This window comes from Streptomyces sp. NPDC030814, from assembly GCF_055572155.1.
The window spans coordinates 1-57194 of the sequence record NZ_JBVIDX010000011.1; the positions used below are offsets into that span (position 1 = coordinate 1).

The window sequence follows — 57194 nt, forward strand, 5'->3', positions numbered from 1 at the left end:
CAGGAGATCGGCCGGATCCCGGTCGACTCCATCTACTCGCCGGTGCTCAAGGTCACGTACAAGGTCGAGGCGACCCGTGTCGAGCAGCGCACCGATTTCGACAAGCTGATCGTCGACGTCGAGACCAAGCAGGCCATGCGTCCGCGTGACGCGATGGCGTCCGCCGGCAAGACCCTGGTGGAGCTGTTCGGTCTGGCGCGCGAGCTCAACATCGACGCCGAGGGCATCGACATGGGCCCGTCCCCGACGGACGCCGCGCTCGCCGCGGACCTGGCCCTGCCGATCGAGGAGCTGGAACTCACCGTCCGCTCCTACAACTGCCTCAAGCGCGAGGGCATCCACTCCGTGGGTGAGCTCGTGGCACGCTCCGAGGCCGACCTGCTCGACATCCGTAACTTCGGTGCGAAGTCGATCGACGAGGTCAAGGCGAAGCTGGCGGGCATGGGCCTCGCGCTCAAGGACTCCCCGCCCGGATTCGACCCGACCGCCGCGGCCGACGCCTTCGGTGCGGACGACGACGCGGACGCCGGGTTCGTCGAGACCGAGCAGTACTAAGAGCTCGGGACCGACTGCCGGTTCCCGGCTGCGGATGGACTGTGGCTTGTCGCGCAGTTCCCCGCGCCCCTTCCAGGCCCCTTCGGGGGCCTGGATCTCCGACGGGCGACCGCCCGCTCGGATACTGACTCCGGTACCTGATACGGCCGGGGCAGACACCTAGGAGAAACACCATGCCGAAGCCCACCAAGGGTGCCCGTCTGGGCGGCAGCGCCGCGCACGAGAAGCTGCTCCTCGCGAACCTCGCGAAGTCGCTCTTCGAGCACGGCCGCATCACCACCACCGAGGCGAAGGCCCGCCGTCTGCGGCCGTACGCCGAGCGTCTGATCACCAAGGCGAAGAAGGGTGACCTTCACAACCGCCGTCAGGTGCTCTCGGTCATCACGGACAAGGGCGTCGTGCACACGCTCTTCACCGAGATCGGCCCGCGGTACGAGAACCGTCCGGGTGGCTACACCCGTATCACCAAGATCGGTAACCGTCGTGGCGACAACGCGCCCATGGCTGTCATCGAGCTGGTCGAGGCGCTGACGGTCGCGCAGCAGGCCACCGGTGAGGCCGAGGCCGCCACCAAGCGTGCCGCCAAGGACGCGGAGACGCCGGCCGCTGAGACCAAGGTGGACACCACCAAGGCCGACGAGGCTCCGGCCGAGGAGGCTGCCGAGGAGTCCAAGGACGCGTAAGCGTTCTGCCGGGAGCTGTGTGTCGGCGGCTACGGGTTCGTGGTGGCTTGTCGCGCAGTTCCCCGCGCCCCTTGAGCGGCGTTGCAGTGGGCCCGTTCCGTTGAGGAGCGGGCCCGCTTTCGTGTTCCTGAGAGGATCTCCGTGTGAGTGATGATGTGGCGCCCGGGTTCGTGCGGGTGCGTCTTGATCTTTCGTACGACGGGACCGAGTTCTCCGGGTGGGCCAAGCAGGCCGCAGGGCGGCGGACCGTACAGGGGGAGATCGAGGACGCCCTGCGGACCGTGACGCGGTCGCCGGAGACGTACGAGCTGACCGTGGCCGGGCGGACCGATGCCGGGGTGCACGCCCGGGGGCAGGTGGCCCACGTCGATCTGCCGCGCGAGGTGTGGGACGAACACCACGGGAAGCTGCTCAAGCGGCTCGCGGGGCGACTGTCCAGGGACGTACGGGTGTGGGCGCTCAGGGAGGCGCCGAGCGGCTTCAACGCTCGGTTCTCGGCCGTCTGGCGGCGCTACGCCTACCGGGTCACCGACAACCCAGGCGGTGTCGATCCGCTGCTGCGCAACCATGTGCTGTGGCACGACTGGCCGCTGGACGTGGACGCCATGAACGAGGCCGCGCGGCGACTTCTGGGCGAGCACGACTTCGCGGCCTACTGCAAGCGGCGCGAGGGGGCCACCACCATCCGCACGCTCCAGGAGCTCAGCCTGGTGCGCGGCGACGACGGGATCATCACGGCGACCGTGCGGGCCGACGCGTTCTGCCACAACATGGTGCGCTCCCTCATCGGGGCGCTGCTCTTCGTGGGGGACGGGCACCGGGGGACCGAGTGGCCCGGGAAGGTCCTGGCCGCCGGGGTACGGGACTCCGCCGTGCACGTCGTACGGCCGCACGGGCTGACCCTGGAGGAGGTCGGGTACCCCGCCGACGAACTGCTGGCCGCGCGGAACAAGGAGGCGCGGAACCGGCGGACCCTGCCGGGTGCGCCCGGGGGCGGCTGCTGCTGACCCCGGGCGGCCGGGTGCGGGCTACTGCGAGTTGGCCGCGGCGGCCGCCTGGGCCTCGCCCCGGCGGCGGATCTGCTCGAAGGTGGACTGGGCGAGGTGGTCGCCGGCCGTGAAGACGGAGCTGTCCTTCTCCGTGACGTCCTTGCCGCCGACGAAGCCGCCGAGGGTGAAGTAGGCGTAGCGGCCGTAGGAGTTGACGGTCGTACGGCAGATCGTCGTACGGCAGAAGGTGGGGACGCCGTCGCCGGACAGGGAGACGATGGTGCTCTTCTTGTCCCAGCCCTTCTTGACCTTGGTCGCCTGGGCCTCGGTGTCGAAGAGGGCGACGCCGATCGTGACCGCGACCTTGTCCCGGTGGTACGTCACGCGCATGAAGCGGGTGCAGTCATTGGCGCTGAGGAGCTTGTCGAGGGTGCCCTGGACGGCCGAGGCGCAGTCCGCCGTCGAGGCCGTGGGGCCCTTGCGGTAGACAACGTCGTCGTCCCTCGTCAGCTGGGAGCCGGGAAAGAGGATGTCCGGGCTGATCGGCGCCTTGTCCTTGCCCGAGCTGGAGATGAATTCCTTCGGGTCCAGCGGGGGCGGGGCGGAGGTGGGCTCGAACGACGGGTCCGTCTTCGTGCTCGCGCTCGGGATGTCCGCGGTGGCCGGCAGATCGCCCGGCTGGTTCGCCGTGGTGTTCGTGCCGCCGCCGTCGGCGCTCACGACGGCGACGGCCACGGCGGCGCCGATGCCGACGGTGGCGATAGCGCCGCCGACGATCATCAGCAGTCTGCGGCGCCTGTTGCGTGTTTCGGACTGCTCGGCCAGCGCGGCCCAGTCCGGGGTCTGGTTAGAGGAACCCCACTGATCGCCCCACGGATTGTGGGAACCCCCGGGGCTCCACTGGGACCCCCCCTGCCCAAAGCTCATGGGGCGCATTTTAGACGGGCGAAGGGGGGCGATGGTCAGTGTCCAGCGGGAGTTGAGCTCCTAGCGTGACCTGGAGGGCGGGGGCAAATGCCGCCAAGCGTGGGTGGTCGGGACGATCGTCCTCCCGCTCCGGCGGGACGTCTGCCGGGGTCGTTTTGACCCGTCCGGGGCCGCACGGCTATTCTTCAGGTTCGTTATGTGTATTGGCTTGCTCATTCTCACGTGAGACGCCCTTACACCGGTCCACCGGGCCGATGACCAGCGACCAGCACGCGGTTTGCGTCACCGCTGTGCGGTCAGGGCTGTCGTGATCGTCTTCGGTGACCTTGTCAGGAACCTCACTGAAGAAGCGAAGGCTACGAACCGTGCGTACGTACAGCCCCAAGCCCGGCGATGTGACGCGTCAGTGGCACGTCATCGACGCCCAGGACGTTGTCCTGGGCCGTCTCGCCACCACCGCCGCGACCCTGCTCCGCGGCAAGCACAAGCCGATCTACGCTCCCCACGTCGACGCTGGTGACTTCGTCATCATCATCAACGCGGACAAGGTGCACCTGTCCGGCAACAAGCGGACCCAGAAGATGGCCTACCGCCACTCCGGCTACCCGGGTGGTCTGCGCTCCGTCCGTTACGACGAGCTGCTGGAGAAGAACCCCGAGAAGGCCGTCGAGAAGGCCGTCAAGGGCATGCTTCCCAAGAACTCCCTGGGCCGTCAGATGCTCTCCAAGCTGAAGGTCTACTCGGGCGACCAGCACCCGCACGCTGCCCAGCAGCCGGTGCCGTTCGAGATCACCCAGGTCGCGCAGTAAGTCCGGCCGCCCCCTAAGCCTGAAGAGAATCTGAGGAGAATCGTGGCCGAGACCACTGCCGAGCAGCCGCTCGAAGAGCTTGACATCGACAGCTACACCACGGAGTCGGACGTCCCCGTCGAGGGCGAGTACACCACCGAGTCCATGGCCTCCCGCTTCGGCGAGCCGCAGCCGGCCGCCGGCCTGGGCCGCCGCAAGAACGCCATCGCGCGCGTTCGCATCGTGCCGGGCACCGGCAAGTGGAAGATCAACGGGCGCACGCTCGAGGACTACTTCCCGAACAAGGTGCACCAGCAGGAGGTCAACGAGCCGTTCAAGGTTCTCGAGCTCGAGGGCCGCTACGACGTCATCGCCCGCATCGCCGGTGGCGGCGTCTCCGGCCAGGCCGGTGCCCTCCGTCTCGGTGTCGCCCGCGCCCTGAACGAGGCCGACGTCGACAACAACCGCGGCGCGCTCAAGAAGGCCGGCTTCCTCCGTCGCGACGACCGTGCGGTCGAGCGCAAGAAGGCCGGTCTGAAGAAGGCCCGCAAGGCTCCGCAGTACAGCAAGCGCTAATCACCGCTTCGCTGCACCGCACGCAACGCCCCGGTGGCACGTACCCGTGCCGCCGGGGCGGTTTGCGTAGCAGGGTGGCTTATTTTCCGCACGACTACACGCAGACTGCCGGTACAACCCCGCACGGGGGAGGACAGTCTCAGGGGATGTACTTGGTCCGGGAAGTACCTGGACACTCGGGGGACAACCGGTGGGGGACGCCCGGTACGGGACCACCTGGTACGAGCCGCACATTCTCAGCAATTCGGAGGACACCACAGTGGGACGACTCTTCGGCACGGACGGCGTGCGCGGTGTCGCCAACGCGGATCTGACGGCCGAGCTCGCGCTCGGACTCTCCGTCGCGGCGGCACACGTACTCGCCGAGGCGGGCACGTTCGAAGGCCACAAGCCGGTGGCGGTGGTCGGGCGGGATCCGCGAGCGTCCGGGGAGTTCCTGGAGGCGGCCGTCGTGGCCGGCCTCGCCAGCGCGGGCGTCGACGTGCTGCTCGTCGGTGTGCTCCCCACCCCTGCGGTGGCGTTCCTCACCGGTGAGCTGGGCGCCGACCTCGGCGTGATGCTCTCCGCCAGCCACAACGCCATGCCCGACAACGGCATCAAGTTCTTCGCCCGCGGCGGCCACAAGCTCGCCGACGAGCTGGAGGACAAGATCGAGGCCGTGTACGAGGAGCACCGGACCGGGGCGCCCTGGGACCGGCCGACGGGCGCCGGCGTCGGACGTGTCCGCTCGTACGGCGAAGGGTTCGGCCGGTATGTCGAGCATCTGCTGTCCGTGCTGCCGAACCGGCTGGACGGGCTGAAGATCGTCCTCGACGAGGCGCACGGCGCGGCCGCCGGGGTCTCGCCGGAGGCGTTCACCCGGGCCGGGGCCGAGGTCGTCACCATCGGGGCCGAGCCGGACGGACTCAACATCAACGACGGGTGCGGCTCCACGCACCTCGGGAAGCTGCGCGCCGCCGTCGTCGAGCACGGGGCGCACCTCGGCATCGCGCACGACGGTGACGCCGACCGGTGCCTCGCCGTGGACCACGAGGGCAACGAGGTCGACGGGGACCAGATCCTCGCCGTGCTCGCCCTGGACATGCGGGAGCGCGGGCAGCTCCGCTCGGACACCGTGGTCGCCACCGTCATGTCGAACCTCGGCTTCAAGCTGGCGCTGGAGCGGGAGGGGCTGCGCCTCGTCCAGACGGCCGTCGGGGACCGGTATGTGCTGGAGGAGATGAAGGAGCACGGATACGCCCTCGGCGGCGAGCAGTCCGGGCACGTCATCGTCCTCGACCACGCCACCACCGGTGACGGCACGCTGACCGGGCTTCTGCTGGCGGCGCGGATCGCACGGACCGGCCGGACGCTCAAGGACCTCGCGGGGGTCATGGAGCGGCTCCCGCAGGTGCTCATCAATGTGCCGGACGTGGACCGGACGCGGGTGGGGACGTCCACGGAGCTGGCTGCCGCCGTGGCCGACGCGGAGCGGGAGCTGGGGTCGACCGGGCGGGTGCTGCTGCGGCCCTCGGGGACCGAGCCGCTGGTGCGGGTGATGGTGGAGGCGGCCGATATCGAGCAGGCCCGGTCCGTGGCGGGGCGGTTGGCCGACGTGGTGAAGTCGGCGCTCGGGTAAGGGGTCCTTTCCCTGGGAGCGTCCGATCAGGTCGCGTGGTCCGGTGCCGTGCATCGCCAGGCGCCGGAGGGTCCTCGTAGCGGAGCTGCCAGGACCTTTGGGTAACGCGGCGAGGTGCGGTGCCGGACCACGCGACCCCGGCGGGCATAGTGAAAGGACCCCTAAGGCGCGGTTCAGGGGGCCGGGTTCGGGGGTCGGGTTCTGCCGGGTGCGGGCCGCGGTGTCGCCGTGGCTTGTCTCGCAGTTCCACGCGCCCCCGAAAGCGGCGGCCCTGCAGCTCCCGGCGGCACTGGAAGCGCGGGACGGGAATCAGCGGGCGTCCTTCGTCACGGCGCGTTGCCTTGACCAGAGCCACTTCTGGAGCAGGAGGGTCAGGGTGCCTGCCAGGACGATGCCCAAGAGGTTCAGCAGGAGCTGGTTGGTCGAGCCCACGGTCTGTTTCGTGTCGCCGTAGGCCAGGGCGACCGCCGCGTTGGCGGCGGCCGGGACCGTGGTGACCGAGATGGCCACGCCCACCAGGGCGCCCGACTTGGCCGACGTCAGGGAGAGGGTGCCCGCGATGCCGGCGAGAACGGCGACGATGAAGGAGAAGGCGTCGGGGGCGTAGACGAAGGTGGTGTTGGGGCGGTCGGCCTCCAGTTTGGCCTCGGTGAAGTAGCCGAGCGCGTCCATGATGAGGCTGAAGCCGACCGTCACCGCCATCGCCGCCGCGAAGCCCACGAGCAGGGCGATCAGGGAGCGGAGCGCCAGGCGCGGGTGGCGCTGGACGATGGCCGTGCTGAAGCCGGCCAGCGGGCCGAACTCGGGGCCGACGGCCATCGCGCCGACGATGAGGATCGCGTTGTCGAGGACGACACCGCACGCGGCGATCATCGTGGCGAGGGTGAGGAAGGCGACATAGGTGACGGAGAGTGTCGACTCCTCGTGCGTCGCGTCCGCCAGGTGCTCCCACAGCACGGCGTCGGCGGCCTCGCCCGGCGCCTCCTTCTCGGCCTCGTCGGCACGCTCGGACAGCGACAGGTCGATGTTCTCGACGGCGATCGAGCCGGTCCTGTCCAGGTGCAACTCGCGGAGCGCGCCGATCAGTTCGTCGCCCGCCTCGCGTGCGACGTCGCACATGACGACGTCGCCGGCGGGGTCGCGGGCGGCGCCCGGCATCACGACGAGATGGGTGGTGCCGATCGTCTTCTCGATCAGACGCACCACCTCGCCGGTCCGCTCGGCCGGTGTGATCAGGCGCAGATGCAGCATGGTGCCTTTCTAACAGCCCCTGGTCACGGGTGTGGTCACTCGGGTGGGCCTCACAGCTTGCGCAGGCTGAGGCGTCGCACCTTGTGGTCGGAGCCCTTGCGGATGATCAGGGTGGCGCGGCCCCGGGTGGGGGCGATGTTCTCGATGAGGTTGGGCTTGTTGATGGTGCGCCACTGGGTCCGGGCGTAGTCGAGGGCCTCCTCCTCGGAGACCTGGGTGTACTTGCGGAAGTACGAGGACGGGTTCTGGAAGGCGGTCTCCCGCAGCTTCCGGAAGCGGTTGAGGTACCAGCGCTCGACGTCGTCGGTGCCGGCGTCGACGTACACGCTGAAGTCGAAGTAGTCGGCGAGACCGACGCGGGTGCGGCCGTCCTTGCCGGGGAGGGCCGGCTGGAGGACGTTCAGGCCCTCGACGATGAGGATGTCGGGGCGGCGGACCGTGAGCCGCTTGTCCGGGACGATGTCGTAGATGAGGTGGGAGTAGACGGGGGCCGTCACCTCGTCCTTGCCGGCCTTGATGTCGGCGACGAAGCGGGTGAGCGTACGGCGGTCGTACGACTCGGGGAAGCCCTTGCGGGAGACCAGTCCGCGTTCCCGGAGATCCTTCATGGGAAGCAGGAAGCCGTCCGTGGTGACCCGTTCCACGCGCGGGTGCTCGGGCCAGCGGGCGAGGAGGGCCTGGAGGAGGCGGGCGACGGTGGACTTGCCGACGGCCACGGAGCCGGCGACGCCTATGACGAACGGGGTGCCCGACTGGGAGCCCTGCTCGCCGAGGAACGTGTTCAGGGCGCCGCGCAGGCCGTCGGTGGCGCCCACGTAGAGGTTGAGGAGCCGGGAGAGCGGCAGGTAGATGTCCCGTACCTCGTCGAGGTCGATGACGTCGCCCAGGCCGCGCAGCTTCTCGACCTCCTCGGCGGTCAGTGGCAGCGGCGTCTTGTCGCGCAGCGCGCTCCACTCTGTACGGGTGAGGTCGACGTAGGGAGTCGCCTCCGGCCTGGGCCGGTGGGCGCTCCGCGGCAACGAGGAGACCGGTGAGATCACAGTCCATTGTTAACGGAGTTCGGGCGACGTGGCGGGGTGGGGTCCGTCACCCCGCCCGATGGCACGGAGGTGCACACGTTCCTCACTATGGGTGAACTGTGGTGAAGGTATGGACCTCGGGTGTCGGCGGGGACTAGCGTCCGCGGCAGCCGGGAGGGAGCCGCCTCCCGACTTACCTGAGGGGCGACCGGGTGGCTTCCGTATGGTCTACGCGCGCTGACCAGGAGTTCGCGGGGCAGGTCTGCAGTGAGCTGGCGGACGATCTGCCGGACGAGGATCTGGGCGAGTGTCTCGACGACGCCATGGACATGTACCGGATGGGCAGCAAGCCGCGGTGTGAGGAGGTCGAGTATCTGGGGATGGTGCGGGACGCCATCGACCGGATCGAGGAGGGGGAGTGACGTCCCCCGGCCGGGACGGCGCCCGGATGAAGCATGTGAGGGTGACGATCAGCTCATGATGTCGCGCCAGGCCGCCGGGATGGCGTCCGCGACGTCCTGGGCGGCCGTGGGGGCGCCGTTCGCGGCGTAGCGGCCCGCCAGGCCGTGGAGGTACGCCGCCGCGCTCGCCGCGTCCAGGGGTGCGAGGCCGGCGGCCAGGAGGGAGCCGGTGAGGCCGGAGAGGACGTCGCCGCTGCCGGCGGTGGCCAGCCACGGGGTACCGGTGGGGTTCACACGGACCGGGGTGTCGTCGGCGGGGCCGGCGACCAGGGTGGTGGAGCCCTTGAGGAGGACCGTCGCGTCGTAGCGGCGGGCCAGTTCCCTTACAGCGCTCAGGCGGGCCGACTCGACCTCCTCGCGTGCGACGCCCAGCAGCGCCGCGGCCTCCCCCGCGTGCGGCGTCATGACGGTGGGGGCGGTACGGGCCCGTACGGCGGCCACGTCCGCGAGGCGCAGACCGTCGGCGTCGAGGAGGACGGGAACGTCCGTGGAGAGCGCCTCGACGACCGGGGCCGCGTCGTCGCCCGCGCCGGGTCCGGTCACCCATGCCTGGACGCGGCCGGCCTTCCGCGGGCCGCGGTCCGACACCAGGGTCTCCGGGAAGCGGGCGAGGACGGTGCCGGCGGCCGGTCCCACGTAGCGGACGGCGCCCGCGCCGGAGCGCAGGGCGCCCGCGACCGCGAGGACCGCGGCTCCCGGGTAGCGGGCCGAACCGGCGGCGATGCCCACGACTCCCCGGCGGTACTTGTCGCTCTCCGGGGCAGGGTGGGGCAGGAGGGCGGCCATGTCGGCGTGCTGGAGGGACTCCACGTCCGGGGAGGCGGGGAGGGTGCTCGCCAGGCCGATGTCGATCAGGCGGACCGAGCCGGCGTACTCGCGGGCCGGGTCGATGAGCAGGCCCGGCTTGTGGGTGCCGAAGGTGACGGTGAGGTCGGCGCGGACGGCTGTGCCGTGCACCTCGCCGGTGTCCGGTTCGATGCCGCTCGGGAGGTCCACGGCGATGACCGTGGCGCGGGAGGCGGCGGCGAGTTCGGCGAGGTGGGCGGCTTCGGGGCGGAGGCCGCCCTTGCCGCCGATGCCGACGACGCCGTCCAGGACGAGGTCGGCGCGGGCGATGAGGTCGTCCGTGGTGGTGGACGGTGTCGTGGTGGTGCCGCCGGCGCGGAGGAGGGCCTTGAGGCCGTCCGGGTGGGTGCGGTCGGGGGCGAGCAGGACGGCCGTGACCCCCGCGCCGCGTTTGGCGAGGCGGGCACCGGCGTAGAGGGTGTCGCCGCCGTTGTCTCCGCTGCCGGTGAGGAGGACCACGCGGCTGCCGTAGACGCGGCCGAGGGCGTCGGCGCAGGTCGCGGCGAGGCCGGCGGCGGCGCGTTGCATCAGGGCGCCCTGGGGGAGTTGGGCCATGAGTGTGCGTTCGGCGGAGCGGACTGTCTCTACGCGGTGGGCTGAGCGCATGGGGTCGAGTGTGCCTTGTTCTTGTGTGCCGGAGGAGGAGGGGCCGCACTCGGGGGTGTTGGGCGCGCGGTGTCGGGCATCGGGTGCGTTCGAGTTCAGGGCGGAGGGTTCGTTGGCGGGTGCGGGTGGTTCGTGGTTTCTCGCGCAGTTCCCCGCGCCCCTGAAGGGAACGGGCCTGCGGCCCGTCCTTCACTGAAAAGCACGGGGCGCAGCCCCGGCCGCTTTTCAGGGGCGCGGGGAACTGCGCGAACAACCACAACGCACCCGCACTCGCCAACGACCCCGCACCACCGGGCCACTGGGCGCCTGGTGCTCAGCCCTCGGCCACCACTACCGCCGACGCCACCCCCGCGTCGTGGCTCAACGAGATGTGCCAGGACTTGACTCCGAGCGTGGCCGCGCGGGCGGCCACCGTGCCGGTCACTCGGAGGCGGGGCTGGCCGGAGGGTTCGACGTAGACCTCGGCGTCGGTCCAGTGGAGGCCGGCGGGAGCGCCGAGGGCCTTGGCCAGGGCCTCCTTCGCCGCGAAGCGGGCCGCGAGGGAGGCGATGCCCCGGCGTTCGCCGCTCGGGAGGAGGAGCTCGTCGGGCAGGAAGAGGCGTTCGGCCATGGAGGGGGTCCGTTCCATGGCCGCGCGGAAGCGGTCGATCTCGGCGACGTCGATGCCGACTCCGATGATGGGCATGGGCTGCACCCTACGGCGCGCCGCCCCCGGCAGGGGCGCCACACCGGGCCCGCCCCGCCCGCGTCCGGCGCCGGCGGCCAAACCCCCTCGCGCCACGCCCTGTTATCGGCTGGCCCGGCCGCACCGCGCGTTGAGATCATGCTGCGATTCGGCACCCACCTCTCGGGAGAGGCCCTCGTGAAGAAGAACGGCATGACCGCCGGCGCACCCCTCGTCATCGGCTCCATGATCGCCGGCGCCGGCATCGTCCAGGAGAACTACGGCGGTGCCGTGTTCGCCTTGGTCTTCGGTGGGGTCGCCTCGCTCGTCGTGCGCGGCAGGGGCCGCTCGGACCAGGGGCGCTGAGGGCGGTAGCACCCCGCTTCGGTCACTCCACCGTCACCGACTTCGCCAAGTTGCGGGGCTGGTCCACCTCGTTGCCTCGGGCTGTGGCCAGTTCGCAGGCGAAGACCTGGAGGGGGACCGTGGAGACGAGGGGCTGGAGGAGGGTGGGGGTGGCGGGGATGCGGATGAGGTGGTCGGCGTAGGGGGCGACCGTCTCGTCGCCTTCCTCGGCGATGACGATCGTGCGGGCGCCGCGGGCGCGGATCTCCTGGATATTGGAGACGATCTTGTCGTGGAGGAGGGAACGTCCTGCGGGGGAGGGGACCACGACGACCACCGGGAGGTCCTTCTCGATCAGGGCGATCGGGCCGTGTTTCAGCTCCCCCGCCGCGAAGCCCTCGGCATGCATGTAGGCCAGTTCCTTCAGCTTCAGGGCGCCTTCCAGGGCGACCGGGTAGCCCACGTGGCGGCCGAGGAACAGCACCGTGTTCTTCGTGGCGAGGGTGCGCGCCAACTTCCGTACCGGCTCCATCGTCTCGAGGACCCGCTCGACCGCGCGGGAGATGTGGGAGAGGTCGCGGATCACCGCCCGGATCTCGTCGCCCCACTTGGTGCCGCGGACCTGGCCGAGGTACAGGGCGACCAGATAGCACGCGACCAGCTGGGTCAGGAACGCCTTCGTGGAGGCGACGGCCACCTCCGGGCCCGCGTGGGTGTAGAGGACGGCGTCCGACTCGCGGGGGATCGTCGAGCCGTTGGTGTTGCAGATGGCGAGGACCCGGGCGCCCTGTTCGCGCGCGTGGCGCACGGCCATCAGCGTGTCCATCGTCTCGCCGGACTGGGAGATGGCGATGACGAGGGTGCGGGGGTCGAGGATCGGGTCCCGGTAGCGGAACTCGCTCGCCAGCTCCACCTCGCACGGCACACGCGTCCAGTGCTCGATCGCGTACTTGGCGATGAGACCGGCGTGGAAGGCCGTACCGCACGCGACGATGACCACCTTGTCCAGCTCCCGCAGCTCCTGGTCGGAGATGCGGACCTCGTCCAGCGCCAGCGAGCCCGCCGTGTCGATACGGCCCAGCAGGGTGTCCGCCACGGCCTTCGGCTGCTCGGCGATCTCCTTGAGCATGAAGTAGTCGTAGCCGCCCTTCTCCGCGGCCGACGCGTCCCAGTCGACGTGGTACGAACGGACGTCGGCGGGGCGGCCGTCGAACGTCGTCACTGTCACGCCGTCGCGGCGCAGCTCCACCACCTGGTCCTGGCCCAGCTCGATCGCCGACCGGGTGTGGTCGATGAACGCGGCGACGTCCGACGCGAGAAACGCCTCCCCCTCGCCGACGCCGACCACGAGGGGTGAGTTCCGGCGGGCGCCCACGACCACGTCCGGCGCGTCCGCGTGCACCGCGACGAGGGTGAACGCGCCCTCCAGACGGCGGCAGACCAGCCGCATCGCCTCCGCGAGGTCGTCGCACGACGAATACTCCTCGGCGAGCAGGTGGGCGACGACCTCGGTGTCCGTCTCGGAGACCAGCTCGTGCCCCCGCGCGGTCAGTTCGTCGCGCAGGACCGCGAAGTTCTCGATGATGCCGTTGTGGACGACGGCGACCCGGCCCGCGTTGTCCAGGTGCGGGTGGGCATTGGTGTCGGTGGGGCCGCCGTGGGTGGCCCAGCGGGTGTGGCCGATGCCAATGGAGCCGCTGGGCAGTGGGCGGCCGACCAGCTGCTTCTCCAGGTTCATCAGCTTCCCGGCCTTCTTGGCGGAGGCCATGCCCCCGTCGGCCGGCACCGCCACGCCCGCCGAGTCGTACCCCCGGTACTCCAGCCGCTTCAGTCCGGCCAGGACCACGTCGAGCGCGGACTGCGAGCCGACGTATCCCACGATTCCGCACATATCAACCCCTGTGGTGTCCGGTGATGTCGTCCTGGCGGTGCTGTCGTCTTCCGGTGGTGCCGTCGGGTGCGACCTACTGTGTGTCATCAGTGACTGTACGTGACAACCGGGTCCTGGTGTGAGCCCTCATATCGGGTGACCTGGCGCGCGCGGCGCACTCCCGCGTATGTGAGGGGCACGTATGGCTGATCACATGACGAGCGGACGAATCACGCCCTCCGGGGCGACGACCCGCACAGCGGCGCCCCGCGAAGTGGTGGCCCCCACAGCAGCGGCCCGCAGCGCTGCTCCCCGCCGAGTCGCGCGCCGGACGGAGGCGCGCCGGACGGGTGCGAGCCGGCGCGCGACCTTCCGGTGTGTCGCCGTGCTCCTCGCCCTGGTGAGCGCCCTGCCTCTGGGGACCGCCGCGGCCGAGGCGCCGCCGCCCGCCCCCGCGCCCGGCAGCGAGCAGCTCGTCCCGGGTGTGCCGCCGGGCCCCCACCAGCCCTGGCAGCTCGACACGCCGCTGCCGCCCCGGGTGTACACGCCGAGCGTCGAGGAGGAGGCGGTGGAGCCGAGGAACGCGGCGGCCGGGACGTACGACCTCATCGAGTACGTCCCGCTCCATGAGGCCGAGGCGGTCGCCGTGTCGAAGGTGTCCTGCACGAAGGCGACGGGGCCGTACCAGCGGCAGGTGGAGCGGTGGCTCAAGCGGAAGAACGCGGACGCGAGGCAGTCGCGGGCGGACTGCCTCGCCATCCGGGCGTTCCAGATCAGGCAGGGCATCAAGCCGGCGATCGGTTACGCGGGGCCGGTGACCTGGGCGCGGATGCAGTTCCTGTCGGCGCGCAAGAACCCCAACGCGGCGGGGAAGTGCCCGCGGCGCCCGTACAAGGTGGCGTGTGTGGACCTGACGCGGCAGCTGACCTGGGTGCAGAAGGGCGGGAAGGTGCTGTTCGGGCCGGCACCGATCCGCAGCGGACGGCGCCAGTACCCGACACGGGCGGGGTGGCACCGCGTGTACTGGAAGCACAAGAACCACTGGTCGACGCTGTATCACCAGCCGATGCCGTACGCGCAGTTCTTCAGCGGGGGACAGGCGTTCCATGCCGTGTACGGGTCCGTCTACACGGAGATCGGGTCCATGGGGTGTGTGAATCTGCGGCTGGCGGACGCGCGGGCCCTGTGGGGCGTGTTGAAGACCAAGGACCGGGTCTTCGTCTGGGGGCGGCGGGCGGGGAAGTGAGCCCTCGGTCATGGGGCGCCGTGGGGGTGCCCTCGGGCTCTGAGACACTGGGGCTGACATGAGTGACACAGCGCCTTCGCGGACCGCGCCCCTGCGGGCCCGCGCCGAGATCGATCTGGATGCCCTGCGGGCCAATGTGCGGACGTTGCGCGCGCTGGCGCCGGGTGCTGCCCTGATGGCTGTCGTCAAGTCGGACGCGTACGGCCACGGGGCGGTGCGGTGTGCGCGGGCGGCGGTCGAGGCGGGGGCCGCCTGGCTGGGTACGGCCACACCCGAGGAGGCGCTGGCGTTGCGCGCGGCCGGGCTGCCGGGGCGCATCATGTGCTGGCTCTGGGCGCCGGGCGGGCCCTGGCGGGAGGCGATCGAGGCGGATCTCGACGTGTCGGTCAGCGGGCTGTGGGCGCTGCGTGAGGTCACCGACGCCGCCCGTGCGGCGGGCGCACGCGCGCGCGTGCAGCTGAAGGCCGACACGGGGCTCGGGCGGAACGGCTGTCAGCCGGACGACTGGGCGGAGCTGGTCGCCGAGGCGCTGGCCGCCGAGGCCGAGGGGCTCGTCACCGTCACCGGGCTCTGGTCGCACTTCGCGTGCGCCGACGAGCCGGGGCACCCGTCCATCGCCGCCCAGCTCGGCCTCTTCCGCGAGATGGTGACCCATGCGGAGGGCCGGGGCGTACGGCCCGAGGTACGGCACATCGCCAACTCGCCCGCCACGCTCACCCTTCCCGAGACCCACTTCGACCTCGTCCGGACGGGCATCGCCCTCTACGGGATCTCGCCCAGCCCCCAGCTGGGCAGTTCGGCCGACCTCGGACTGCGTCCCGTGATGCGGCTCAGCGCCTCGCTCGCGCTGGTCAAGCAGGTGCCCGCGGGCCACGGCGTCAGTTACGGCCACCACTACGTCACCCCCGGCGCCACGACCCTCGGCCTCGTCCCCGTGGGCTACGCGGACGGCATCCCCCGGCACGCCTCCGGCTCCGGGCCCGTCCTCGTCGGCGGGAAGTGGCGGACGGTCGCGGGCCGCGTCGCGATGGACCAGTTCGTCGTGGACCTCGGCGGGGACGAACCGGCCGTCGGCGACGAGGTGGTGCTGTTCGGCGCGGGCGACGACGGCGAGCCGACCGCCGAGGACTGGGCGAAGGCGGCAGGAACCATCGGGTACGAGATCGTGACCCGCATCGGAACCCGCGTGCCGCGCGTCTACGTCGACACGGGTGAGCAGGCGTGAGGAATCCCGTACCCACGAACGGGTGACCATGTGAGCCGCCACGCACGCGTGAACACGCCCGCACCGGCACGAGTACTTGAACACGAGTAAGTGGAAAGACGAACGACACGGGTAACTCCGTACGGATGTGCGGAACGGCTCGGATCCGAGAGTCGGCGAAGAGGAGCGGGATGTGAGCGAGAGCAGCGCGGAGGCCGTGGAGGCCGTCGCGAGCGCGGCCGCCACAGCCGCGTCCGCCGCCGGGGGGACCTGGCGCAGGGCCGGGGTCGCGGGGGCGGCGATAGGTGTGGTCGCCGCGGGCGCGGCCGCCGGTGTCGCCATAGAGCGGCTCACCGTGGGCCGCGGGATGCGCAGGAGGGCCCGCCTCGCGCTCGACTCCACGGGCCCGTACGGGACGCTGCGCGGCACCCCCGGCAAGGCGTACGCGGACGACGGCACCGAGCTGTACTACGAGGTCGACGACATCGAACCCGAGGCCGGCCTCTCGCCCCGCAGGCGCCGGCTCTTCGGCCGCAAGGCCCCCGCCCCCGTCACCGTCGTCTTCAGCCACGGCTACTGCCTCAACCAGGACTCCTGGCACTTCCAGCGGGCCGCGCTGCGCGGTGTCGTCCGGACCGTGCACTGGGACCAGCGCAGCCACGGCCGCTCCGGGCGCGCCCAGGCGCTCGACGGGGCGCCGGTCACCATCGACCAGCTCGGGCGCGACCTCAAGGCCGTGATCGACGCGGCCGTGCCCGAGGGCCCCGTCGTGCTGGTCGGCCACTCCATGGGCGGCATGACCGTCATGGCCCTGGCCGCCCACTACCCCGAGCTGATCCGCGACAGGGTCGTCGCCGTCGCCCTGGTCGGTACGTCGTCGGGGCGGCTCGGCGAGGTCAACTTCGGGCTGCCCGTCGCCGGCGTCAACGCGGTGCGGCGGGTGCTGCCGGGGGTGCTGAGGGCGCTCGGGCAGCAGGCCGCGCTGGTGGAGCGGGGGCGGCGCGCGACCGCCGATCTCTTCGCCGGGATCATCAAGCGGTACTCGTTCGCGTCGCGGGACGTCGACCCGGCGGTCGCGCGGTTCGCCGAGCGGATGATCGAGGGCACGCCCATCGACGTCGTCGCCGAGTTCTACCCGGCGTTCACCGAGCACGACAAGACGGAGGCGCTCGCGACGTTCGCCGAGCTGCCGGTGCTCGTGCTGGCCGGGGTCAAGGACCTCGTCACACCGAGCGAGCACAGCGAGGCGATCGCCGACCTGCTGCCGGCCGCGGAGCTGGTGCTCGTGCCGGACGCCGGGCACCTGGTGATGCTGGAGCACCCGGAGGCGGTCACGGACCGGCTCGCCGACCTGCTCACCCGGGCGGGGGCCGTGCCGGCGGGGGCTACCGTAAGTGGTTATGGAAGCGCCAGCAGCACGGTACGTCCCGGGTGAGCCCGGGGTCTCTTCATCGTCCTCGCCGTCCTCGCCGTCCTCGGCCTCGTCGTTCGCGTCGGCTCCGTCGTCCGTGACGGCCATCGAGACCGTCGTGCAGTCTCCCGAGCAGATGCTGGAGTTGGGCCGCCGTCTGGCCAAACTGCTGCGTTCGGGTGATCTCGTCATGCTCAACGGGGAGCTGGGTGCCGGGAAGACGACCCTGACCCGGGGGCTCGGGGAAGGGCTCGGGGTGCGGGGAGCCGTCACCTCGCCGACGTTCGTCATCGCGCGCGTGCATCCGTCGCTCGGGGAGGGGCCGCCGCTCGTCCACGTCGACGCCTACCGCCTGGGCGGCGGGCTGGACGAGATGGAGGACCTCGACCTCGACGTCTCGCTCCCCGAATCGGTGATCGTGGTGGAGTGGGGTGAGGGCAAGGTCGAGGAGCTGACCGACGACCGGCTCCATGTCGTCATCCACCGTGCGGTCGGCGACACGACCGACGAGGTGCGGCATGTGACCGTCACCGGGCTCGGGGAGCGGTGGGCCTCCGTCGAGCTGGGGGTGCTGTCGGCCTGAGCCGACGGCTCCGCCGTCGGGGCGGGTCCCGTTCGTGTCGGTTCCGACAAGGTGTCGGCAAGATGTTGCTTTGACGCGCGCGGCGTGGTCACATGGTAACCAGTCCTTGGTTAGGTCTACCTAACTTGGTTCGCCGGTGGCACCAGGAGGCGTCCATGCAGGGTTCGGAGCGACGTGAGCGGCAGCCGTCCGGGGTGGCCTCCGGGGCGGCCGGGGTGTCGATGCGGGACCTGTTGGCGGCCTGTGCGGCGGCGAAGGCCGTCTCGACGCCGCCGGGGGCTCCGCCGGTGAGGGTGGAGGAGCGGCGGCCCATGGAGAAGCGGCACTCTCGGGCTGCGTGAGCGTTCGCGTGCCGGGAGCGGGGGGTGTGACGCGACCGCGGGTGTCTGGGGGCTTGTCGCGCGGTTCCCCGCGCCCCTGAAACGGGCGGCCGCCCCCCTGGCCGGTGACTACCCAGCCACCCTCCCCCGCTACTCGACCACGACCACCTTCGTGCCGATGGCCGCGAACTTCCACATCGCCTTGCCGTCCTTGCGGGACTCCCGGATGCCGCCCGTCTTGGCGGCGGGGTCGGGCTTCGGGGTGGAGCCGTCCACCGCCGCGCTGAAGCCGATGACCACGCCGTCGACCGAGGCGAAGCGGACGACGTGTTCGATGGGGGTGCCGTCCGAGCCGGTGATGGCGGCGGAACGGGAGGTGACCGAGTAGGTGGCGGGGGCGGGGTCGACCGTGCTCGGGGTGACCTCGAAGGTACGGGTGACCTTCTCGTTGGCGCCGACCAGCCAGACGCGGTCCTCGTCCAGGGAGTACACGACACGCTCGCCGGTGCCCGAGCCCTCGGGGAGGAGGGTCTCCTTCTCCTTCTCCTTGCCGGCGGACGCCTTGGACTTCTTGGCCGCCGGTGTCTCGGAGGCGGGCGGCTTGCCGAGGTCGTCCGGCGCGTTGGCCGACGCCTGGTAGGCGAGGAAACCGACTGCGGCGATCGCCGCCGCCGTGAGCCCGGCCACGAATCCCGAGCTGCTACTGGCCACCTTCTGCGCCCACCTCTCGTACCCACGTACGCCCTTGAAGTACGTATGTGCTGTGACGGTAGCAGCAGAGGGACGGTGCACCGGGTCGGCCGTGGCCCGGGCCGAAGCGCCGTAGGCTGTTTGCGTGCTCTTGCTCGCTCTGGATACCGCCACCCCCGCCGTCACCGTCGCGCTGCACGACGGGACGGATGTCGTCGCCGCGTCGAGCCAGGTGGACGCGCGGCGCCACGGGGAACTGCTGCTGCCCGCCGTCGACCGGGTCCTCGCCGAGGCGGGCACCCGCCTCGACGCCGTCACCGCGATCGTCGTGGGCACCGGGCCCGGCCCGTACACCGGGCTCCGCGTCGGCCTGATGACCGCCGACACCTTCGGCCTCGCCCTCGGGGTCCCCGTCCACGGCCTGTGCACCCTCGACGGACTCGCGTACGCGGCCGACATCGAGGGGCCGTTCGTGGTGGCCACCGACGCCCGGCGCAAGGAGGTGTACTGGGCGCGGTACGAGGACCCGCGCACCCGGGTGACCGAACCGGCCGTCGACCGGCCCGCCGAGATCGCCGAGACGGTGGCCGGACTGCCGGCCGTCGGCGCGGGGGCGCTGCTCTATCCCGACACGTTCCCCGACGCCCGCGCCCCCGAGCACGTGTCGGCGGCCGCGCTCGCGTCCCTCGCGGCGGAGCGGCTGGCCAACGATGAGGAACTGGAGGCGCCGCGGCCGCTGTATCTGCGCAGGCCGGACGCCCAGGTGCCCAAGAACTACAAGGTGGTCACCCCCAAGTGACGACAGCGGTGCTGCGCGAAATGCGCTGGTGGGACATCGAGCCCGTACTGGAGCTGGAGAAGGACCTCTTCCCCGAGGACGCCTGGTCCCGCGGCATGTTCTGGTCCGACCTGGCGCACGCGCGCGGGCCGGAGGCGACCCGGCGGTACTACGTGGCCGAGTCCCCGCAGGACGGGCGGATCGTCGGGTACGCGGGTCTCGCGGCCGCCGGTGACGTCGCCGACGTCCAGACCATCGCCGTCGCCCGCGACCACTGGGGCACCGGCCTCGGCGCACTGCTCCTGACCGAGCTGCTGCGGGCCGCCACCGCGTTCGAGTGCGCCCAGGTGATGCTCGAATGCCGGGTCGACAACGTCCGCGCCCAGAAGCTGTACGAGCGCTTCGGCTTCGAGGCGATCGGCTTCCGGCGCGGCTACTACCAGCCGGGGAACGTGGACGCCCTCGTCATGCGCCTCAACGACCCCTCCACATCCGTACAAGGAACCGAGATCAATGGCTGACGAACCCCTGGTCCTGGGGATCGAGACCTCCTGCGACGAGACCGGCGTGGGCATCGTCCGCGGCCACACCCTCCTCGCGGACGCGATCGCGTCCAGTGTCGACGAACACGCCCGCTTCGGCGGGGTCGTGCCCGAGGTGGCCTCCCGCGCCCACCTGGAGGCGATGGTCCCGACCATCGACCGCGCGCTCAAGGAGGCGGGTGTCAGCGCCAGGGACCTCGACGGCATCGCCGTCACCGCCGGTCCCGGCCTCGCGGGCGCCCTGCTCGTCGGCGTCTCTGCGGCGAAGGCGTACGCCTACGCGCTGGGCAAGCCGCTGTACGGCGTCAACCATCTGGCGTCCCACATCTGTGTGGACCAGCTGGAGCACGGGGCGCTGCCGGAGCCGACGATGGCGCTGCTCGTCAGCGGCGGTCACTCGTCGCTGCTGCTGTCGACGGACATCACCTCGGACGTGCGTCCGATGGGCTCGACGATCGACGACGCGGCCGGTGAGGCCTTCGACAAGATCGCCCGTGTGCTGAACCTCGGTTTCCCCGGCGGGCCGGTCATCGACCGGTACGCCAAGGAGGGCGACCCGGACGCGATCGCCTTCCCGCGCGGGCTGACCGGGCCACGCGACCCCGCCTACGACTTCTCCTTCTCCGGGTTGAAGACCGCCGTGGCCCGCTGGATCGAGGCGAAACGGGCGGCCGGGGAGGAGGTGCCGGTGCGGGACGTCTCGGCCTCCTTCCAGGAGGCGGTCGTGGACGTCCTCACCCGCAAGGCCGTACGTGCCTGCAAGGACGAGGGCGTCGACCATCTGATGATCGGCGGCGGGGTCGCCGCCAACTCCCGGCTACGGGCGCTCGCCCAGGAGCGCTGCGAGGCCGCCGGTATCCGGCTCCGGGTGCCCCGGCCCAAACTGTGCACGGACAACGGCGCCATGGTGGCGGCGCTCGGCGCCGAAATGGTCGCCCGGGGCCGCGCCGCCTCCGACTGGGACCTGTCGGCGGACTCCTCCCTCCCGGTCACCGACCCGCATGTGCCGGGCATCTCGCACGCGCACGACCACGTCCACGAGGTCGGCAAGGAGAACCTGTACTCGTGACCGTCGCCCTGATGTGGGAGGCCCGGGCGGTCGCCGGGCGGGGCGAGGAACTGCTCACCTGGGCCCGGGACCAACGGCTCCCTGCACGGCCGCTGCGTCGCGAGACCCTCCGGGCACCCCAGGACCGGGTGCTCGTCATCACCTGGTGGGACGCGGAGTACGACGCCGAGCTGCCGGAACTTCCGGAGCCGGCCGCCGATCTGGTCAGCCGGGCGGTGCACCGGTGGCGGTTCGAGTCACTGGGCGAGTGACACGACCCGGTGCGCCGCTCCGCCCGGCGGAAGGCTGACCTGAGGCAACCTTCCTCGCCCCATGGCGTCCTCCACAGTGGGAGGCTCGGAAGCTCCGCCCGGGCGTGCGGCTGGCCCCATCGCCAAGGACGGTGCCGTGATGCTGAACCCGTCGTTCTGTCTGGATGTCCCGGAAGGTTTCGACGACTCGGACGAAGAGACCGGGGTTCACCCGATCGCCAGAAAACTCTTCCTCGGGGCGAGCGCCGCTCACGTCTTCGCCGAAGGCCCACGCCTGGGTCGGGGAACACGACATACGCGTTGCGGACGTCTCGTGGGACTTCCTCGACGGCGAGAGCGAACCGCACTGCCTGAGTGTGTACTTCACGTTCGAGCAGCAGCCCGTGGAGGGTTGAGAGCTGATGTCACCAGACGCGGGCCGCACGCCGGGCGGCCCGCGTCTCGCCGACGCGGTCCAGCACGAGGAAGGCGACCGGGAGGCACAGCAGCGGAACGCAGAAGACCAGCAGGAACGAGTTTGTCGGCCGGTCGGTGAAGAGCAGCCAGGCGTCGAGCACGAACATGACGACCGCGACGACCCCGCAGGAGGCGGCCGCCCGCTGCCACGCCTTGCGCCGTCGCGCGCCCCGCTCGATGCGCTCCTCCACCTCGGGCCGGGTCCGCTGAGACGTGAGCCCGAGCCGTACGGCAGCCGCGCACAGGCCGGCCACCTCGGCGATCGGGTCGGACAGCTGGTACTCGTCGATGTGCGGGAGGCGGGTCCGGCGCCCGTCCACGGCGTAGAGGTACGCCGACCAGCGGGGAAAACCGTGCTTGTCGTCCTCGACCCGGATGCCGTAGACGTCGGACCAGGCCCAGGTACGGGTGCGTAGCGCTCCGCGTACGGTGATCCCGTCGGCCGTGACGGACGTCCGCGCCCGCCACTGCTCCAGCACCGCCCGGCCCAGCAGGACCGTCCAGGCCGCCAGGGCCATCCCGTTCCAGACCGACGCACCCATCTGCGTCATCGCGTACACCGAGCTGGCGCCGACCAGCCCCCCGGCGGCCATCAGAAGGAGGGCTTGGGGCGGCACTCGCCGGGTCTTGCGGTACTCCCGCGCTATCCCGCCGCTCTCCTGATCGCTCATCGCACTCTCCGTTCACACGACCCTCAGGGCACACGTGTGAGGGCGGAGGGATGTTACAGCCCGGCACTGTGCACGGGGAGCGGCGCGGTCGGCCGTCGGCGACACCTCAGGGGTCCTTTCACTATGCCCGATCAGGTCGCGTGGTCCGGTGCCGCACCTCGCCGCGTTGCCCAAAGGTCCTGGCAGCTCCGCTACGAGGACCTTCCGGCGCCTTGCGATGCACGGCACCGGACCACGCGACCTGATCGGACGCTCATAGTGAAAGGACCCCTCATCCCGCTCGGCCTCGACCGCTCCGCCTGGGCCGCCTTCCTCCCGTTCGCGGCGGCCCGGGCGGACTGGGTGTCAGACCTCCACCGCCCGGACCTCCGTCTCGCAGTGCAGGCGGCGGTCCGGGCCCACCTCGCGCACGGGGCCCGTCAGCGTGACGCGCGACCGGTGGCGTACGTCCGTGCTGGACGCGGCCACACGGAGCTCCAGGGCGCCCGGTTCGACCACTCGGCGGCCGGAGCGGTCCGCGAAGCACGACACGTCGGCGTGGAAGCGGAAGCGCACCCGGCGGGCCTCGCCGGGGGCCAACTCCAGCCGCTGGTAGGCGACCAGACGGGTGTCCGGGCGCGTCACCGAGGCCACCGGGTCGTGGAGGTAGAGCTGGACGACCTCCGCGCCGGGGCGGTCCCCGGTGTTGCGTACGGTCACCGCGACGTCGTACTCGCCGTCCGTCCCGATCTCCGGGACCCGCTCGCCGTCACCCCCGCCCTCGAAGTCCGTCCACTCGAACGTCGTGTACGAGAGGCCGTGCCCGAAGGGGTACAGCGGGGTCGGGTCGATGTTGCTCGCGCCGCCGAACAGGCCCATGGGTGGCTGGAGGTACGTCCACGGCTGGCCGCCGGGGCGGTTCGGGACGCTGACCGGGAGGCGGCCGGAAGGGGAGATGCGGCCCGACAGCACTCCCGCCACCGACGGGCCGCCCTCCTCCCCCGGGAAAAAGGCCTGTACGGTCGCCGCCAGCCGGCCGTGCCAGCGGCCCAGCGCGTACGGGCGCCCGGTGAGGAGGACCAGCACCACCGGCGTGCCCGTGGCGGCCAGCGCGTCCAGCAGCTTCGCCTGGACGCCCGGCAGCCGCAGGTCCTCCGCGTCGCAGCCCTCGCCGGAGGTGCCCCGGCCGAAGAGCCCGGCGCGGTCGCCGAGCACCGCCACGCAGATGTCGGCCTCGGAAGCGCGGGCGACCGCCTCGGGGAACCCGTCCGTGTCGTCGCCGTCGACAGTGCTGCCGGCGGCGTATGTGATCTTCGCGTCGGGGAGTTCCGTCCGCAGGGACTCCAGAACGGTCGGGATCTCGATGCCGAGGGAGGTGCCGGGGTGCGCGGGCAGGACGTGGGAGGGGAAGGAGTAGCAGCCCAGCATGGCCAGGGGGTCGTCGGCGCGGGGGCCCACGACGGCGATCCTGACATCGGGGGCGAGCGGCAGGGCGGCGTCGGGGTTGTCCAGCAGCACCACCGACTCCTCGGCCAGGCGACGGGCCAGCGCTCGGTTGCGCGGCGGGTCCAGGTCGACCGAGGCGGTGGCGGGCTCGGGGCTCCAGTCCTCGTCCAGGAGGCCCAGTTCGCACTTCTGGAGCAGCACCCGGCGGGCGGCGAGGTCCACCAGCGCCTCGGGGATCTCGCCCGCGCGCACGGCCTCGACCAGGGGCTCGCCGTAGCAGCGCAGACTCGGCAGTTCCACGTCGATCCCGGCGGCCAGCGCGGCGTGCGCGGCCTCCGCCCGGCTGCTCGCCACGCGGTGGTTGGTCTCCAGGAAGCCGACGCCGAAGTAGTCGGAGACGACCGTTCCGGTGAATCCCCAGTCGCCGCGGAGGAGTTCGGTGAGGAGGGAACGGTCGGCCGACACCGGCACACCGTCCGTCTCCGTGTACGCCGCCATCACCGAGCGGGCGCCGCCCTCCCGCAACGCCATCTCGAACGGGGGCAGGACCACGTCCGCGAACTCGCGGACGCCCGCGCGTACGGGCGCGTGGTTGCGGGCGCCCACGGAGGCGGCGTACCCGGCGAAGTGCTTCAGCGTGGCCACGATCCCGGCGGACTCCAGGCCCCGGACGTATGCCGAGCCGATCGTGCCCACCAGGTAAGGGTCCTCGCCCACCGTCTCCTCGACCCGCCCCCAGCGCGGGTCGCGGACGACGTCGAGAACGGGGGACAGGCCCTGGTGGACGCCGACCGCCGCCATGTCCCGGCCGATGTTCCGGGCCATCTCCTCGACCAGCGACGGGTCGAAGGTCGCGCCCCAGGCGAGGGGCACCGGGTACGCCGTCGCACGCCAGCTCGTGAAGCCGGCCAGGCACTCCTCGTGGGCGACGGCCGGGATGCCGAAACGGCTCGCGGCCATGATGCGGCGCTGGAAGCGGGCCAGGACCCGCGCGCCCTCCTCGGGGTCGAGGGGTGCCGTGCCGAAGACACGGGTGAGCTGGCCGAGGCCCCTGGTGATCAGCTCGTCGAAGTCGAACGACTCCGTCATGCCCGCCTCGTCGGGGGCGATGTCCTCCCCGTTCGAGTCGCTCTTCACCCACACGCCGTACAACTGCGCGGTCTTCTCTTCGAGGGTCATCCGGGACAGCAGGTCCTCGACCCGCTCGGCGGCGGGCAGGGCGCGGTCACGCCAAGGGGTGGTCATGAAACTCCTGTCGGTGGTCGGTGAGTTTCAGGGATGCGGAAAGGACTCGTTCGCTCACTTGCCGCCCACGCCCATCAGCCCGCCCACCAGGGCCCGTCGCGCCACCAGGTAGACGGCGAAGATCGGGATGCCGGAGAGGACGACCGAGGCGAGCACGGCGGGGATGTTGACGCCGAACTGGCTGACGAAGTTGAAGAGGCCGAGGGTGAGGACCCGCGGCCCGTCGGACTGGGTGAAGATCAGCGGGAACAGGAAGCCGTTCCACGCCTGGAGCGCCGAGTAGATCACCACGGTGCTGATGCCGCCCTTGGCCAGCGGGATCGTCAGCTGGAAGAGCATCCGTGAGGGTGAGGCGCCGTCCAGGGCCATCGCCTCGTACAGGTCCTCCGAGACGTCCCGCAGGCTGCCGACGAGCACCAGCACGGACACCGGCATGGCGAAGGCCGCCGTCGGCAGGATGACCGCGAGGAGGGTGTCGTACAGGTCGAGCTTCGCGATCAGCAGGTACAGCGGGACGACGACCGCCTGGGCGGGGATCGCCACGCCGAGGAGGAACAGCCGGAACGCGGCGTTCGACCAGCGGTTCCGGGTGCGGACGGCCACGTACGCGAGCGGGACGGACAGGGCGAGGACGATGCCGACGACCGCTACGGCGACGATCGCCGTGTTGGTCAGCAGATGGCCGAAGCCGCTGCTCAGGACGGTGTTGTAGTTGTCGAGCGTCGGGTCCGTGGGCGGCTTGAGCGGATTGCCCGTCAGGGCCTTGTCCGCGCTCGTGAGGGAGGCCGACAGCATCGCGTAGATCGGGATCAGGACGACGATCAGCCAGACGAACGCGCCGAGGCCCGCGACGGGGTTGGCCCGCCGCGTCCAGTGGCGCCGTCGGCGGGAGGTCGTCGGCGGTTCTCCCCCGTCCGGCCGCCGGGTCTTCGCGGGACGCGCCAACGTGTCGTGTGACATGCCGTCACATCCCTTCGCGGGTGCTGCGCATGGAGCCGAACCCGGTCAGCCGCACGAGGACGAGCGAGAGGCCCGTCGCGGCGATGACCAGGGACGTCGCGATGGCGCTCGCGTAGCCGAAGTCGTACTGCTTGAAGCCCGCCTCGTACATCAGGTACGGCAGGATCGCGGTGTCCGTGCCGGGGCCGCCCTTGGTGAGGATCAGGACCGTCTCGAAGTACGTCAGCGAGCCGACGACGATCAGGACCGTGGACGTGGTGATCGTGTGCCGCAGCTGCGGGAGCGTGATCGAGAAGAACTGGCGGTAGCGGCCGGCGCCGTCGATCGCGGCGGCCTGGTAGAGGACCTCGGGGATCTGCCGGGCCCCGCCCTGGTAGATCAGCGTGTGGAACGGCATGAACTGCCAGCCGCCGACGAAGACGATCGCGAGGAACGCGCCGCTCTGCGAGCCCAGGGTGTCCGCCTGGATGATGCCGAAGTTCGGGTCGAGCAGCGCGTAGAACAGGATCGCGATGGCCGTGGACGACAGCAGGAACGGCACGAAGAAGATCGCGGACAGCACCGCCCGGTTGCGCTGACGTCCCGCCGCCCACACGCCGAGCAGCAGGGCCACGACCGTCTGGAACGCCCAGCTGGCCACGGTCAGCACGACCGTCAGTGTCAGCGACTGGGTGAGGCGGGGGTCGTCGAGCAGCTTCTTCCAGTTGTCGAAGCCCACCGGCCGGGGGTCGCCGAGGCCGTCCCAGCTGGTGAAGGACAGATAGAGCGCCAGGCCCATCGGCACGACGGCGAAGAAGGTGAAGAAGAGCACGGCGGGCAGGGCCCAGACGGCGTGCGGGCGGCCCACCCGCGACGCCTTCCGGGGCCCCTGCTCGACCGAGGGGGTCTTCTGGACCGTCGAGGTCACTTCAGCCCCTTGCAGGCCGTCACGAACTCGCTCGGCGACGACTTCCCCGCGAACAGCTTGCCTATCTCCGTGTGCATCTTGGTGCCGAGCGCGTCACCGAGCGCCTGGTCCCAGGAGAGCGTGAACGCGGGTGCCTTCTCCACCAGGTCGTACTGGAACGCGGCGTACTCGGGGTTCGGCGCGGACGCCAGGAGCTTCTTCGCGTTCGAGGTGGTCGGGACGTCACCGTTGGCGACCAGGTCCTTGGCGTACGTCTCCGACGCGCACTCCTTCAGGAAGCCGATCGCCACGTCCTTGTTCTTCGTACGGGCGTTGACGGACCAGTAGTTGGTGGGGTTGCCGACGACGTTGCGGACGTCGCCCGTGCCGCCCTCGACGGTCGGGAACGCGGCCCAGCCCAGGTTGCTCTTGGCGAAGTCCGGGAACTTGCCGAGCTGCGTGGAGTACTCCCAGGAACCCATCAGATGCATGGCCGCCTTGCCCTTGGCGAAGACCGCCGGGGCGCCGCCGTTGACGTACGACACCGAGGTGAACTTGGAGCCGAAGGCACCGTCGTCCACGAGCTGCTTGACCAGTTCGGCGGCCTTGAGGACGGCCGGGTCGCCCCAGCCCTCGGAGTCGCCGTCCTGGATGCGCTTGAAGACCTCGGGGCCGCCGAGGCGGTCGACGAGGTACTCCAGCCACATCAGGTTGGGCCAGAGGTCGGAGCCGCCGAGCGCGAACGGGGTGATCTTCGCCTTCTTCAGCTTGGCGTTGATGTCGAGGAGCTGGTCCCAGGTGGTGGGCGGCTGGAGCTTGTGCTCGGCGAAGACGGACTTGTTGTAGAAGAGGATCACCGGCTGCATACCGCGCATCGGGATGCCGTAGTGGCGGCCCTTGAGGTCGCCGGCGGACAGCACGGACGGCAGGAAGCCGCTCTTGAGGACCGGGTCGTCCGCGATGATGTCGGTGAGGTCGACGAGCTTGCCGGCCTCCTCGTACGTCCTGATGGAGCCGCCGCCCCAGTTGAAGAACACGTCGGGGGCGCTCGGGGAGCCCATGGCCGTGCGGAGCTTGGGGGAGTAGTCGGAGCCGGGGACCTTCTGGAGCTTGATCGTGCCGCCGGCCTTCTTCGCGGCGGCCGACTTGTTGTAGCGGTCGACGGCGGCCTGCTGGACCTTCACCGCGTCGTCGCCGTACACGAACGCGGTGACCGTCTTGCCGTCGCCGGCCCCGGAGCTGCCGGAGCCGCAGGCGGTGAGGCCGGCGCCGAGTCCCGCGGTGGCCAAGGAGGCGGTACCGGCGCCGAGGAACCAGCGCCTGCTGAACGTCCGCCCTCTGTTCGACTCCATTGACAGCACCTCTCACGAACGTTTCGGATGTATCGGCCGTGCGGTTGTGCGGGTCGTGCAGGTCGTGCGATGGGGCGCGCAGCGCTGGTGGTGCGAGGCTGCGCGGTCGTGCGGGCCGTGCGATGCGCCGGTTGGGCGCGGTGGTGCGGCTGAGCGGTCACGCGAATGTTTCGCGTGTCTCTTCGAATGTTCCGGGAACGTATGGCCGTCGAAAGGGTTCGTCAAGAGGTCGCGCAGGGATACGATCCGGCCCATGAATTCCGCGAAGCCAGAGGAAACCCAGACAAGAGCGCGCGTGTCGCAGTCCACGCAGACCGCGACGCTCGCAGAGATCGCCCGTCAGGCCGGCGTCTCCGCTCCGACTGTTTCGAAGGTGCTCAACGGCCGTGCGGATGTTGCCCCCGCCACCCGCACACGGGTGGAGGAGCTTCTGCGCGAGTACGGCTACCGGCGCCGACGCGCCGAGGCGACCCGGTCCCCGCTCATCGACCTCGTCTTCCACGAGCTGGAGAGCGCCTGGGCCATGGAGGTCATCCGGGGCGTCGAGAACGTCGCCCGCGAGGAGGGCCTGAGCGTCGTGCTCTCCGAGAGCGCCGGCCGGCTCACCCCGGGCCGCACCTGGGCCGACCAGGTCGCCGCCCGCCGCCCGCACGGCGTGGTCCTCGTCCTGTCCGGGCTCGACGAGTCCCAGCGCGCCCTGCTGACCAGCCGATCCATCCCGTTCGTGGTGATGGACCCGGCCGGCGACCCCGGCGCCGACGTGCCGTCGATAGGCGCCACCAACTGGCAGGGCGGACTGGCCGCCACCCGGCACCTCATCGAGCTCGGCCACCGCCGGATCGGCGCGATCACCGGGCCCTCCCGGATGATGTGCAGCCGGGCACGCGTGGACGGCTACCGGGCCGCGCTGGAGACCGCCGAGCTGCCCTGCGACCCGGCGCTGATCAAGGCCGGTGACTTCCACCACGAGACGGGGTACCGGCTGGGCCTGGAGCTGCTGCGCCGCCCCGACCGGCCCACCGCCGTCTTCGCCGGGAACGACCTCCAGGCGCTCGGCCTGTACGAGGCCGCCCGTGAGCTCGGGCTGCGCATCCCGGAGGACCTGAGCGTCGTCGGGTTCGACGATCTGCCGGTCGCCCGCTGGGTGGGGCCGCCGCTGACGACCGTCCGGCAGCCGCTGATGGAGATGGCGGAGGCGGCGGCCCGGCTCGTGCTGGACCTGGGGCGACAGGAAGGTGCCTCGTCGGCGACCCGGGTGGAGCTGGCCACGAGCCTGGTGGTGCGCAGCAGCACGGGGGCGCCGCCGGAGGCGTAGGGCCGGACCGCTCGTGATGCCCATCGACGGGACTGCCGCGGCGCCGCGCCGACGGGTCGCCGTCCGTCCCGCCTCGGCGGGTGTTCCGCCGAGCTGCCACACCGGGTGGTCTGTGATGCCGCGGCGCGAGGGGTGCTCCGTGGCGCCGTCGCGCAGGGGTGTTTCCCTGGCACCACCGCACAGAGGTGTTCCGCCGTGCCCCCCGGTATGCGGGTTTTCGGCACCACCGCACAGGGGTGTTGCGCCGGGCCTTCTCCTCGGCGGTGAGCCGTGGTGCCGCTTTGGCGGGTGTTCCGCGTGTATTGACGTGGGTTCCGGGCGACCCCACACTGCTCCGCAGTCAATCGGTTGCACAACCGAAACTTTCGGAGGCACCCGCAATGAGAACCTCCCTGACAACATCCCCCAGAACCCGGCGCTCGTCTTTAGGGGCCCGCCTCGCCGCGCTGTTCACCGGCGTGTCCGCGGTCACCGCCCTGCTCGTCGCAGCCCCCGCCGCCCAGGCCGCCGACACACCGCTGCGCGACCTCGCCGCCGCCAAGGGCAAGGCGATCGGCACCGCCGTGACCGGCTCCAAGCTCACCGGCACCTACGGCGAACTCGCCGGCCGGGAGTTCAACTGGCTCACCCCCGGCAACGCCATGAAGTGGGGCTCCGTCGAGCCCAGCCCCGGCAACTTCAACTGGACCGAAGCCGACCAGATCGTCGACTTCGCCGAGGCCCACGACCAGGACGTACGCGGCCACACCCTCGTCTGGCACAGCCAGAACCCGAACTGGCTGGACAACGGCACCTGGACACCCGCCCAGCTCCGCCGGCTGATGACCGACCACATCGCGCTCGAAGTGGGCCGCTACAAGGGCCGTCTCGCCGCCTGGGACGTGGTGAACGAGCCGTTCAACGAGGACGGCACCTACCGCCAGACCCTCTGGTACAACGGCCTCGGCGCCGACTACATCGCCCAGGCCCTGACCGCCGCCCGCGCCGCCGACGCGGCCGCGAAGCTCTACATCAACGACTACAACGTCGAGGGCGTCAACGCGAAGTCCACGGCCCTGTACAACCTGGTCAAGGACCTCAAGGCACGCGGCGTCCCCATCGACGGGGTCGGCCTCCAGGCCCATCTGATCCTCGGCCAGGTCCCGTCGACCTTCCAGCAGAACATCCAGCGCTTCGCCGACCTGGGCCTGGACGTGGCCATCACGGAGCTCGACATCCGGATGCAGATGCCCGCCACGGAGACCAAGCTGGCCCAGCAGCGCGCCGAGTACGAGGCCGTGTTCAAGGCGTGCGTGGCCGTGGCCCGCTGCACCGGGGTGACCGTCTGGGGCTTCACCGACTCCGACTCCTGGATCCCCGACACCTTCCCCGGTGAGGGCGCGGCCACCCCGTACGACGCGAACTACCAGCCCAAACCGGCCTACTACGGCATCGTGACCGCGCTCGGCGGCACCGTCACCCCACCCCCGACCCCGACCGGCTGCTCGGCGGCGTACAGCGTCCAGAGCCAGTGGAACACCGGCTTCACGGGCCAGGTGACGATCAGTTGCGCCGCCGGGTCCTCGCTCTCCTCCTGGCGGGCGAACTGGACGTTCGGGGCGGGCCAGCGCATCAGCCAGGCGTGGAACGCGACCTGCGCCCAGAGCGGGGCGACGGTGAGTTGCTCGAACGCCCCGTGGAACGGGAGCGTGCCGAGCGGCGGTTCGTTGACGTTCGGCTTCAACGCCTCCTGGAACGGCAGCAATCCGGCTCCGACGGTGACGCTGGGCTGACCGGTGACGCTGGGCTGAGCGGTGACGCGAAGGTCGCTTCGAAAAGTATGAGAATTTCCGAAGGAACGGCCGCAGGAGTGCGCGCTCGTAATAATTCGGACGTACGTTCTTGTGTGTGACGGGTGAAGAAGACGAGGAGCACGAGGGCGCCGGCGGACGGCCGCGCTGGCTGAAGATCGCCGGGGGCACGCTCGTCGGCGTCCTCGTGCTCGGTGCCGCAGCCGCGGGCTGGGCGTTCTGGCGGCTCAACGACAACATCCGAAGCGTCGACATCAACAGCGCGCTCGGCGACGACCGCCCGGCGAAGGCGCAGTCGACGACCGCACCCTCGGCGTCCGCCGCCGAACCGCTGCCCAGCGGCGCCCTGAACATCCTGGTCCTCGGCTCCGACTCGCGCAGCGGCAAGGCGAACGCCGAGCTGGGTGGCGGCGGCGAGACCTCCGGCGCCCGCTCCGACACCGCGATGGTGGTCCACATCGACGAGGGCCGCACCGCGGCGACGGTCGTCAGCATCCCCCGCGACACGCTGGTCACCCGTCCGTCCTGCCCGCTGGAGTCCGGCGGTTCGACGGCGGTGGCGTACAGCGCGATGTTCAACAGCGCGTACTCGGTGGGCGGCCCCGTCTGCGCCGTGAAGACCGTCGAGTCCATGACGAACGTCCGCATGGACCACTACATCGAGATCGACTTCGCGGGCTTCGCCGCGCTGGTCGACGCGCTCGGCGGCGTCACCGTCACCACGGACGAGGACATCGACGACGAGGACAGCCACCTTGAACTGGCGGCGGGCACCCACCACCTGGACGGCGAGCAGGCCCTGGGGCTCGCCCGTACCCGCCACGGCATCGGCGACGGCAGCGACCTCGGCCGCATAGGCCTCCAGCAGAAACTCGTGAAGGCCCTGCTGGACCAGGTCTCCGCCACCAGCCTCCTGGCCGATCCCGCCGAGCTCTACCGGGCCGCCGACGCCGTCACCGGCAGCCTCACCACCGACACCGGCCTCGACTCACTGAGCGAACTGATCGAACTGGGCCAGAGCCTGAAGGGACTGTCGTCCGAGGCGACGACGACGGTGATGATGCCGGTCGTCCCCGCCCCCTACGACTCCAACCGAGTGGTGGCCGACGAGCCGGAGGCGAAGAAGCTGTGGGAGTCGCTGAGGTGACGTGATCTGCGGAAACGAGTGCCGAAAAAAATTCTCCGAGAAAATGTGGCACGCGTGTCGATCCGGTGCCTCCCCGTTCGACGTAGGGGTGAGAGGCGGGGAGAGACCCCGCCGGTTCACCTGAGGAGCGACCATGCCGCGCTATCTGTCGATGGTCCGGATCGACGAGTCCACCGCGCCCGCCGAGGGCCCCAGCCCCGAGCTGATGCAGCGGATGGGCGACCTGCTGGAGGAGATCACCAAGGCCGGGGTCATGCTCGACACCGCCGGGCTGCTGCCGAGTGCCCAGGGGAAGCGGGTCCGCTGGGAGGGCGGTGAGGTGTCGGTCACCGACGGACCGTTCACCGAGACCAAGGAGGTCGTCGGCGGATACGCCCTCATGCAGTGCAAGGACATGGACGAGGCGGTCGAGTGGGCCACGCGGTTCCTGAAGGTGCACGAGGAGCACTGGACGGTGACCTGCGAGGTGCGGGAGATCGCGGAGGGCTGAACCCGCTTGGCCGGGGCGCCCCGCGGGTGTCTGATGGTGGGTTGTGACACCACAGCCCACCACCGACGCCGTCGCCTCCGGCAGCGCCGGCGCAGCCGCGGGCCACGCCCCGTCGGACCCCCGGAAGGCCATCGAGACCGTCTTCCGCATCGAGTCGCCCCGGGTGATCGCCGGGGTCGCCCGGATCGTGCGGGACGTCGGGATCGCGGAGGAGCTGGCGCAGGACGCGCTGGTCGCCGCGCTGGAGCAGTGGCCGCGCGACGGTGTGCCGGACAACCCGGGCGCCTGGCTCATGACCACCGCCAAGCACCGGGCGATCGACCTGGTGCGCCGCCGGGAACGCTACGCACGCAAGCTGGCGGAGGTCGGCCGGGACCTGGAGGCGGCGGGACCGGCGGGGCAGTATCCGGACACGCCGTCCGACCCCGACGACATCGACGACGACCTTCTCCGCCTCGTCTTCACGGCCTGCCATCCCGTGCTCTCCGCCGCGGCCCGCATCGCCCTCACCCTCCGCTTCCTCGGCGGCCTCACCACGACGGAGATCGCCCGCGCCTTCCTCGTCCCGGAGGCCACCGTCGCCCAGCGCATCGTCCGCGCCAAACGGACCCTCGCCAAGAAGGGCGTCCCCTTCGAGGTGCCGTACGGCCCCGACCGCGAGGCCCGCCTCGACTCCGTCCTGGAGGTCATCTACCTCGTCTTCAACGAGGGGTACGCCGCCACCGCCGGCGACGACCTGCTGCGCCCAGCGCTGTGCGAGGACGCCCTGCGGCTCGCCCGCGTCCTCGCGGAGCTGATGCCCAGGGAACCCGAGGTGCACGGGCTGGTGGCGCTGCTGGAGCTCCAGGAGTCACGGGCCGCCGCCCGCACGGGCCCGAGGGGTGAGCCGGTGCTCCTCAAGGACCAGGACCGCCGCCGCTGGAACCGCCTCCTCATCGCCCGCGGCTTCACCGCGCTCGGCAGGGCCACCGCCGCGGCCCACGGCGGCCCCGGCCCTTACGCCCTCCAAGCCGCCATCGCCGCGTGCCACGCCCAGGCGTACACCTACGAGGAGACCGACTGGCCGCGCATCGCGACCCTCTACGCCCTCCTGGCCGCCCGTTCCCCGTCCCCGGTCGTCGAATTGAACCGCGCGGTCGCCGTCTCGATGGCCGACGGCCCGGCCGCCGCCCTGGAGATCGTCGACCGCCTGGCCACCGAACCGGCCCTGCGCGACTACCACTTGCTGCCGAGCGTACGAGGTGACCTCCTCGCCCGCCTGGACCGCGCGGACGAGGCCCGCGCGGAGTTCGCACGGGCGGCAGCCCTCGCCCGCAACGAACGCGAGCGAGGGCTGCTGCTGGCACGGGCGGAGGAGGCGCGGGACGGCGGCACCGACGGCGCGCCCTGACGCGCGAGCGAGGGCTGCTGCCGGCACGGGCGGAGGAGGCGCGGGACGGCGGCACCGACGGCGCGCCCTGACCTCGCCGGACGGGACCACGCCGGGTGCCCCGGGCGCCGAGCTGCGGTCGGACGCGACGGGTCCCGGCGCCGGACCACCCCGGCCGCGCGGGCGTCCCCGGCTCGGTCCTCTCAGGCAGGGCGACCGATCAGCATCGTCGGCGCGCCCGCCACCCGGGTGAGGAAGACCGTCGCCGCTCCCGTGCCGTGCGGCTTCGGCAGCGCCTTGCGGCGCAGTTCCTCCGGTTCGACGGCCGACCCCCGCTTCTTGACGGTCAGGATGCCGATCTCGCGCTCACGCAGCAGGGCCTTGAGCTTCTTGACGTTGAAGGGCAGGACGTCGGTGATCTCGTACGCGGTGGCGTACGGGGTGACATGGTGCTCGTCGGCGGTGATGTACGCGATCGTGGGGTCGATCAGCCCGCCTTCCAGGTCCTCGGCGACCTCGGCGACCAGATGGGCGCGGATGACGGCGCCGTCCGGCTCGTACAGGTACCGCCCGACCGGCCGGACCGGCGGGTCGGGCAGCATCGTGTCGGGGGAGGCGTGGATCCCGGCCTCCGAGGGGAGCAGCATCGCCCGCCGCGCCCCTGGCGTCCCGCTCGCGCGGAACCACAGCACGGCCTCCTTCACGTCCCCGCCGTCCGAGATCCACTCGGCCTCGGCCTCCGCCGGAATCGCCTCGTGCGGGATGCCCGGCGCGATCTTGAGCGCGCCGAGCGGTGCCTTCCGCGCGGCCGACACGGCCCACGACAGCGGGGGTGAGTAGGCCTCCGGGTCGAAGATCCGGCCGCGCTTGGAGGAGCGCCGCGCCGGGTCGACGAACACGGCGTCGTACGCGGCCGTGTCCACCTCCGTCACATCCGCCTCGCGCACCTCGATCAGATCGGCGAGGCCGAGCGCGTCCGCGTTGGCACGGGCCGCCGCCGCGGTCAGCGGGTCACGGTCGACGGCCAGGACGCGGATGCCGGCCCGCGCGAACGCGATCGCGTCCCCGCCGATCCCGCAGCACAGGTCGGCGACCGACCGCACGCCGAGCGCCTGGAAGCATTCCGCGCGGTACGTCGCCACACTGGTCCGCGTCGACTGTTCGACCCCGTTGGGCGTGAAGAACATCCGCGCCGCGTCCTCGGCCCCGAACTTCGCCGTGGCCCGCTGTCGCAGCCGCGCCTGGGCGATGGCCGCCGAGACGAGTTCCGCCGGGTGCGTACGACGCAACCGGGTCGCCACGGCCAGCTCCCGCGCGGGTGCCACTCCCCGCACCTCGTCCAGGAGGGCCCGGCCCTCGGGGGTCAGCAGGGGGGCGAGGAAGGAGTTGGGGGAGAGGTCGTTCACCGGGCCATTGTGGGCCACTCGGTGGACGGTGTGCCGGGGGCGGCGGTGTCGGCCGGAGGGGTCGGGCGTGTCCTGCGAGGATGCGGCGCCATGCGACGCGCACGACAAACCTATGAAACGAGGGCGAAGCGGGCGAGGTTCTGGGGGGCGGGCGACGGCGTCCGGGGCGCAAGCGCCGTGCTCGCCGCAGCGGTCGTCGTGTCCGGGTGTGCCGGGGGAGAAACCGAGGGGACATCGAGGGGTGCTTCCCCCGCGACGAGATCCGCCGGGAGGAAGCCGCCGACGGTGGGCCCGGTCCGCGCCCGGCAGCCGAGGGAAGGGCGGCAGGGGCACCATGGACACGGAGGGCGGCGGGCGAAGCGGGGGCGCCGGCGGCGGCCCGCCCCTCGTGGCCTCGATGCGCCCAAGGCGCGGGCAACCGGTACGTCCGCCAGGCAGCCGCGCCGGGCGTACGTGTCGGTTGCCCCGTACGCCGCGCACGCCCCGTACGCCGCGCGGGTCGCCGCGGTGAGGCGGGGGAGGCCGGCGGAGGTGCCGCTCACCCCGGCTGGGCCGGCGAAGGAGAAGCCCGCCCTGAGTACCTGGGGCTGCCTGTGACCGTCCGCGGCCTCCGGACCCATCCCCTGCCCCTCGCACTGGCCGTCGCCGCCGCTCTCCTCCTCACCTCCTGCGCCGCCCACCCGACCCCGCGGCCGGCCATGCCGACGGCGGGGGCGACGGCAACCCTGGCCCTGGGGCCCGGCGACGGCGAGCCGGCCGGTGGACGCCCTGGAGGAACGGGTTCCGGCGGGAGGCAGGGCCCCTCCGGCGTGTTGGGCTCGGATGCGGGGTCGGGCGATCGCCCCGCTGGTTCGGGTGCTTCCCGCCCCGGTCCGGAGGGGCGGGGCGGCGGTCCTGACGCCCCGGGCCGTGGCGCCCCTGTTGCGCGCGTGCCCGGCCGTACCGTCCCACCGACCCGTCGCCGCGCCACCCCGCCCCGTGGCCGGACCCACTCGCCCGCGTACCGTCGCTGGGGGCTCTCCGCCCCGCTCGCCCGTGCTCCCGAGCACCCAGACCGGCCCCACGCACCGCGAGTCGTACGCGCCGGTCCGGCCCCCGTCGTCGACCGCATCGAGACCCGGGACAAGGTGGTGTTCCTGACGTACGACGACGGGGCGGCGAAGGACCCCCGGTTCGTGCGGATGGTGCGGGAACTGCGGCTGCCGGTCACCATGTTCCTCACGGACAGTGTCGTCGGCCCGGGCTACGGCCACTTCGCCCGGCTGCGCTCGGTCGGCGCCACGGTGCAGAACCACACCCTCGACCACATCGCCCTGCGCGGTCTGCCGTACGCCGGGCAGCGGGCCGAGATCTGCGGCCAGCAGGACAAGCTGAAGCAGCGCTTCGGTATCCGCCCCACCCTGTTCCGCCCGCCGTACGGCGTCTACGACACCACCACACTGCGCGCCGCCGCCGACTGCGGCATCGCCGCCGTCGTCCTGTGGCGCGCCTCCACGCAGGCCGACGACCTCCGCTCCACCGTCGGCGACCGCCTCCGCCCCGGAGACATCGTCCTCGCCCGCTTCAGGGGCCCGGACCAGCGGAACGGCACCACACTCACCGGGATGACGACGCGGCTCCTGCGCCGCGTCCAGGAACAAGGTCTGACGGTAGGTCGTTTGGAGGATTACCTCTGAAGGGTGGAACCTCACGGCCAGCCGGGGTCCGGCACCACGCCACGCGGCCGCAATTAGCAGTCCGCTTGACCGAGTGCTAACCACGGTCATAGTCTCAGGTCTGGCACTCCCCCCTGGAGAGTGCCAACTACGCGACGGGCAGGTCCGGCACCCGCGACGACGGATCCACCTGGTCGCCACCTCAGACAGTTAACCCCGTGAGATCTCCGAAGGGGGAGGTCGGATCGTGACGACCACCAGCTCCAAGGTTGCCATCAAGCCGCTCGAGGACCGCATCGTGGTCCAGCCGCTCGACGCCGAGCAGACCACCGCCTCTGGCCTGGTCATCCCGGACACCGCCAAGGAGAAGCCCCAGGAGGGCGTCGTCCTGGCCGTCGGCCCGGGCCGCTTCGAGAACGGCGAGCGCCTGCCGCTCGACGTCAAGACCGGCGACATCGTGCTGTACAGCAAGTACGGCGGCACCGAGGTGAAGTACAACGGCGAGGAGTACCTCGTCCTCTCGGCTCGCGACGTCCTCGCGATCATCGAGAAGTAGTTCACCTCTCGCGAGGCAGCCCCGCCGCCCACAGCGGCGCGTCACTTCGCGAAACACATTGCTTTGAGCTGCGCCCCTGGCCCCCGCGACCACCAAGAAGCCGGGCGCCCGGGGCGCAGTCTGCATTCACCCGAGATTTCCGAGAGGGCTCCCGCTGCCATGGCGAAGATCCTGAAGTTCGACGAGGACGCCCGTCGCGCCCTCGAGCGCGGCGTCAACAAGCTTGCCGACACGGTCAAGGTGACGATCGGCCCCAAGGGCCGCAACGTCGTCATCGACAAGAAGTTCGGCGCCCCCACCATCACCAACGACGGTGTGACCATCGCCCGCGAGGTCGAGATCGAGGACCCGTACGAGAACCTCGGCGCGCAGCTGGTGAAGGAGGTGGCGACCAAGACCAACGACATCGCTGGTGACGGCACCACCACCGCCACCGTGCTCGCCCAGGCGCTGGTGCGCGAGGGCCTGAAGAACGTCGCCGCGGGTGCCTCCCCGGCCGCCCTGAAGAAGGGCATCGACGCCGCCGTCGCCGCGGTCTCCGAGGACCTGCTCGCGTCGGCCCGCCCGATCGACGAGAAGTCCGACATCGCCGCCGTCGCCGCGCTGTCCGCCCAGGACCAGCAGGTCGGCGAGCTCATCGCCGAGGCGATGGACAAGGTCGGCAAGGACGGTGTCATCACCGTCGAGGAGTCCAACACCTTCGGTCTGGAGCTGGACTTCACCGAGGGCATGGCCTTCGACAAGGGCTACCTGTCGCCGTACTTCGTCACGGACCAGGAGCGCATGGAGGCCGTCCTCGACGAGCCCTACATCCTCATCCACCAGGGCAAGATCGGCGCCATCGCCGACCTGCTGCCCCTGCTGGAGAAGATCATCCAGACCAACTCCTCGAAGCCGCTGCTGATCATCGCCGAGGACGTCGAGGGCGAGGCCCTCTCCACCCTCGTCGTGAACAAGATCCGCGGCACGTTCAACGCCGTCGCGGTCAAGGCCCCCGGCTTCGGCGACCGCCGCAAGGCGATGCTGCAGGACATGGCCGTCCTCACCGGCGCCACCGTCATCTCCGAGGAGGTCGGCCTCAAGCTCGACCAGGTCGGCATCGACGTGCTCGGCACCGCCCGCCGCGTCACCGTCACCAAGGACGACACCACGATCGTCGACGGCGCCGGCAACTCCGAGGACGTCCAGGGCCGCGTCGCCCAGATCAAGTCCGAGATCGAGAACACCGACTCCGACTGGGACCGCGAGAAGCTCCAGGAGCGCCTCGCGAAGCTGGCCGGCGGCGTGTGCGTGATCAAGGTCGGCGCCGCCACCGAGGTGGAGCTGAAGGAGAAGAAGCACCGTCTGGAGGACGCCATCTCCGCGACCCGCGCCGCGGTCGAGGAAGGCATCGTCTCCGGTGGTGGCTCCGCGCTCGTCCACGCCGTGAAGGTCCTCGAGGGCAACCTCGGCAAGGAGGGCGACGAGGCCACCGGTGTCTCCGTGGTCCGCAAGGCCGCCGTCGAGCCGCTGCGCTGGATCGCCGAGAACGCCGGCCTGGAGGGCTACGTCATCGTCTCCAAGGTCGCCGAGCTGGAGAAGGGCAGCGGTTACAACGCCGCCACCGGCGAGTACGGCGACCTGGTCAAGGCCGGCGTCATCGACCCGGTCAAGGTCACCCGCTCCGCTCTGGAGAACGCCGCCTCCATCGCCTCCCTCCTCCTCACGACCGAGACCCTGGTCGTCGAGAAGAAGGAAGAGGAGCCGGCCGAGGCGGGTCACGGCCACGGTCACGGCCACGCCCACTGAGGCAGCACGCGACACCCGAGGCAGACCCCGTGAGGCCCGTGCCCGCGGCAGACGCCTGAGCGAAGCCCCCGTTCCGCCCGGAACGGGGGCTTCTCCCTTCACGCGGTGCGCGCGGGCCCTACCGGCCTCCCCGGGTGGCCCCGGCCGCCGCCCCGTCTACCGCTCCAGCCCTTCCAGGGCCCCCAGCTGCCCCATCAGCGACAGCCGGTCGTACTGCCACCATCCCTCGGCGAGCTTCCCGTCCGCCGAGCAGCGATGGATGCTCATCCCGGTCATGGAGACCTTTCTCCCGGTGGGCGCGATACCGAGGAACTCGCCCTTGTGCGTGGCGTTCCACGTCCACCGCGTGCACACGCGGTCCCCCTGGGCCATCTGGTCCTCGATCGTGAACGAGAAGTCGAAGCCCGTCCGCCACATCTCGAACTCACGCCGCGCCGCGTCCATGCCGATCACGTCCTGCGGATTCGACGGGTCGTGGTCGTGATAGTCCTCCACCAGCAGGTCGTTCATCGGCGGCAGCTCCCCCTGCGTGCCCAGCGTCTCGAAGAACTTCCGCGCCGTGTCCGCGTTCAGCTGCTCGTCCCGCACCACGTCCAGATCCGTGAACGTCGGCATCTCGTCACAGAGCGCCACCATCTCGTTGAAGATCCGGTCCGTCTCCGGCAGCTGGGAGTTGCGCATGGCCTCCTCGTACGACGGGAACTCCACGATCTCGACGAAGTGCGCCTCGTCGGACCGGTCCTTCCCGATCATGTTGTGCGTAGCCGTCCGCTTCCCCTTGGTCTGCTCGACCCACCTGTCCATCAGCCGGTCCATCTCGTCGAACCGGCTCGTCCTACAGTCGATGAGCTGCACAAACGTCACAAGACCACCTCCGGCCCCCCTGGCTCCGGTCGGACGCCTCCATTGTCCTCCCGCCCTGCCTCTCTCTCACCCGCTGAGCGAGAGCAGCCCCCGGGTGTGTGCGGGCGGACGTCGTCGTGCGGGCCGACGTCGTCGTGCGGGCCGGCGTCGAAGCCGTGCCGCCGTACCGGCCGCCCGCCTGGGCCGCCCGTACGAGGACACCGCAGGGGCGTGTGCCCGGCCCGACTACTGCGGCCCGTACTTCCGCCCCGTCTTCGAGCTGACCCCGCCCAGCAGCCCCCGCGGCAGTACCTTCACCACACCCATCAGGGTCTTGTAGCGCGGGTCGGGGACCGAGACCGTCCTGCCGCGGGCCAGGTCGGCCAGGGCCGCCGTGACCAGCTTGTCCGCGTCGAGCCACATCCAGCCCGGAATGTTGTCCGTGCCCATGCCCGCCCGCTCGTGGAACTCCGTGCGGACGAAGCCCGGGCACAGCGCCATCAGACGGACCCCGCTGCCGGCCAAGTCCCGCGCCGCGCCCTGGGTGAACTGCACCACCCACGCCTTGGACGCGCCGTACGTGCCCCGCGGTACGAAGGCCGCGACCGACGCCACGTTGACCACACCGCCCCGGCCACGCTCCCGCATGGCCTCGGCCGCCGCCGAGGTCAGCCGGAGGACCGCCTCGCAGTGCACCGTCAGCATCTTCAGTTCGTCGGCCATCGCGACCTCGAGATAGCGGCCCTTGTTGCCGAAGCCGGCGTTGTTGACCAGCAGGTCGACCGGGTTCTTGCGGTCGGACAGCCGCGTCGCCACCGCCTCGATGCCGTCGTCCGTCGCCAGATCCGCCGTCAGGACCTCCGCCTCGATGCCATGCCGGTCGTGCAACTCCGTGGCCTGCTCCCGCAGCCGTTTGGTGTCGCGCGCCACCAGCACCAGGTTGTGCCCGTCCGCCGCCAGTCGCCGAGCGAAGGCCGCGCCGATGCCCGCGGTCGATCCCGTAATCAGAGCCGTTGTCATGGCGCAAGGGTAGTGACCCGGACTGCGCTGATCCGCTTGCCCACGGCGACGGATCCACCCCGGTCACGGCCGATCCCTGCCCCCTGCCCCCGGTCACCCGAGCCCGTGCGACGGGTGCGACGGTGCGACGACGGTATGCGGGCCCGCTGTCCCTTCTCGGCCACGACGAACTGACCCATCATCCCCTCGCTCGCCGGTCAGCCGAAGCGCCAGGGGTCGTCCCGTTCGGCAGGAACACGGTGTCCTTGGGGCCGCGCAGGGGCGGGCGGCGGTTTCTCCCCGTTGACCTCCAGCACCCTGAACTGCACGTCGGACACATGGGAGTCATGCGGCATCCCATTGCCGTTGCGGTCGAAGTGCCGCCCGCGTAACCGCTCCGCTTCTTCCTCGCCGTCGGGTTTCTCCGACCTGCCCAGGGCGGAGGGCAGTCCGGGCGACGGGCGAAGCCGTTCGGCCGCGCGCAGTTCCAGGACGTCGAAGGTGTCGTCGCCCCCGGAGAACCGACGCTGCGCAGCACCACGACGGTGACGACCTGAGCCGGGCACGATGCGGACACGCTTGATCCGCGACACGCCTCCAGCGTTCCGCCCAGCCCGTCGGCGAACATCCGGGACGGCCCCTGGACCATCCCTGACGCATCCCCCTCCCATTCCTCCGGGGTCCCCGGCGAGGTTGTTCGAGCGTGAGGGAGTTGGCGACTGACGACAACGCGGCAGATGCGCGTGCCACGCCCCGCGGCCCAGGCATGCCTAATGCCGAACGACAGGCCGAGGGCACCGCGGGGACCGGCCTTCCGTCACGCTGCCTCAGATGCCCCGCGTCAGCGGTGAGTCGTGGAAGCGGCGCCTCAGCCCCGCTGGGCCACGTACTTCCGGGCCGTCTCCAGGATCTCCGGGTGGAGCGCCTCGCCCGCGACCAGCAGACGCGGCAGCAGCTCGCGCTCGTTCATCGTGGCGCGGAAGGCGAGGGCGACGGTGACGTCATGGTCCGGGCGGTGGACGATCTCGATCGGGTCGCCCGCCCGGATCTCGCCCGGCCGCACGACCCGCAGATACGCCCCGGGCTCGCCCTTCCCCGCGAAGCGCTTGACCCAGCCGCGCTCACCGAGGTGCCGCTGGAAGTTGAGACAGGGGACGCGGCCGGCGGTGACCTCCAGGACGACCTCCGCGCCGATCCGCCAGCGCTCCCCGATGAGCGCGCCGGAGACGTCGAGACCCTCGGTCGTCAGGTTCTCCCCGAAGGACCCGCTGGGCAGGTCGCGGCCGAGCTCCTGCTCCCACGCGTCGAGGTCCTCCCGGGCGAACGCGTAGACCGCCTGGTCGTTCCCCCCGTGATGCTGCCTGTTGCACACCGCGTCCCCGGCCAGCCCGCTGCCGCCCACCCCCTTCGGCCCGGGCGCGGCCACCCGCACCGGCCCGGCCGCCGGCCGCTTGTCGATCCCTGTCACGCTCTTCGACTCCTCGGGGACGTCGACCGCCGAGGGACGCCCGAGGTTCAGTGACAAAAGCTTCATACGGGCACGCTAGGCGAGCTTCGGTCAAAGCGTCGACGCAATATTCGCCGCTGCTTCCAAGCCACCCTTATGCTCGACCCGTGATCGAGGCCCGTCATCTCCGCGTTCTGCGCGCCGTCGCCGCCACCGGCTCCTTCTCGGCGGCCGGCCGGGAACTCGGCTGCACCCAGCCCGCCGTCAGCCAGCAGATGAAGGCGCTCGAATCGTCCGTCGGTACGCCCCTGCTGGTCCGCGGCGGACGCGAGATGCGGCTGACCCAGGCAGGCGAGGCGCTGGTACGGCACGCGGCCGGCATCCTCGCCGGTCTCACGGCGGCCGAGGAGGAGGTCGCCGCCATCGCGGGTCTGCGTGCCGGACGGGTCCGACTGGTCTCCTTCCCCAGCGGCAGCTCCACCCTCGTTCCCACCGCCCTCGCCGCCCTCCGCGCCGCCCACCCCGGCACCCGGGTCTCCCTGGAGGAGGCCGAACCACCCCGCTCCGTCGAACTGCTCCGCGAGGGCGACTGCGACATCGCGCTCGCCTTCCGCTACGAGGGCGCGGCGGGCGCCGAGGAGTGGGCGGACCTGGTCGTACGCCCCCTGCTCACCGACCGCCTCGTCGGCCTCGTCCCCCAGGGGCACCGGCTGGCCCGTGCGCGGTCCCTCGGCATCGGGGAACTCGCCGGGGAACCCTGGATCGCCGGCTGCCCTCGCTGCCGGGGCCAACTGGTGCGGGTCTGCGAGAGCGCGGGCTTCACACCCCGTATCGACTTCGCCACCGACGACTACCCGGCGGTGGTCGGTCTGGTGGGCGCGGGCCTCGGCGTCGCGGTCCTGCCGGAGCTGGCCATCGAGTCCGTGCGGCCCAAGGGCGTGCGGATGATCACGGTGGAGCCGGTGGTGCACCGCGAGATCGTGGCGCTCACCCTGCCGGATCTGGCCCAGGTGCCCACGGTCGCCGCGACGCTGGACCAGCTGGCGAAGGCCGCCGCGCGTTAGGCCGAGGCCCGTTCGGTCGCGTCAGGCGGGGTCGCGCCGGGTCGGGTCGGGATCGTGTCGCGTCGGGTCGGGGTCGCGTCAGATCGAGGACGCACGTCGGGGCGGGGCTGCCCGGTCGGACCACGGCCGCCCGATGGCCGGGCCAGAGGTCTGGGTGGGGCCCTGCGCGTGCGTCGGCGGGGGGCGGGCGGCGGGTGCGGGTCTGAGTGCGAGTGCTTCGGGGCTTGTCGCGCATGCCCCGCGCCCCTTCAGTGAGCCGGAGCCTTCGCGACCGTCGGGTCGGGGAGCGGTCGTACGCGCTGTCGAGGCGTCCGCGCAGGGCGCTTGCTGAAACGTTCCTTCAGTTGTTCGAACCGGTGTCGCCTGTCGGCGCGGACGCCGACACCAGCCGGTGCCGGGCGCGCCCCATGAGCTCCTCGCGCTCGTCCTCGGTCAGCCCGCCCCACACGCCGTACGGCTCACGGACCGCGAGGGCGTGGGCCGCGCACTGGGCGCGTACCGGGCAGCGCATGCAGACCTCCTTGGCCGAGTTCTCACGAGCGCTCCGCGCCGCACCGCGTTCTCCCTCGGGGTGGAAGAAAAGCGAGCTGTCCACTCCTCGGCAGGCCGCGAGGAGCTGCCAGTCCCACAGATCAGCGTTCGGTCCGGGAAGGCGGGAGAAATCTGCCATTACGTGTCCCCTTGTTGCCGTTCTGAGAGGAGATGGTGCCCATGACCGTACATGGACTATCTAAGGAGATGAAAATATGACTCATTGCGAATCTAGCTCCAGACGCCAGCAAATAGGAACAAAAACGGCTGAATGGGGCATAGGTTGTGATGAAACGTTGAGGGTCTGTTGGGCATGTCTGCACCGTGTCCGTGCCCTCACGTAGAGTGCCGAAGGTGGCCAGCCATCCCGTAACTCTTTCGAGTGACCGTCGTTGAGAGGTCGGAGGCGGTTGAAGGAACAAGCGCTCGGGCAGGCGTTCGTGTCCGCTCGTGAGTGTCGACCGCACAGGTGACGATTTCGTACCAGCCTGGAGGCTCAAGGTGACGCGCATCAGCTGCGGAGGACGGTCATGACATCCGTCCTCGTCTGCGACGACTCCCCGCTTGCCCGAGAGGCGCTGCGCCGCGCGGTGGCGACCGTGCCCGGCGTCGAGCGCGTGACCACGGCGGCCAACGGCGAGGAAGTCCTCCGCCGCTGGGGGGCCGACCGCTCGGACCTGATTCTGATGGACGTACGCATGCCCGGTCTGGGCGGCGTCGAGACCGTCCGGCGGCTGTTGTCCGCCGACCCCGGTGCTCGCATCATCATGCTCACCGTCGCCGAGGACCTGGACGGTGTGGCGCTCGCCGTCGCCGCCGGCGCCCGTGGCTATCTGCACAAGGACGCCTCCCGCGCCGAACTGCGCGCCACGGTGACCCAGGCCCTCGCCGACCCCACCTGGCGGCTCGCGCCGCGCCGGCTGCGCTCCGCCGAGATGGGGGCCGCGCCGACGCTCACCGCGCGGGAGATCCAGGTGCTGGAGGGCATGAGCCACGGCCGTTCGAACGCGGAGATCGGACGCGAGCTGTTCCTCTCCGAGGACACCGTGAAGACCCACGCGCGGCGGCTGTTCAAGAAACTCGGCGCCTCGGACCGCGCGCACGCCGTGGCGCTCGGGTTCCGCTGGGGTCTGGTTCGCTGAGTTGAGCCGTGACGGGGGTAGGAGAATCCCCGCTCACCACCAGGTGGGCGGGGGTGGCCGAGCGGTCCACCGGATGCCCGCTGCTCGTTTCGCCGCGGATGCCGCATCCTTGAGATGTGGAGTTCCTCGGGGAGCAGTCGAACGAGCGGGAGGGGAGGGCGCAGGAGATGAGTTCCGGCGCGCCTACTCATAACGCTTCGGTGCACAACCACGGACGTGGCGCCACGGACCGGACGGCCGCAAGGCACCATGGACCGATGCGCGACGACGAGACGACAGTGATCGGTGCGCTCGTGCATCGCGCGGTCGACGGGGACGAGCAGGCCACTCACGATCTGCTCGCCCATGTCCACCCCCTGGCGCTGCGCTATTGCCGTACCCGTCTGTCCCGGCTGCCCGGTGACGCCCGGCACTTCGTGGAGGACCTGGCGCAGGAGGTCTGTGTCGCCGTCCTTCTCGCGCTGCCGCGCTACAAGGACACCGGGCGACCGTTCGAAGCCTTCGTCTTCGCCATCGCCGGCCACAAGGTCGCCGACCTGCAGCGCGCCGCCATGCGCCACCCCGGCTCGACGGCCGTCCCCTCGGACGAGATGCCCGAGCGCCCCGACGACTCCCTCGGCCCCGAGGAGCGCGCGCTGCTCAGCAGCGACGCCGAGTGGGCCAAGAAACTCCTGGCCAACCTGCCCGAGAACCAGCGGGAGCTGCTGCTGCTGAGGATCGCCGTGGGGCTCACGGCCGAGGAGACGGGACAGATGCTGGGCATGTCGCCCGGCGCGGTACGGGTGGCGCAACACAGGGCGCTGAGCAGGCTCAGGGCGCTGGCCGAGCAGTAGTACCGGCGTTCGATGACGATGCGGAGGGCGCCCCGGATGAACATCCGGGGCGCCCTTTCCGTACGAACATACGAAGCCCGGTATCACTTCGTACCGTGGAATGTGTGCCCCACGCTTCCCGTTAGCATGGACATCCGCACCGATCAAGGCCATTTGGGGAAGGTGTCATGACTGCCAACGTCGACGGAGTGCCCGGAAAATTCGCGACACTCGGGCTGACCTACGACGACGTGCTGCTGCTGCCGGGTGCATCCGAGGTGCTCCCCAACGCGGTCGACACCTCGTCCCGCATCTCCCGCAACGTACGGGTGAACATCCCCCTGCTCTCGGCCGCGATGGACAAGGTCACCGAGTCGCGCATGGCGATCGCCATGGCCCGTCAGGGCGGCGTCGGCGTGCTCCACCGCAACCTCTCCGTCGAGGACCAGGTCAATCAGGTCGACCTGGTCAAGCGCTCCGAGTCCGGCATGGTCACGGACCCGATCACGGTGAACCCGGACGCCACGCTGGCCGAGGCCGACGCGCTGTGTGCCAAGTTCCGCATCAGCGGTGTCCCGGTCACGGACGGCAACAAGAAGCTGCTCGGCATCGTCACCAACCGCGACATGGCCTTCGAGAGCGACCGCTCCCGCCAGGTGCGCGAGGTCATGACCCCGATGCCGCTGGTCACCGGCCATGTCGGTATCTCCGGCGTCGAGGCCATGGAACTGCTGCGCCGCCACAAGATCGAGAAGCTTCCTCTGGTCGACGAGGCGGGCATCCTCAAGGGCCTCATCACCGTCAAGGACTTCGTCAAGGCCGAGCAGTACCCCAACGCCGCCAAGGACGCGGAGGGCCGTCTGATCGTCGGCGCCGCCGTCGGGGCCAGCCCCGAGGCCCTGGAGCGGGCCCAGGCGCTGGCCGAGGCGGGTGTGGACTTCCTGGTCGTCGACACCTCGCACGGCCACAACAGCAATGCCCTCAGCTGGATGTCGAAGATCAAGTCAAGCGTCGGCGTCGACGTGATCGGCGGCAACGTCGCCACGCGCGACGGCGCCCAGGCGCTGATCGACGCTGGTGTCGACGGCATCAAGGTGGGTGTCGGCCCGGGCTCGATCTGCACCACCCGCGTGGTCGCCGGTATCGGTGTCCCCCAGGTCACGGCCATCTACGAGGCGTCCCTCGCGGCCCGTCCGGCGGGTGTCCCGCTGATCGGTGACGGCGGCCTGCAGTATTCCGGCGACATCGGCAAGGCGCTCGCCGCGGGCGCCGACACGGTGATGCTGGGTAGCCTCCTCGCGGGCTGCGAGGAGTCCCCGGGCGAGCTGCAGTTCATCAACGGCAAGCAGTTCAAGTCGTACCGTGGCATGGGTTCACTGGGCGCCATGCAGTCCCGGGGCCAGGGGCGGTCGTACTCGAAGGACCGCTACTTCCAGGCCGAGGTCGCCTCCGACGACAAGCTCGTGCCTGAGGGCATCGAGGGGCAGGTGCCCTACCGCGGGCCATTGGCCAACGTGCTGCACCAGCTCGTCGGCGGTCTGCGCCAGACCATGGGGTATGTGGGCGCCGCCACCATCGAGGAGATGGAGACCAAGGGGCGCTTCGTCCGTATCACGTCGGCGGGCCTCAAGGAGAGCCACCCGCACGACATCCAGATGACCGTCGAGGCGCCGAACTACAGCCGTAAGTAGACAACGGACCTGGTGAGGGCGGTCCCGGTGCATCCGGGGCCGCCTTCGTCGTGCCCGTCGGCGATACTGGAAGACGCTGAACGCATCAGGGAAAGGCCACAGACGTGACTGAGATCGAGATCGGGCGCGGCAAGCGCGGCCGCCGGGCGTACGCCTTCGACGACATCGCCGTCGTCCCCAGCCGTCGTACGCGCGACCCGAAGGAGGTCTCGATCGCCTGGCAGATCGACGCCTACCGCTTCGAGCTGCCCTTCCTGGCCGCCCCCATGGACTCGGTCGTGTCCCCGGCCACCGCGATCCGCATCGGCGAGATGGGCGGCCTCGGCGTGCTGAACCTCGAGGGCCTGTGGACGCGGTACGAGGACCCGCAGCCGCTGCTCGACGAGATCACCGGCATGCCCGACGAGGCCGCGACCCGCCGACTCCAGGAGATCTACGCCGCTCCCATCAAGGAAGAGCTGATCGGGCAGCGCATCAAGGAGGTGCGCGACTCCGGTGTGGTCACCGCCGCCGCGCTCTCCCCGCAGCGCACGGCCCAGTTCTCCAAGGCCGTCGTGGACGCGGGCGTCGACATCTTCGTCATCCGCGGGACGACCGTGTCGGCGGAGCACGTCTCCGGCTCGCACGAGCCGCTGAACCTGAAGCAGTTCATCTACGAGCTGGACGTCCCGGTGATCGTCGGCGGCTGCGCCACGTACACGGCCGCCCTGCACCTGATGCGCACCGGCGCGGCCGGCGTCCTCGTCGGCTTCGGCGGCGGCGCGGCCCACACCACGCGGAACGTGCTGGGCATCCAGGTCCCCATGGCGACGGCGGTGGCCGACGTGGCCGCGGCCCGCCGGGACTACATGGACGAGTCCGGCGGCCGGTACGTGCACGTCATCGCCGACGGAGGTGTCGGCTGGTCCGGCGACCTCCCCAAGGCGATCGCCTGCGGCGCCGACGCGGTCATGATGGGCTCCCCGCTGGCCCGCGCCACGGACGCGCCCGGCAGGGGCCACCATTGGGGCATGGAGGCGGTGAACGAGGAGCTGCCGCGTGGCAAGAAGGTCGACCTCGGCACGGTCGGCACGCTCGAGGAGGTCCTGACCGGACCGTCGCACACGCCCGACGGCTCCATGAACCTCTTCGGCGCGCTGCGGAGGGCGATGGCCACCACCGGGTACAGCGAGCTGAAGGAGTTCCAGCGCGTCGAGGTGACGGTCGCGGACTCGCAGCACAGGCGGTGAGGTGACGCCGCGCTCGATCCGAGCGGAGAAAGGGGTCCGGTTGCCCACGGGGCGACCGGGCCCCTTTGCGTTGTGCCCATAGGGGCTGGTGGGGGCGTGGGTTGCGGTCGGGGGCGCGCGGTTGCGTTCGGGACGAATGTGGGCCGAACGGGCGAAGGGGGCCGATAGCGTTCCTGACCGGCGCCCCAGTTCTTCTGGGGCCCCCTTCCAAGGACACGGTCCGGACCCCGCCCTCGGGGCCCGGCCCGATCTCCGACGGACCGTCCACCGGGCTACTGGGCGGTGTCGTGGAAGGGGGCGCCCGTGGGACGTCACCGCAAGCCCACCCGCTGGGACCGACTCCGTCTTCGGATGGTGCAGTGCCGGAGGAGGTGGATCTTGCGGCTTTTCGGATGGTGAGCGGCCGCCCCCACGAAGACTAGGGGCGGACACTCCGTGAACCATCCAGGAGCCTGCCGCAGTAGCCGCTGCGGTGGGCTCCACCGTTTCTGTACGGTATCGGGCGCGGGACCCCGTCTGCCACCAGCTCCGGAGTCCAGGGCGGCTGCGTGCGCCCTACTCACAACCTGTGCGCCGCCCCCGTCGGCGTGGCCCCGCGGGTGTCCAGCAGGAGCTGGGCCTTCACCGACAGGGCTTGGAGGTCGTAGGTGCGGTGGTGCTGGAGGAGGATCGTCAGGTCGGCCTCGGCGGTGGCCTCGTAGAGGCAGTCTGCCCTGGGGATGGGGCGGTCGACGACGCTCCAGGTGGGGATGTGCGGGTCGTGGTAGCTGACGTGCGCGCCGAGTTGGAGGAGGCGGCGGGCGATCTCGTCCGCCGGGGTGCCCTCCTGGTCGGGGACGTCGGGCTTGTAGGTGATGCCGAGGAGGAGGACACGGGCTTCCCGGGCCGACTTGCCGTGCTCGTTGAGGAGGGTGGCGGCACGCTGGACGACGTACTGGGGCATGCGGTTGTTGACCCACTGGGCCAGTTCGACCAGGCGGAGCGATCGGGGAGCGTGGCCCGACAGGTCCTGGGCGAGGGCGTGCCCGCCCACACCGGGGCCGGGGCGGAAGGCCTGGAAGCCGAACGGCTTGGTCTCGGCGCAGCGGATGACGTCCCACAGGTCGATGTCGAGGTCATGGCAGAGGACGGCCATCTCGTTCACCAGGGCGATGTTGACGTGCCGGTAGTTGGTCTCCAGGAGCTGCACCGTCTCGGCCTCGCGTGGTCCACGCGCGCGTACCACCTTGTCGGTGAGCCGGCCGTAGAAGGTGGCGGCCGACTCGGTGCAGGCGGGGGTGAGGCCGCCGATCACCTTGGGGGTGTTCGCGGGGTCGAAGTCGCGGTTGCCCGGGTCGACGCGGGCGGGGGAGTAGGCGAGATGGAAGTCGCGGCCCGCGCGCAGGCCCGAGCCGTCTTCGAGGAGCGGGCGCAGGAACTCCTCCGTCGTGCCCGGATGGACCGGCGACTCCAGGATGACCGTGGTGTGCGGGCGCAGGTGGGCGGCCAGGATCCGGGCGGCCTCCTCCAGCTGGGCGAGGTCCGGTGCGCCGTCGGCGCCCATGGGTACGGGGGCGCAGACGACCGCCGTTCGGACCCGGCCCAGTTCGGCGGGGCTGAGGCCGGGCTTGAAACCGCGGGCGAGCATGCGGCGCAGCTCGGCCGGGGTGAGGGAGCTCCGTTCGGGGCCGGTGCGGTAACCGAGCGTGGGGATGCCGGCGGCGACGGCGGCCTGGGCCAGCGGCAGGCCGAGCTGGCCGAGTCCGATGACGGCGAGATCTGCGGGCATGGCGTGAGCCGTCCTTCCCAGTAGCCGAAGCGGGACAGACGCGCAAGCCCTGTGGACTTAATGAGCGAGCGCAATGTCAGACTAGGAGTAAATATGACCGATTTGCTGGATTGGGTCGGAGTATTTCTCCGCGCGTCCCGGAGAGTTGTCCACAGGCTGGGGGCGGGTGGTGGCCGATGTCGGGCAACCCGGTCAGAATTCTGGGCAGGGGGATGTGAGCAGGGTCTTGCTCGACGGGCATCGGCAGGTGCGGCCGGCGCGACAATCAGCGGGAGGCAGCGGTGAGGACAGCGGCACTGGGACCGGCACAGCGCGCCGAGTCACTGGCGGGTATGGCCGAGCGCGAGCTGGACGTGCTGGTCGTGGGTGGTGGCGTGGTCGGTGCGGGTACGGCCCTGGACGCCGTGACACGGGGCCTGTCCACGGGCCTGGTCGAGGCACGTGACTGGGCGTCGGGTACGTCGAGCCGGTCGAGCAAGCTCATCCACGGCGGCCTGCGCTATCTGGAGATGCTCGACTTCGCCCTGGTACGGGAGGCGCTGAAGGAACGCGGGCTGCTGCTGGAGCGCCTCGCACCCCACCTCGTGAAGCCCGTGCCGTTCCTCTACCCCTTGCAGCACAAGGGCTGGGAGCGGTTCTACGCGGGATCGGGCGTCGCCCTGTACGACGGGATGTCGATGGCCCGCAGCCACGGCAGGGGGCTGCCCCTGCACCGCCATCTGAGCCGCCGCCGCGCCCTGCAGGTCGCGCCCTGCCTCAAGAAGGACGCGCTCGTCGGAGCCCTGCAGTACTACGACGCACAGATGGACGACGCCCGCTATGTGGCCACCCTGGTGCGCACGGCCGCCTCGTACGGCGCGAAGACCGCCAACCGCGCGCGGGTGACGGCGTTCCTGCGTGAGGGCGAGCGGGTCGTCGGCGCCAAGGTGCAGGACGTCGAAGGGGGCGGGGAGTACGAGATCCGCGCCAGGCAGATCGTGAACGCCACCGGGGTGTGGACGGACGACACCCAGGCGATGGTCGGGGAACGCGGACAGTTCCACGTGCGGGCGTCCAAGGGCATCCATCTGGTCGTACCGAAGGACCGGATCCACTCCACGACCGGGCTGATCCTGCGGACCGAGAAGTCCGTGCTGTTCGTCATCCCCTGGGGGCGGCACTGGATCGTGGGCACCACGGACACCGACTGGGACCTGGACAAGGCCCATCCGGCGGCGTCCAGCGCGGACATCGACTATCTGCTGGAGCAGGTGAACTCCGTCCTCTCGGTGCCGCTCGCCCGTGACGACGTGCAGGGCGTGTACGCCGGGCTCCGCCCGCTGCTGGCGGGCGAGTCGGAGGCGACCAGCAAGCTCTCGCGCGAACACACCGTCGCCCACGCCGTACCGGGACTGGTAGTCGTGGCCGGCGGCAAGTACACGACCTACCGGGTCATGGCCAAGGACGCGGTGGACGCCGCCGTGCACGGGCTCGACCAGCGTGTCGCCGAGTGCGTCACCGAAGACGTGCCGCTGCTCGGTGCCGAGGGGTACCGGGCGCTGTGGAACGCGCGGGCGCGGATCGCGGCGAGCACCGGCCTCCATGTGGTGCGTGTGGAGCACCTGTTGAACCGGTTCGGGTCCGCGACCGAGGAGGTGCTCGACCTCATCGCCAAGGACCCCTCCCTGGCCGAGCCGCTGCAGGGCGCCGACGACTATCTGCGGGCCGAGGTCGTGTACGCCGCCTCGCACGAGGGCGCGCGCCATCTCGACGACGTACTCACCCGCCGCACCCGGATCTCCATCGAGACCTTCGACCGTGGGACGCGCTGTGCGCGCGAGGCGGCCGAGCTGATGGCGCCGGTGCTCGGCTGGGACAAGGACCAGATCGCGCGGGAGGTCCAGCACTACGAGAAGCGGGTGGAGGCGGAGCGGGAGTCGCAGCGTCAGCCGGACGATCTGACGGCCGATGCGGCGCGGCTGGGCGCGCCGGACATCGTGCCGTTGTAGGGAGAGAGCTGCGCCCCGGCCCCACCGCCCCTACGCGCCGCGGGGGCAGAACTCGGCTGCGAGCAGTGCCGGTTCCAGACCGGGGTCCTCCGGGGCGTCCGTGTTCACGCGGTAGGTGAGGACGTGACGGCCGTCGACGGTGGCGGCGGTGCGCACGTAGCTGCCCTGGATCCGGCCGTTGTGCCCCCACACCGTGGTGCCGCAGGTGAGCTTAACGGGGTAGAGGCCCATTCCGTACGAGCCGTGCGCGGCACCGGTGTCGAGCATCTCGCGTAGCTCGCGGGGACGCAGCAGGTCACCGCCGAGCAGGGCAGCGTAGAAGCGGTTCAAGTCGTCGAGGGTGGTGACGAGTTCGCCGGCGGCTCCGGCCACCCGCGGGTCGAGGTCGGTGACGTCGGAGCCGTCGGCGGAGTAGGCACGGCCGTGCGGACGCGGCAGTGCGGAGCGGGCGCCGGGGAAGGAAGTGCCCGTCAGGCGGAGGGGCGTGATGATGCGGCGCTCGGCCTCGGCGGCGTAAGAGTTGCCGGTGACCTGCTCGATGACCAGGCCCAGCAGCACGTAGTTGGTGTTCGAGTAGGAGAAGCGGCCGGGGGTGGTCGGGGGAAGGGAAAGAGCGATGCGTACGGCCTGACGCGGCGTCACGGGGACGGTTCCCTCGGTGGCGTCGGTGAAGTCGGCGAGGCCGCTGGTGTGGGTGAGCAGCGCGTGCAGGGTGAGGCGGCGGTCGTCGGCGCCCTCGCCTCGGACCAGGCCCGGCAGGTGGTCTTCCACCGGGTCCGCCAGCGACAGCCGGCGTTCGGCGGCCAGCTGCAGGACGACGGTGGCGATGAACGTCTTGGTGATGCTGCCGGCGCGGAAGTGGTCGGCACGGTGGAGGGGCTCGGGCCTGTGCTCGCGTGTGCCTTCTCGGCCGTCTTCGTCCTCGCGGGCGGCCCACCGGTCCTCCGCCTCGGCGTGGGCGTAGCGGGTGCCGGACGCGTCGTCGGCGAGCAGGGCGGCGGCGGGGGCGCGGCCCCGGGTGACCAGGAGAGGAAGGGCGGTGTCCGTGGTCGCCGCGACCTGGGCCGGGAAGGCCGTCGGGGCCAGGGCCAGGAGGAACAGGGCCACGGGGACGGCCAGATGAGCCGTGGGCTTCCTGGGCTTCCTGGGTGTCATGGGCGTCCTGCTCGGTGGCATCGGTTCTTCCTGTCCGGCACATCATGCGCGACGGACCCGAGCGGCGCCGGGGCGGGGCCCGATTCCGGTGGGTGGGGCGGTGTGCCCGGCGGGGCGGCTGGTGCCGGTGGAGCGTGTCGAGCGGGCCTTCCACCTCCACTGGCTGGTTTTCGTCGTCCCTGCCCTGGCCTGCCGACCCCTCTCCCGGGGGCCTGCCCCGGACCCGCGCCCTTCGCCTCAAAAGCCCTTTCTCCCAAGCAGGACGGGGTCTGTGAGCCGGGTCGGCGGGGGCGACCATGCCCGACCGGGGTGTGAAGTGTGGGTGGGCCGAGTGAGCGTCTGGGGAGATGCGGTGGCTGGTTGAGGGCACCCTGGGCGTGGAGCGCTTGGCGGGTGGGTGACAATGGAGGCTCTGTCAGGGCGGGTTGCATGAGGGGACGCATGTCGGAGGCGGAGCGGGCCGGGGAATCCCGTCAGGACAAGGACGCACGTCTCCTCGCCGGGCGGTACCGGCTGGGAGGGGTCCTCGGTCGAGGCGGCATGGGCACGGTGTGGCGTGCCAAGGACGAGACGCTGGGCCGTACGGTCGCCGTCAAGGAACTGCGGTTCCCGTCCAGTATCGACGAGGACGAGAAGCGGCGGCTGATCACGCGCACACTGCGCGAGGCCAAGGCGATCGCGCGGATCCGCAACAACGGCGCGGTGACGGTGTTCGACGTCGTCCACGAGGACGACCGGCCCTGGATCGTGATGGAACTCGTCGAGGGCAAATCGCTCGCCGAGGTCATCCGTGAGGACGGGGTGCTCGAACCGAGGCGCGCCGCCGAGGTGGGGCTCGCGATCCTCGACGTGCTGCGCGCCGCGCACCGCGAGGGCATCCTGCACCGGGACGTGAAGCCGTCGAACGTGCTGATCGAGAAGCAGGACGGCCGGGTCGTCCTCACCGACTTCGGCATCGCGCAGGTCGAGGGCGACCCGTCCATCACCTCGACCGGCATGCTCGTGGGTGCCCCCTCGTACATCTCGCCGGAGCGGGCGCGCGGGCACAAGCCCGGGCCGGCGGCGGACCTGTGGTCGCTCGGCGGTCTGCTGTACGCGGCGGTCGAGGGTGTGCCGCCGTACGACAAGGGGTCGGCCATAGCGACGCTGACCGCGGTGATGACCGAGCCGGTCCCGGAACCGAAGCGTGCCGGGCCCCTCAAGGACGTCATCTTCGGTCTGCTCACCAAGGACCCCGAGCGGCGGCTCGACGACGCGGGCGCGCGGGCGATGCTCAACACCGTGATCCACGCGCCCGACCCGAAGGACGCCGCTCCGCTGGACGCGACGCAACTCGTGCCGCTGCCCGTGGTGCCGGAGGAGCGGCCCCGGAAGGGCGGGTTCGGCGGGCTCGGGACCAAGCGGGGCGACGAGGCCGGGGAGCGGCCTCGCGCGCCTCGCTGGTCCATGCGCAAGGGCGCTCCCGAAACAGGGCCGGCCGCTGCCGCCACCGCCGCGCCGAGCACGTCCGGCAACGCGTCCGGCGGAGCCCTGCGGAGCACCGCCGGTGGGGACACGCGGGGCGCGGCGGCCGCCGCTTCGGCCACGCCCGCCACGGCTGTCACCGCCAAGTCCGCGTCGGTCGGGCTCCCGTCCGGACCGGCCGCGGGGAGCGCGGCCGGCGCCGCGAAGGCCGGGAGTGCCGTGAACCCGACCGCGGGCAAGCCGGTCTCCGGGCCGGTCGGGGCGCGCGGCGGTGACACCGGTCCGGCCGGCTCGACCCCCGCGGGGCGGACCTCGGGGTGGCCGCAGGTGCCGCCGCCGGACCTGCCGCCGCGGCCCGCGCCCAGGGCGCCGATCACCGATGTGGTGTCGCGGCGGACGCTGGCGGTCATCGCCGTCGCCGTGGCGCTGGCGGTCCTCGGGACCGTGCTGGCGTTCGCCTTCAGCGGAGACGGCGAGAGCGCCGACAACAGCAAGGGCCCCGGCACCAAGGCCGCCGTGTCCGGCGGGGATTCCTCGACGAGCGACGACAAGAGCAAGGGCGCGGGCAAGAACGAGGACCAGGGGTCCGTCCCCAGCCCGGACGGCGAGACTTCCAAGGAGGCCACCGGGTCCGCGAACGACTCGCAGGACACCGGTTCCGGCACATCGACCGGTCCGGGCGGCGACGGCGGCTCCGGGGAGTCCAAGAACCTCGCCACCAAGACGTACAAGAGCGGTCAGGGCTTCTCCATCGGACTGCCCGACGGGTGGAAGTACCAGTCCACGGGCGCGGCGGGCGCCCGGTTCGCCGGGCCCGACGGGCAGAAGCTGCTCGTGGGGTGGACGACCACCCCGAAGGACGACCCCGTCGCCGACTGGAAGAACCAAGAGCAGTACATGACCCGCGCGCAGTACAAGCTGATCCGCATCGACGCGGTGAACTACCGGGGTTGGAACACGGCCGACTGGGAGTTCACCTATGTGGAGGGCGGTACGAAGTACCGGTCGATCGACCGTGGATTCGTGGTCAACGACCAGCAGGGGTACGCGCTGATGTACACGGCCAAGGCGTCCGAGTGGAGCGGCGACCTGCGCAAGAACACCTGGCGGACCTTCACGAAAACGTTCCGCCCGAAGTCGTGAGGCGCCGGGCACGCACCTGAGCGCCCCGGGCCCCGCCCCGGCCGGCAGGGTCGGCGGGTTCCGCCGGTGTGCTTCGGTCGGCGCGCGGGAGGCGCTTGGAGGCACACGGCTCACG

Annotated in this window: 52 protein-coding genes; 32 read left to right on the forward strand and 20 right to left on the reverse strand. The window is 71.2% G+C overall.

Annotation, left to right across the window (positions count from 1 at the left end):
• From ACZ43N_RS23115 to truA, 3 genes are all read left to right on the forward strand, one after another.
• Positions 1–555: DNA-directed RNA polymerase subunit alpha C-terminal domain-containing protein (locus ACZ43N_RS23115; protein WP_468099963.1), on the forward strand; the 555-nt coding region annotated here is incomplete at its 5' end.
• 173 nt (positions 556–728) lie between these two features.
• Positions 729–1238 (forward strand): 50S ribosomal protein L17, encoded by a 510-nt coding sequence (gene rplQ, locus ACZ43N_RS23120; protein ID WP_468099965.1) that lies wholly within the window; start codon positions 729–731, stop codon positions 1236–1238.
• A 143-nt stretch (positions 1239–1381) separates the two neighbouring features.
• On the forward strand, positions 1382–2245 hold the full coding sequence (truA, locus tag ACZ43N_RS23125) for a tRNA pseudouridine(38-40) synthase TruA (RefSeq protein ID WP_468099967.1): 864 nt from the start codon (positions 1382–1384) through the stop codon (positions 2243–2245).
• A 21-nt stretch (positions 2246–2266) separates the two neighbouring features.
• Here the strand turns inward: truA and ACZ43N_RS23130 are convergent, their stop codons facing one another.
• On the reverse strand, positions 2267–3154 hold the full coding sequence (locus ACZ43N_RS23130) for a hypothetical protein (protein ID WP_468099968.1): 888 nt from the start codon (positions 3152–3154) through the stop codon (positions 2267–2269).
• 365 nt (positions 3155–3519) lie between these two features.
• On the opposite strand from ACZ43N_RS23130, the gene rplM reads away from it, so the two are divergent.
• From rplM to glmM, 3 genes are all read left to right on the forward strand, one after another.
• Positions 3520–3963 carry a 50S ribosomal protein L13 gene (rplM, locus tag ACZ43N_RS23135; RefSeq protein ID WP_055715789.1) on the forward strand — a complete coding sequence of 148 codons (444 nt, stop codon included), beginning with the start codon at positions 3520–3522 and terminating at the stop codon, positions 3961–3963.
• Between the two features lie 42 nt (positions 3964–4005).
• Positions 4006–4518 (forward strand): 30S ribosomal protein S9, encoded by a 513-nt coding sequence (gene rpsI, locus ACZ43N_RS23140; protein WP_055517251.1) that lies wholly within the window; start codon positions 4006–4008, stop codon positions 4516–4518.
• Between the two features lie 259 nt (positions 4519–4777).
• A complete protein-coding gene (gene glmM, locus ACZ43N_RS23145; protein ID WP_468099970.1) occupies positions 4778–6136 on the forward strand; it encodes a phosphoglucosamine mutase in 1359 nt (452 codons plus the stop codon).
• Positions 6137–6445: 309 nt separating this feature from the next.
• Here glmM and ACZ43N_RS23150 read toward each other — a convergent pair whose 3' ends face one another.
• Together ACZ43N_RS23150 and coaA are read right to left on the reverse strand one after the other, a co-directional pair.
• Positions 6446–7387, reverse strand: coding sequence for a DUF389 domain-containing protein (locus ACZ43N_RS23150; protein WP_468099972.1), 942 nt, complete (start codon positions 7385–7387; stop codon positions 6446–6448).
• A 50-nt stretch (positions 7388–7437) separates the two neighbouring features.
• A complete protein-coding gene (gene coaA / locus ACZ43N_RS23155; protein ID WP_468099974.1) occupies positions 7438–8427 on the reverse strand; it encodes a type I pantothenate kinase in 990 nt (329 codons plus the stop codon).
• 191 nt (positions 8428–8618) lie between these two features.
• Between coaA and ACZ43N_RS23160 the strand changes: the two genes are divergently transcribed.
• Positions 8619–8828, forward strand: coding sequence for a hypothetical protein (locus ACZ43N_RS23160; RefSeq protein ID WP_055536765.1), 210 nt, complete (start codon positions 8619–8621; stop codon positions 8826–8828).
• 48 nt (positions 8829–8876) lie between these two features.
• Here ACZ43N_RS23160 and ACZ43N_RS23165 read toward each other — a convergent pair whose 3' ends face one another.
• A complete protein-coding gene (locus ACZ43N_RS23165) occupies positions 8877–10319 on the reverse strand; it encodes an NAD(P)H-hydrate dehydratase (RefSeq protein ID WP_468099976.1) in 1443 nt (480 codons plus the stop codon).
• A 313-nt stretch (positions 10320–10632) separates the two neighbouring features.
• Positions 10633–11004 carry a holo-ACP synthase gene (locus tag ACZ43N_RS23170; RefSeq protein ID WP_468074844.1) on the reverse strand — a complete coding sequence of 124 codons (372 nt, stop codon included), beginning with the start codon at positions 11002–11004 and terminating at the stop codon, positions 10633–10635.
• Between the two features lie 138 nt (positions 11005–11142).
• On the opposite strand from ACZ43N_RS23170, the gene ACZ43N_RS23175 reads away from it, so the two are divergent.
• On the forward strand, positions 11143–11349 hold the full coding sequence (locus ACZ43N_RS23175; RefSeq protein WP_468099978.1) for a hypothetical protein: 207 nt from the start codon (positions 11143–11145) through the stop codon (positions 11347–11349).
• A 22-nt stretch (positions 11350–11371) separates the two neighbouring features.
• Here the strand turns inward: ACZ43N_RS23175 and glmS are convergent, their stop codons facing one another.
• Positions 11372–13219: a glutamine--fructose-6-phosphate transaminase (isomerizing) gene (gene glmS / locus ACZ43N_RS23180; RefSeq protein ID WP_468099980.1), complete on the reverse strand. Its 1848-nt coding sequence runs from the start codon at positions 13217–13219 to the stop codon at positions 11372–11374.
• Positions 13220–13583: 364 nt separating this feature from the next.
• Between glmS and ACZ43N_RS23185 the strand changes: the two genes are divergently transcribed.
• From ACZ43N_RS23185 to ACZ43N_RS23205, 5 genes are all read left to right on the forward strand, one after another.
• Positions 13584–14444: a L,D-transpeptidase gene (locus ACZ43N_RS23185; RefSeq protein WP_468100323.1), complete on the forward strand. Its 861-nt coding sequence runs from the start codon at positions 13584–13586 to the stop codon at positions 14442–14444.
• A gap of 58 nt (positions 14445–14502) precedes the next feature.
• Complete coding sequence (gene alr / locus ACZ43N_RS23190; protein ID WP_468099982.1) at positions 14503–15669, forward strand: alanine racemase; 1167 nt, start codon at positions 14503–14505, stop codon at positions 15667–15669.
• A gap of 172 nt (positions 15670–15841) precedes the next feature.
• Positions 15842–17083 (forward strand): alpha/beta fold hydrolase, encoded by a 1242-nt coding sequence (locus ACZ43N_RS23195; protein WP_468099984.1) that lies wholly within the window; start codon positions 15842–15844, stop codon positions 17081–17083.
• Positions 17049–17642, forward strand: coding sequence for a tRNA (adenosine(37)-N6)-threonylcarbamoyltransferase complex ATPase subunit type 1 TsaE (gene tsaE, locus ACZ43N_RS23200; protein ID WP_468099985.1), 594 nt, complete (start codon positions 17049–17051; stop codon positions 17640–17642). Before ACZ43N_RS23195 ends, tsaE begins: the two co-directional genes overlap by 35 nt.
• Positions 17643–17797: 155 nt before the next feature.
• Entirely contained in the window at positions 17798–17983 is a 186-nt protein-coding gene (locus ACZ43N_RS23205) for a hypothetical protein (protein ID WP_468099987.1), read from the forward strand.
• Positions 17984–18112: 129 nt separating this feature from the next.
• Here ACZ43N_RS23205 and ACZ43N_RS23210 read toward each other — a convergent pair whose 3' ends face one another.
• The gene (locus ACZ43N_RS23210) at positions 18113–18673 is read right to left on the reverse strand and encodes a hypothetical protein (RefSeq protein WP_468099989.1); all 561 of its coding nucleotides are present in this window, start codon (positions 18671–18673) and stop codon (positions 18113–18115) included.
• Positions 18674–18797: 124 nt separating this feature from the next.
• On the opposite strand from ACZ43N_RS23210, the gene tsaB reads away from it, so the two are divergent.
• From tsaB to ACZ43N_RS23230, 4 genes are read left to right on the forward strand one after another with little or no spacing between them, the layout of a single operon-like run.
• Positions 18798–19451, forward strand: coding sequence for a tRNA (adenosine(37)-N6)-threonylcarbamoyltransferase complex dimerization subunit type 1 TsaB (tsaB, locus tag ACZ43N_RS23215; RefSeq protein WP_468099990.1), 654 nt, complete (start codon positions 18798–18800; stop codon positions 19449–19451).
• Positions 19448–19951: a ribosomal protein S18-alanine N-acetyltransferase gene (gene rimI, locus ACZ43N_RS23220; protein WP_468099992.1), complete on the forward strand. Its 504-nt coding sequence runs from the start codon at positions 19448–19450 to the stop codon at positions 19949–19951. Before tsaB ends, rimI begins: the two co-directional genes overlap by 4 nt.
• Positions 19944–21041, forward strand: a complete 1098-nt coding sequence (gene tsaD, locus ACZ43N_RS23225; protein ID WP_468099994.1) for a tRNA (adenosine(37)-N6)-threonylcarbamoyltransferase complex transferase subunit TsaD — start codon at positions 19944–19946, stop codon at positions 21039–21041. Before rimI ends, tsaD begins: the two co-directional genes overlap by 8 nt.
• Entirely contained in the window at positions 21038–21292 is a 255-nt protein-coding gene (locus ACZ43N_RS23230; protein WP_468099995.1) for a hypothetical protein, read from the forward strand. The genes tsaD and ACZ43N_RS23230 overlap by 4 nt, the downstream gene beginning before the upstream one ends.
• A 404-nt stretch (positions 21293–21696) precedes the next feature.
• On the opposite strand, the gene ACZ43N_RS23235 is transcribed toward ACZ43N_RS23230, so the two are convergent.
• The 5 genes from ACZ43N_RS23235 to ACZ43N_RS23255 form a co-directional block, all read right to left on the reverse strand.
• Positions 21697–22419 carry a PH domain-containing protein gene (locus ACZ43N_RS23235; protein ID WP_468099997.1) on the reverse strand — a complete coding sequence of 241 codons (723 nt, stop codon included), beginning with the start codon at positions 22417–22419 and terminating at the stop codon, positions 21697–21699.
• 345 nt (positions 22420–22764) lie between these two features.
• Positions 22765–25089 (reverse strand): beta-xylosidase/alpha-l-arabinosidase, encoded by a 2325-nt coding sequence (locus ACZ43N_RS23240; RefSeq protein WP_468099999.1) that lies wholly within the window; start codon positions 25087–25089, stop codon positions 22765–22767.
• A gap of 54 nt (positions 25090–25143) precedes the next feature.
• Positions 25144–26049 carry a carbohydrate ABC transporter permease gene (locus ACZ43N_RS23245; RefSeq protein WP_468100001.1) on the reverse strand — a complete coding sequence of 302 codons (906 nt, stop codon included), beginning with the start codon at positions 26047–26049 and terminating at the stop codon, positions 25144–25146.
• 4 nt (positions 26050–26053) lie between these two features.
• Positions 26054–26956: a carbohydrate ABC transporter permease gene (locus ACZ43N_RS23250; RefSeq protein ID WP_468100003.1), complete on the reverse strand. Its 903-nt coding sequence runs from the start codon at positions 26954–26956 to the stop codon at positions 26054–26056.
• Positions 26953–28287, reverse strand: coding sequence for an ABC transporter substrate-binding protein (locus ACZ43N_RS23255; protein ID WP_468100004.1), 1335 nt, complete (start codon positions 28285–28287; stop codon positions 26953–26955). Before ACZ43N_RS23255 ends, ACZ43N_RS23250 begins: the two co-directional genes overlap by 4 nt.
• Before the next feature lie 253 nt (positions 28288–28540).
• Here ACZ43N_RS23255 and ACZ43N_RS23260 point away from each other — a divergent pair, with 253 nt between their 5' ends.
• From ACZ43N_RS23260 to ACZ43N_RS23280, 5 genes are all read left to right on the forward strand, one after another.
• Positions 28541–29602 carry a LacI family DNA-binding transcriptional regulator gene (locus ACZ43N_RS23260; RefSeq protein WP_468100005.1) on the forward strand — a complete coding sequence of 354 codons (1062 nt, stop codon included), beginning with the start codon at positions 28541–28543 and terminating at the stop codon, positions 29600–29602.
• A gap of 380 nt (positions 29603–29982) precedes the next feature.
• Positions 29983–31374, forward strand: coding sequence for a glycoside hydrolase family 10 protein (locus ACZ43N_RS23265; RefSeq protein WP_468100007.1), 1392 nt, complete (start codon positions 29983–29985; stop codon positions 31372–31374).
• Between the two features lie 115 nt (positions 31375–31489).
• The gene (locus ACZ43N_RS23270; RefSeq protein WP_468100009.1) at positions 31490–32539 is read left to right on the forward strand and encodes an LCP family protein; all 1050 of its coding nucleotides are present in this window, start codon (positions 31490–31492) and stop codon (positions 32537–32539) included.
• 133 nt (positions 32540–32672) lie between these two features.
• Positions 32673–33029, forward strand: a complete 357-nt coding sequence (locus tag ACZ43N_RS23275) for a YciI family protein (RefSeq protein ID WP_468100011.1) — start codon at positions 32673–32675, stop codon at positions 33027–33029.
• Positions 33030–33072: 43 nt separating this feature from the next.
• Positions 33073–34419: an RNA polymerase sigma factor gene (locus ACZ43N_RS23280; protein WP_468100013.1), complete on the forward strand. Its 1347-nt coding sequence runs from the start codon at positions 33073–33075 to the stop codon at positions 34417–34419.
• Between the two features lie 182 nt (positions 34420–34601).
• Here ACZ43N_RS23280 and ACZ43N_RS23285 read toward each other — a convergent pair whose 3' ends face one another.
• A complete protein-coding gene (locus ACZ43N_RS23285; protein ID WP_468100014.1) occupies positions 34602–35804 on the reverse strand; it encodes a THUMP-like domain-containing protein in 1203 nt (400 codons plus the stop codon).
• Between the two features lie 698 nt (positions 35805–36502).
• Here ACZ43N_RS23285 and ACZ43N_RS23290 point away from each other — a divergent pair.
• The 3 genes from ACZ43N_RS23290 to groL all read left to right on the forward strand — a co-directional run bounded on the left by ACZ43N_RS23290 (position 36503) and on the right by groL (position 39803).
• Entirely contained in the window at positions 36503–37480 is a 978-nt protein-coding gene (locus ACZ43N_RS23290; protein ID WP_468100325.1) for a polysaccharide deacetylase family protein, read from the forward strand.
• Positions 37481–37706: 226 nt separating this feature from the next.
• Positions 37707–38015, forward strand: coding sequence for a co-chaperone GroES (gene groES, locus ACZ43N_RS23295; RefSeq protein ID WP_003998759.1), 309 nt, complete (start codon positions 37707–37709; stop codon positions 38013–38015).
• 159 nt (positions 38016–38174) lie between these two features.
• Positions 38175–39803, forward strand: a complete 1629-nt coding sequence (gene groL / locus ACZ43N_RS23300; RefSeq protein ID WP_468100016.1) for a chaperonin GroEL — start codon at positions 38175–38177, stop codon at positions 39801–39803.
• 156 nt (positions 39804–39959) lie between these two features.
• On the opposite strand, the gene ACZ43N_RS23305 is transcribed toward groL, so the two are convergent.
• From ACZ43N_RS23305 to ACZ43N_RS23320, 4 genes are all read right to left on the reverse strand, one after another.
• Complete coding sequence (locus ACZ43N_RS23305; protein WP_468100018.1) at positions 39960–40667, reverse strand: ester cyclase; 708 nt, start codon at positions 40665–40667, stop codon at positions 39960–39962.
• Positions 40668–40892: 225 nt separating this feature from the next.
• Positions 40893–41666, reverse strand: coding sequence for an SDR family NAD(P)-dependent oxidoreductase (locus ACZ43N_RS23310; RefSeq protein WP_468100020.1), 774 nt, complete (start codon positions 41664–41666; stop codon positions 40893–40895).
• 197 nt (positions 41667–41863) lie between these two features.
• Positions 41864–42238 (reverse strand): hypothetical protein, encoded by a 375-nt coding sequence (locus ACZ43N_RS23315; RefSeq protein ID WP_468100022.1) that lies wholly within the window; start codon positions 42236–42238, stop codon positions 41864–41866.
• A gap of 275 nt (positions 42239–42513) precedes the next feature.
• Positions 42514–43179 (reverse strand): MOSC domain-containing protein, encoded by a 666-nt coding sequence (locus ACZ43N_RS23320; protein WP_468100024.1) that lies wholly within the window; start codon positions 43177–43179, stop codon positions 42514–42516.
• 80 nt (positions 43180–43259) lie between these two features.
• On the opposite strand from ACZ43N_RS23320, the gene ACZ43N_RS23325 reads away from it, so the two are divergent.
• Positions 43260–44156: a LysR family transcriptional regulator gene (locus ACZ43N_RS23325; RefSeq protein ID WP_468100026.1), complete on the forward strand. Its 897-nt coding sequence runs from the start codon at positions 43260–43262 to the stop codon at positions 44154–44156.
• A gap of 340 nt (positions 44157–44496) precedes the next feature.
• On the opposite strand, the gene ACZ43N_RS23330 is transcribed toward ACZ43N_RS23325, so the two are convergent.
• A complete protein-coding gene (locus ACZ43N_RS23330; protein ID WP_468100028.1) occupies positions 44497–44826 on the reverse strand; it encodes a WhiB family transcriptional regulator in 330 nt (109 codons plus the stop codon).
• A gap of 391 nt (positions 44827–45217) precedes the next feature.
• Here ACZ43N_RS23330 and ACZ43N_RS23335 point away from each other — a divergent pair, with 391 nt between their 5' ends.
• The 4 genes from ACZ43N_RS23335 to ACZ43N_RS23350 all read left to right on the forward strand — a co-directional run bounded on the left by ACZ43N_RS23335 (position 45218) and on the right by ACZ43N_RS23350 (position 49561).
• Positions 45218–45829 carry a response regulator transcription factor gene (locus ACZ43N_RS23335; RefSeq protein WP_003948568.1) on the forward strand — a complete coding sequence of 204 codons (612 nt, stop codon included), beginning with the start codon at positions 45218–45220 and terminating at the stop codon, positions 45827–45829.
• Positions 45830–46086: 257 nt separating this feature from the next.
• Positions 46087–46662, forward strand: coding sequence for a sigma-70 family RNA polymerase sigma factor (locus ACZ43N_RS23340; protein ID WP_005481141.1), 576 nt, complete (start codon positions 46087–46089; stop codon positions 46660–46662).
• Between the two features lie 167 nt (positions 46663–46829).
• The gene (gene guaB, locus ACZ43N_RS23345; RefSeq protein WP_055712450.1) at positions 46830–48332 is read left to right on the forward strand and encodes an IMP dehydrogenase; all 1503 of its coding nucleotides are present in this window, start codon (positions 46830–46832) and stop codon (positions 48330–48332) included.
• Positions 48333–48436: 104 nt separating this feature from the next.
• Entirely contained in the window at positions 48437–49561 is a 1125-nt protein-coding gene (locus ACZ43N_RS23350) for a GuaB3 family IMP dehydrogenase-related protein (RefSeq protein WP_468100031.1), read from the forward strand.
• 559 nt (positions 49562–50120) lie between these two features.
• Here the strand turns inward: ACZ43N_RS23350 and ACZ43N_RS23355 are convergent.
• A complete protein-coding gene (locus tag ACZ43N_RS23355; protein ID WP_468100032.1) occupies positions 50121–51329 on the reverse strand; it encodes a nucleotide sugar dehydrogenase in 1209 nt (402 codons plus the stop codon).
• A gap of 281 nt (positions 51330–51610) precedes the next feature.
• Between ACZ43N_RS23355 and ACZ43N_RS23360 the strand changes: the two genes are divergently transcribed.
• Positions 51611–53317 carry a glycerol-3-phosphate dehydrogenase/oxidase gene (locus ACZ43N_RS23360; protein ID WP_468100033.1) on the forward strand — a complete coding sequence of 569 codons (1707 nt, stop codon included), beginning with the start codon at positions 51611–51613 and terminating at the stop codon, positions 53315–53317.
• A gap of 30 nt (positions 53318–53347) precedes the next feature.
• Here ACZ43N_RS23360 and ACZ43N_RS23365 read toward each other — a convergent pair whose 3' ends face one another.
• Entirely contained in the window at positions 53348–54493 is a 1146-nt protein-coding gene (locus ACZ43N_RS23365; protein WP_468100035.1) for a serine hydrolase domain-containing protein, read from the reverse strand.
• A 420-nt stretch (positions 54494–54913) separates the two neighbouring features.
• Between ACZ43N_RS23365 and ACZ43N_RS23370 the strand changes: the two genes are divergently transcribed.
• Positions 54914–57079, forward strand: coding sequence for a serine/threonine-protein kinase (locus tag ACZ43N_RS23370; protein ID WP_468100037.1), 2166 nt, complete (start codon positions 54914–54916; stop codon positions 57077–57079).
• Positions 57080–57194: the final 115 nt, after the last annotated feature.

Excerpts from the sequence above, each read along its gene's own strand:
- ACZ43N_RS23320 (WP_468100024.1), bottom strand. The coding sequence starts at position 43,179 with ATGAAGCTTTTGTCACTGAACCTCGGGCGTCCCTCGGCGGTCGACGTC.
- ACZ43N_RS23365 (WP_468100035.1), bottom strand. The coding sequence starts at position 54,493 with ATGCCACCGAGCAGGACGCCCATGACACCCAGGAAGCCCAGGAAGCCC.
- ACZ43N_RS23310 (WP_468100020.1), bottom strand. The coding sequence starts at position 41,666 with ATGACAACGGCTCTGATTACGGGATCGACCGCGGGCATCGGCGCGGCC.
- ACZ43N_RS23240 (WP_468099999.1), bottom strand. The coding sequence starts at position 25,089 with ATGACCACCCCTTGGCGTGACCGCGCCCTGCCCGCCGCCGAGCGGGTC.
- ACZ43N_RS23255 (WP_468100004.1), bottom strand. The coding sequence starts at position 28,287 with ATGGAGTCGAACAGAGGGCGGACGTTCAGCAGGCGCTGGTTCCTCGGC.
- glmS (WP_468099980.1), bottom strand. The coding sequence starts at position 13,219 with ATGTGCGGAATCGTGGGATACGTCGGCTCGCAGTCCGCGCTCGACGTG.
- ACZ43N_RS23170 (WP_468074844.1), bottom strand. The coding sequence starts at position 11,004 with ATGCCCATCATCGGAGTCGGCATCGACGTCGCCGAGATCGACCGCTTC.
- ACZ43N_RS23130 (WP_468099968.1), bottom strand. The coding sequence starts at position 3,154 with ATGAGCTTTGGGCAGGGGGGGTCCCAGTGGAGCCCCGGGGGTTCCCAC.
- ACZ43N_RS23245 (WP_468100001.1), bottom strand. The coding sequence starts at position 26,049 with ATGTCACACGACACGTTGGCGCGTCCCGCGAAGACCCGGCGGCCGGAC.
- rplQ (WP_468099965.1), top strand. The coding sequence starts at position 729 with ATGCCGAAGCCCACCAAGGGTGCCCGTCTGGGCGGCAGCGCCGCGCAC.
- ACZ43N_RS23265 (WP_468100007.1), top strand. The coding sequence starts at position 29,983 with ATGAGAACCTCCCTGACAACATCCCCCAGAACCCGGCGCTCGTCTTTA.
- ACZ43N_RS23235 (WP_468099997.1), bottom strand. The coding sequence starts at position 22,419 with ATGAGCGATCAGGAGAGCGGCGGGATAGCGCGGGAGTACCGCAAGACC.
- alr (WP_468099982.1), top strand. The coding sequence starts at position 14,503 with ATGAGTGACACAGCGCCTTCGCGGACCGCGCCCCTGCGGGCCCGCGCC.
- tsaD (WP_468099994.1), top strand. The coding sequence starts at position 19,944 with ATGGCTGACGAACCCCTGGTCCTGGGGATCGAGACCTCCTGCGACGAG.
- ACZ43N_RS23175 (WP_468099978.1), top strand. The coding sequence starts at position 11,143 with ATGCTGCGATTCGGCACCCACCTCTCGGGAGAGGCCCTCGTGAAGAAG.
- ACZ43N_RS23340 (WP_005481141.1), top strand. The coding sequence starts at position 46,087 with ATGCGCGACGACGAGACGACAGTGATCGGTGCGCTCGTGCATCGCGCG.
- ACZ43N_RS23205 (WP_468099987.1), top strand. The coding sequence starts at position 17,798 with ATGCAGGGTTCGGAGCGACGTGAGCGGCAGCCGTCCGGGGTGGCCTCC.
- tsaE (WP_468099985.1), top strand. The coding sequence starts at position 17,049 with ATGGAAGCGCCAGCAGCACGGTACGTCCCGGGTGAGCCCGGGGTCTCT.
- ACZ43N_RS23150 (WP_468099972.1), bottom strand. The coding sequence starts at position 7,387 with ATGCTGCATCTGCGCCTGATCACACCGGCCGAGCGGACCGGCGAGGTG.
- ACZ43N_RS23290 (WP_468100325.1), top strand. The coding sequence starts at position 36,503 with ATGCCGACGGCGGGGGCGACGGCAACCCTGGCCCTGGGGCCCGGCGAC.
- ACZ43N_RS23370 (WP_468100037.1), top strand. The coding sequence starts at position 54,914 with ATGTCGGAGGCGGAGCGGGCCGGGGAATCCCGTCAGGACAAGGACGCA.
- ACZ43N_RS23330 (WP_468100028.1), bottom strand. The coding sequence starts at position 44,826 with ATGGCAGATTTCTCCCGCCTTCCCGGACCGAACGCTGATCTGTGGGAC.
- ACZ43N_RS23355 (WP_468100032.1), bottom strand. The coding sequence starts at position 51,329 with ATGCCCGCAGATCTCGCCGTCATCGGACTCGGCCAGCTCGGCCTGCCG.
- guaB (WP_055712450.1), top strand. The coding sequence starts at position 46,830 with ATGACTGCCAACGTCGACGGAGTGCCCGGAAAATTCGCGACACTCGGG.
- ACZ43N_RS23275 (WP_468100011.1), top strand. The coding sequence starts at position 32,673 with ATGCCGCGCTATCTGTCGATGGTCCGGATCGACGAGTCCACCGCGCCC.
- ACZ43N_RS23260 (WP_468100005.1), top strand. The coding sequence starts at position 28,541 with ATGAATTCCGCGAAGCCAGAGGAAACCCAGACAAGAGCGCGCGTGTCG.
- groL (WP_468100016.1), top strand. The coding sequence starts at position 38,175 with ATGGCGAAGATCCTGAAGTTCGACGAGGACGCCCGTCGCGCCCTCGAG.
- ACZ43N_RS23335 (WP_003948568.1), top strand. The coding sequence starts at position 45,218 with ATGACATCCGTCCTCGTCTGCGACGACTCCCCGCTTGCCCGAGAGGCG.
- ACZ43N_RS23165 (WP_468099976.1), bottom strand. The coding sequence starts at position 10,319 with ATGCGCTCAGCCCACCGCGTAGAGACAGTCCGCTCCGCCGAACGCACA.